General features: G+C 67.6%; 69 protein-coding genes and 3 tRNA genes (2 of these 72 only partly in view). 56 read left to right on the forward strand and 16 right to left on the reverse strand.

Annotated features, from left to right (window positions below):
* From ribD to G5C50_RS19505, 3 genes are all read left to right on the forward strand, one after another.
* Positions 1 to 4, forward strand: partial view of a bifunctional diaminohydroxyphosphoribosylaminopyrimidine deaminase/5-amino-6-(5-phosphoribosylamino)uracil reductase RibD gene (gene ribD / locus G5C50_RS19495; protein ID WP_240907269.1) — the final stretch only. 1,172 nt of this gene lie to the left of the window's left edge; only the last 4 of its 1,176 coding nucleotides appear in the window; its start codon lies off the left edge, out of view; it ends in the stop codon at positions 2 to 4.
* 91 nt (positions 5 to 95) lie between these two features.
* Positions 96 to 770, forward strand: coding sequence for a redox-sensing transcriptional repressor Rex (locus G5C50_RS19500; protein ID WP_240907276.1), 675 nt, complete (start codon positions 96 to 98; stop codon positions 768 to 770).
* Positions 771 to 834: 64 nt separating this feature from the next.
* Positions 835 to 905 (forward strand) — tRNA-Gln (locus G5C50_RS19505).
* Between the two features lie 5 nt (positions 906 to 910).
* Here the strand turns inward: G5C50_RS19505 and G5C50_RS19510 are convergent.
* From G5C50_RS19510 to G5C50_RS19535, 6 genes are all read right to left on the reverse strand, one after another.
* Positions 911 to 2,494, reverse strand: coding sequence for a response regulator (locus G5C50_RS19510; protein WP_165072048.1), 1,584 nt, complete (start codon positions 2,492 to 2,494; stop codon positions 911 to 913).
* Complete coding sequence (locus G5C50_RS19515) at positions 2,491 to 3,069, reverse strand: chemotaxis protein CheB (RefSeq protein WP_165072050.1); 579 nt, start codon at positions 3,067 to 3,069, stop codon at positions 2,491 to 2,493. The genes G5C50_RS19510 and G5C50_RS19515 overlap by 4 nt, the downstream gene beginning before the upstream one ends.
* Positions 3,066 to 3,893: a CheR family methyltransferase gene (locus tag G5C50_RS19520; RefSeq protein WP_165072052.1), complete on the reverse strand. Its 828-nt coding sequence runs from the start codon at positions 3,891 to 3,893 to the stop codon at positions 3,066 to 3,068. Before G5C50_RS19520 ends, G5C50_RS19515 begins: the two co-directional genes overlap by 4 nt.
* A gap of 71 nt (positions 3,894 to 3,964) precedes the next feature.
* Entirely contained in the window at positions 3,965 to 4,873 is a 909-nt protein-coding gene (locus tag G5C50_RS19525; RefSeq protein ID WP_240907277.1) for a M24 family metallopeptidase, read from the reverse strand.
* A 764-nt stretch (positions 4,874 to 5,637) separates the two neighbouring features.
* Positions 5,638 to 6,207, reverse strand: coding sequence for a PEP-CTERM sorting domain-containing protein (locus G5C50_RS19530; RefSeq protein ID WP_165072055.1), 570 nt, complete (start codon positions 6,205 to 6,207; stop codon positions 5,638 to 5,640).
* 856 nt (positions 6,208 to 7,063) lie between these two features.
* Positions 7,064 to 7,132 (reverse strand) — tRNA-Met (locus G5C50_RS19535).
* 77 nt (positions 7,133 to 7,209) lie between these two features.
* Between G5C50_RS19535 and G5C50_RS19540 the strand changes: the two genes are divergently transcribed.
* From G5C50_RS19540 to G5C50_RS19630, 19 genes are all read left to right on the forward strand, one after another.
* Positions 7,210 to 8,154: a tyrosine-type recombinase/integrase gene (locus G5C50_RS19540; protein WP_165072057.1), complete on the forward strand. Its 945-nt coding sequence runs from the start codon at positions 7,210 to 7,212 to the stop codon at positions 8,152 to 8,154.
* A 71-nt stretch (positions 8,155 to 8,225) separates the two neighbouring features.
* Positions 8,226 to 8,561 (forward strand): pentapeptide repeat-containing protein, encoded by a 336-nt coding sequence (locus G5C50_RS32980; RefSeq protein ID WP_165072059.1) that lies wholly within the window; start codon positions 8,226 to 8,228, stop codon positions 8,559 to 8,561.
* Complete coding sequence (locus G5C50_RS19550) at positions 8,558 to 8,782, forward strand: hypothetical protein (protein WP_165072061.1); 225 nt, start codon at positions 8,558 to 8,560, stop codon at positions 8,780 to 8,782. The genes G5C50_RS32980 and G5C50_RS19550 overlap by 4 nt, the downstream gene beginning before the upstream one ends.
* Entirely contained in the window at positions 8,779 to 9,075 is a 297-nt protein-coding gene (locus G5C50_RS19555) for a hypothetical protein (RefSeq protein WP_165072063.1), read from the forward strand. The genes G5C50_RS19550 and G5C50_RS19555 overlap by 4 nt, the downstream gene beginning before the upstream one ends.
* Positions 9,056 to 10,321, forward strand: coding sequence for a coiled-coil domain-containing protein (locus tag G5C50_RS19560; protein WP_165072064.1), 1,266 nt, complete (start codon positions 9,056 to 9,058; stop codon positions 10,319 to 10,321). Before G5C50_RS19555 ends, G5C50_RS19560 begins: the two co-directional genes overlap by 20 nt.
* Positions 10,318 to 10,647: a hypothetical protein gene (locus G5C50_RS19565; protein WP_165072066.1), complete on the forward strand. Its 330-nt coding sequence runs from the start codon at positions 10,318 to 10,320 to the stop codon at positions 10,645 to 10,647. The genes G5C50_RS19560 and G5C50_RS19565 overlap by 4 nt, the downstream gene beginning before the upstream one ends.
* Positions 10,648 to 10,684: 37 nt before the next feature.
* Positions 10,685 to 12,064, forward strand: a complete 1,380-nt coding sequence (locus G5C50_RS33105) for a prepilin-type N-terminal cleavage/methylation domain-containing protein (protein WP_315852330.1) — start codon at positions 10,685 to 10,687, stop codon at positions 12,062 to 12,064.
* Positions 12,061 to 12,273: a hypothetical protein gene (locus G5C50_RS19575; protein ID WP_165072068.1), complete on the forward strand. Its 213-nt coding sequence runs from the start codon at positions 12,061 to 12,063 to the stop codon at positions 12,271 to 12,273. Before G5C50_RS33105 ends, G5C50_RS19575 begins: the two co-directional genes overlap by 4 nt.
* Positions 12,270 to 12,485, forward strand: a complete 216-nt coding sequence (locus tag G5C50_RS19580; protein WP_165072069.1) for a hypothetical protein — start codon at positions 12,270 to 12,272, stop codon at positions 12,483 to 12,485. Before G5C50_RS19575 ends, G5C50_RS19580 begins: the two co-directional genes overlap by 4 nt.
* Entirely contained in the window at positions 12,482 to 12,748 is a 267-nt protein-coding gene (locus G5C50_RS19585) for a hypothetical protein (protein ID WP_165072071.1), read from the forward strand. Before G5C50_RS19580 ends, G5C50_RS19585 begins: the two co-directional genes overlap by 4 nt.
* Positions 12,735 to 12,962: a hypothetical protein gene (locus G5C50_RS19590; RefSeq protein WP_165072073.1), complete on the forward strand. Its 228-nt coding sequence runs from the start codon at positions 12,735 to 12,737 to the stop codon at positions 12,960 to 12,962. The genes G5C50_RS19585 and G5C50_RS19590 overlap by 14 nt, the downstream gene beginning before the upstream one ends.
* Entirely contained in the window at positions 12,959 to 13,198 is a 240-nt protein-coding gene (locus G5C50_RS19595) for a hypothetical protein (RefSeq protein ID WP_165072075.1), read from the forward strand. Before G5C50_RS19590 ends, G5C50_RS19595 begins: the two co-directional genes overlap by 4 nt.
* 12 nt (positions 13,199 to 13,210) lie before the next feature.
* Positions 13,211 to 14,008: a hypothetical protein gene (locus tag G5C50_RS19600; RefSeq protein ID WP_165072077.1), complete on the forward strand. Its 798-nt coding sequence runs from the start codon at positions 13,211 to 13,213 to the stop codon at positions 14,006 to 14,008.
* Positions 14,008 to 14,376, forward strand: coding sequence for a hypothetical protein (locus G5C50_RS19605; protein ID WP_165072079.1), 369 nt, complete (start codon positions 14,008 to 14,010; stop codon positions 14,374 to 14,376). The genes G5C50_RS19600 and G5C50_RS19605 overlap by 1 nt, the downstream gene beginning before the upstream one ends.
* Complete coding sequence (locus G5C50_RS19610) at positions 14,373 to 14,648, forward strand: hypothetical protein (RefSeq protein ID WP_165072081.1); 276 nt, start codon at positions 14,373 to 14,375, stop codon at positions 14,646 to 14,648. The genes G5C50_RS19605 and G5C50_RS19610 overlap by 4 nt, the downstream gene beginning before the upstream one ends.
* Positions 14,645 to 15,196, forward strand: coding sequence for a hypothetical protein (locus G5C50_RS19615; protein WP_165072082.1), 552 nt, complete (start codon positions 14,645 to 14,647; stop codon positions 15,194 to 15,196). Before G5C50_RS19610 ends, G5C50_RS19615 begins: the two co-directional genes overlap by 4 nt.
* 12 nt (positions 15,197 to 15,208) lie before the next feature.
* Positions 15,209 to 15,766 (forward strand): hypothetical protein, encoded by a 558-nt coding sequence (locus tag G5C50_RS19620; protein WP_165072084.1) that lies wholly within the window; start codon positions 15,209 to 15,211, stop codon positions 15,764 to 15,766.
* Positions 15,767 to 15,954: 188 nt separating this feature from the next.
* Entirely contained in the window at positions 15,955 to 16,203 is a 249-nt protein-coding gene (locus tag G5C50_RS19625; protein WP_165072086.1) for a hypothetical protein, read from the forward strand.
* Positions 16,204 to 16,315: 112 nt separating this feature from the next.
* On the forward strand, positions 16,316 to 16,594 hold the full coding sequence (locus tag G5C50_RS19630) for a hypothetical protein (protein ID WP_165072087.1): 279 nt from the start codon (positions 16,316 to 16,318) through the stop codon (positions 16,592 to 16,594).
* A 98-nt stretch (positions 16,595 to 16,692) separates the two neighbouring features.
* Here the strand turns inward: G5C50_RS19630 and G5C50_RS19635 are convergent, their stop codons facing one another.
* Both G5C50_RS19635 and G5C50_RS19640 read right to left on the reverse strand, forming a co-directional pair.
* Positions 16,693 to 16,905, reverse strand: a complete 213-nt coding sequence (locus G5C50_RS19635; RefSeq protein WP_165072089.1) for a helix-turn-helix domain-containing protein — start codon at positions 16,903 to 16,905, stop codon at positions 16,693 to 16,695.
* Entirely contained in the window at positions 16,890 to 17,594 is a 705-nt protein-coding gene (locus tag G5C50_RS19640; protein ID WP_165072091.1) for a recombinase family protein, read from the reverse strand. The genes G5C50_RS19635 and G5C50_RS19640 overlap by 16 nt, the downstream gene beginning before the upstream one ends.
* Positions 17,595 to 17,867: 273 nt before the next feature.
* On the opposite strand from G5C50_RS19640, the gene G5C50_RS19645 reads away from it, so the two are divergent.
* The 26 genes from G5C50_RS19645 (at position 17,868) to G5C50_RS19770 (ending at position 38,493) form a co-directional block, all read left to right on the forward strand.
* Positions 17,868 to 18,206, forward strand: coding sequence for a hypothetical protein (locus tag G5C50_RS19645; RefSeq protein ID WP_165072093.1), 339 nt, complete (start codon positions 17,868 to 17,870; stop codon positions 18,204 to 18,206).
* Between the two features lie 170 nt (positions 18,207 to 18,376).
* The gene (locus G5C50_RS19650; protein ID WP_165072095.1) at positions 18,377 to 18,805 is read left to right on the forward strand and encodes a hypothetical protein; all 429 of its coding nucleotides are present in this window, start codon (positions 18,377 to 18,379) and stop codon (positions 18,803 to 18,805) included.
* A gap of 234 nt (positions 18,806 to 19,039) precedes the next feature.
* A complete protein-coding gene (locus G5C50_RS19655; protein ID WP_165072097.1) occupies positions 19,040 to 19,408 on the forward strand; it encodes a hypothetical protein in 369 nt (122 codons plus the stop codon).
* Between the two features lie 114 nt (positions 19,409 to 19,522).
* Positions 19,523 to 19,852 (forward strand): hypothetical protein, encoded by a 330-nt coding sequence (locus G5C50_RS19660; RefSeq protein ID WP_165072099.1) that lies wholly within the window; start codon positions 19,523 to 19,525, stop codon positions 19,850 to 19,852.
* 10 nt (positions 19,853 to 19,862) lie between these two features.
* Positions 19,863 to 21,323, forward strand: coding sequence for a hypothetical protein (locus G5C50_RS19665; protein ID WP_165072101.1), 1,461 nt, complete (start codon positions 19,863 to 19,865; stop codon positions 21,321 to 21,323).
* Positions 21,320 to 23,083 carry a hypothetical protein gene (locus tag G5C50_RS19670; RefSeq protein WP_165072103.1) on the forward strand — a complete coding sequence of 588 codons (1,764 nt, stop codon included), beginning with the start codon at positions 21,320 to 21,322 and terminating at the stop codon, positions 23,081 to 23,083. The genes G5C50_RS19665 and G5C50_RS19670 overlap by 4 nt, the downstream gene beginning before the upstream one ends.
* Entirely contained in the window at positions 23,083 to 23,823 is a 741-nt protein-coding gene (locus G5C50_RS19675) for a hypothetical protein (protein WP_165072105.1), read from the forward strand. The genes G5C50_RS19670 and G5C50_RS19675 overlap by 1 nt, the downstream gene beginning before the upstream one ends.
* Positions 23,824 to 23,884: 61 nt before the next feature.
* Complete coding sequence (locus tag G5C50_RS19680) at positions 23,885 to 25,021, forward strand: SU10 major capsid protein (RefSeq protein WP_165072107.1); 1,137 nt, start codon at positions 23,885 to 23,887, stop codon at positions 25,019 to 25,021.
* A gap of 92 nt (positions 25,022 to 25,113) precedes the next feature.
* On the forward strand, positions 25,114 to 25,485 hold the full coding sequence (locus G5C50_RS19685; RefSeq protein ID WP_165072109.1) for a hypothetical protein: 372 nt from the start codon (positions 25,114 to 25,116) through the stop codon (positions 25,483 to 25,485).
* Positions 25,472 to 26,164 carry a hypothetical protein gene (locus G5C50_RS19690; RefSeq protein ID WP_165072111.1) on the forward strand — a complete coding sequence of 231 codons (693 nt, stop codon included), beginning with the start codon at positions 25,472 to 25,474 and terminating at the stop codon, positions 26,162 to 26,164. The genes G5C50_RS19685 and G5C50_RS19690 overlap by 14 nt, the downstream gene beginning before the upstream one ends.
* Positions 26,161 to 26,736 (forward strand): hypothetical protein, encoded by a 576-nt coding sequence (locus G5C50_RS19695; RefSeq protein ID WP_165072113.1) that lies wholly within the window; start codon positions 26,161 to 26,163, stop codon positions 26,734 to 26,736. The genes G5C50_RS19690 and G5C50_RS19695 overlap by 4 nt, the downstream gene beginning before the upstream one ends.
* A gap of 1 nt (position 26,737) precedes the next feature.
* Positions 26,738 to 27,505 carry a hypothetical protein gene (locus G5C50_RS19700; RefSeq protein ID WP_165072115.1) on the forward strand — a complete coding sequence of 256 codons (768 nt, stop codon included), beginning with the start codon at positions 26,738 to 26,740 and terminating at the stop codon, positions 27,503 to 27,505.
* Positions 27,506 to 27,537: 32 nt separating this feature from the next.
* On the forward strand, positions 27,538 to 27,975 hold the full coding sequence (locus tag G5C50_RS19705) for a hypothetical protein (protein ID WP_165072117.1): 438 nt from the start codon (positions 27,538 to 27,540) through the stop codon (positions 27,973 to 27,975).
* 40 nt (positions 27,976 to 28,015) lie between these two features.
* Positions 28,016 to 29,437 (forward strand): hypothetical protein, encoded by a 1,422-nt coding sequence (locus G5C50_RS32390; RefSeq protein WP_206107773.1) that lies wholly within the window; start codon positions 28,016 to 28,018, stop codon positions 29,435 to 29,437.
* A gap of 30 nt (positions 29,438 to 29,467) precedes the next feature.
* A complete protein-coding gene (locus G5C50_RS19715; RefSeq protein WP_165072119.1) occupies positions 29,468 to 29,884 on the forward strand; it encodes a hypothetical protein in 417 nt (138 codons plus the stop codon).
* Positions 29,884 to 30,177 (forward strand): hypothetical protein, encoded by a 294-nt coding sequence (locus G5C50_RS19720; RefSeq protein ID WP_165072121.1) that lies wholly within the window; start codon positions 29,884 to 29,886, stop codon positions 30,175 to 30,177. The genes G5C50_RS19715 and G5C50_RS19720 overlap by 1 nt, the downstream gene beginning before the upstream one ends.
* Positions 30,170 to 30,649: a hypothetical protein gene (locus G5C50_RS19725; RefSeq protein ID WP_165072123.1), complete on the forward strand. Its 480-nt coding sequence runs from the start codon at positions 30,170 to 30,172 to the stop codon at positions 30,647 to 30,649. Before G5C50_RS19720 ends, G5C50_RS19725 begins: the two co-directional genes overlap by 8 nt.
* A 135-nt stretch (positions 30,650 to 30,784) precedes the next feature.
* Positions 30,785 to 32,323 carry a hypothetical protein gene (locus G5C50_RS19730; protein WP_165072125.1) on the forward strand — a complete coding sequence of 513 codons (1,539 nt, stop codon included), beginning with the start codon at positions 30,785 to 30,787 and terminating at the stop codon, positions 32,321 to 32,323.
* Positions 32,324 to 32,327: 4 nt separating this feature from the next.
* On the forward strand, positions 32,328 to 32,876 hold the full coding sequence (locus G5C50_RS19735) for a hypothetical protein (protein ID WP_165072127.1): 549 nt from the start codon (positions 32,328 to 32,330) through the stop codon (positions 32,874 to 32,876).
* Positions 32,877 to 32,879: 3 nt separating this feature from the next.
* Positions 32,880 to 33,260, forward strand: a complete 381-nt coding sequence (locus tag G5C50_RS19740; protein ID WP_165072129.1) for a hypothetical protein — start codon at positions 32,880 to 32,882, stop codon at positions 33,258 to 33,260.
* A complete protein-coding gene (locus G5C50_RS19745) occupies positions 33,260 to 33,868 on the forward strand; it encodes a hypothetical protein (RefSeq protein WP_165072131.1) in 609 nt (202 codons plus the stop codon). The genes G5C50_RS19740 and G5C50_RS19745 overlap by 1 nt, the downstream gene beginning before the upstream one ends.
* Position 33,869: 1 nt before the next feature.
* On the forward strand, positions 33,870 to 36,017 hold the full coding sequence (locus tag G5C50_RS19750) for a hypothetical protein (RefSeq protein WP_165072133.1): 2,148 nt from the start codon (positions 33,870 to 33,872) through the stop codon (positions 36,015 to 36,017).
* 5 nt (positions 36,018 to 36,022) lie between these two features.
* Positions 36,023 to 36,586, forward strand: coding sequence for a fibronectin type III domain-containing protein (locus tag G5C50_RS19755; RefSeq protein ID WP_165072135.1), 564 nt, complete (start codon positions 36,023 to 36,025; stop codon positions 36,584 to 36,586).
* Positions 36,587 to 36,603: 17 nt separating this feature from the next.
* A complete protein-coding gene (locus G5C50_RS19760; RefSeq protein ID WP_165072137.1) occupies positions 36,604 to 37,161 on the forward strand; it encodes a hypothetical protein in 558 nt (185 codons plus the stop codon).
* A 1-nt stretch (position 37,162) separates the two neighbouring features.
* Positions 37,163 to 38,074 carry a hypothetical protein gene (locus G5C50_RS19765; RefSeq protein ID WP_165072139.1) on the forward strand — a complete coding sequence of 304 codons (912 nt, stop codon included), beginning with the start codon at positions 37,163 to 37,165 and terminating at the stop codon, positions 38,072 to 38,074.
* Positions 38,071 to 38,493 (forward strand): hypothetical protein, encoded by a 423-nt coding sequence (locus G5C50_RS19770; protein ID WP_165072141.1) that lies wholly within the window; start codon positions 38,071 to 38,073, stop codon positions 38,491 to 38,493. Before G5C50_RS19765 ends, G5C50_RS19770 begins: the two co-directional genes overlap by 4 nt.
* A gap of 518 nt (positions 38,494 to 39,011) precedes the next feature.
* Here the strand turns inward: G5C50_RS19770 and G5C50_RS19775 are convergent.
* From G5C50_RS19775 to G5C50_RS19805, 7 genes are all read right to left on the reverse strand, one after another.
* On the reverse strand, positions 39,012 to 39,248 hold the full coding sequence (locus G5C50_RS19775; protein ID WP_165072142.1) for a hypothetical protein: 237 nt from the start codon (positions 39,246 to 39,248) through the stop codon (positions 39,012 to 39,014).
* An 18-nt stretch (positions 39,249 to 39,266) separates the two neighbouring features.
* Positions 39,267 to 39,560 (reverse strand): hypothetical protein, encoded by a 294-nt coding sequence (locus tag G5C50_RS19780; RefSeq protein ID WP_165072144.1) that lies wholly within the window; start codon positions 39,558 to 39,560, stop codon positions 39,267 to 39,269.
* Positions 39,561 to 39,618: 58 nt separating this feature from the next.
* A complete protein-coding gene (locus tag G5C50_RS19785; RefSeq protein ID WP_165072146.1) occupies positions 39,619 to 40,413 on the reverse strand; it encodes a hypothetical protein in 795 nt (264 codons plus the stop codon).
* Between the two features lie 122 nt (positions 40,414 to 40,535).
* Entirely contained in the window at positions 40,536 to 40,742 is a 207-nt protein-coding gene (locus tag G5C50_RS19790; RefSeq protein WP_165072148.1) for a YegP family protein, read from the reverse strand.
* Between the two features lie 51 nt (positions 40,743 to 40,793).
* Positions 40,794 to 41,114, reverse strand: a complete 321-nt coding sequence (locus G5C50_RS19795; protein ID WP_165072149.1) for a hypothetical protein — start codon at positions 41,112 to 41,114, stop codon at positions 40,794 to 40,796.
* Positions 41,115 to 41,177: 63 nt separating this feature from the next.
* On the reverse strand, positions 41,178 to 41,750 hold the full coding sequence (locus G5C50_RS19800; protein ID WP_165072151.1) for a hypothetical protein: 573 nt from the start codon (positions 41,748 to 41,750) through the stop codon (positions 41,178 to 41,180).
* A 215-nt stretch (positions 41,751 to 41,965) separates the two neighbouring features.
* Entirely contained in the window at positions 41,966 to 42,199 is a 234-nt protein-coding gene (locus G5C50_RS19805) for a hypothetical protein (RefSeq protein WP_165072153.1), read from the reverse strand.
* Positions 42,200 to 42,470: 271 nt separating this feature from the next.
* Here G5C50_RS19805 and G5C50_RS19810 point away from each other — a divergent pair, with 271 nt between their 5' ends.
* From G5C50_RS19810 to G5C50_RS19820, 3 genes are all read left to right on the forward strand, one after another.
* Positions 42,471 to 42,848, forward strand: a complete 378-nt coding sequence (locus tag G5C50_RS19810; RefSeq protein WP_165072154.1) for a hypothetical protein — start codon at positions 42,471 to 42,473, stop codon at positions 42,846 to 42,848.
* A gap of 23 nt (positions 42,849 to 42,871) precedes the next feature.
* The gene (locus G5C50_RS32395; protein WP_206107774.1) at positions 42,872 to 43,666 is read left to right on the forward strand and encodes a hypothetical protein; all 795 of its coding nucleotides are present in this window, start codon (positions 42,872 to 42,874) and stop codon (positions 43,664 to 43,666) included.
* Between the two features lie 369 nt (positions 43,667 to 44,035).
* The gene (locus G5C50_RS19820) at positions 44,036 to 45,283 is read left to right on the forward strand and encodes a hypothetical protein (protein WP_165072156.1); all 1,248 of its coding nucleotides are present in this window, start codon (positions 44,036 to 44,038) and stop codon (positions 45,281 to 45,283) included.
* A 191-nt stretch (positions 45,284 to 45,474) separates the two neighbouring features.
* On the opposite strand, the gene G5C50_RS19825 is transcribed toward G5C50_RS19820, so the two are convergent.
* A tRNA-Met gene (locus tag G5C50_RS19825) sits at positions 45,475 to 45,548 on the reverse strand.
* A 138-nt stretch (positions 45,549 to 45,686) separates the two neighbouring features.
* Between G5C50_RS19825 and ettA the strand changes: the two genes are divergently transcribed.
* The 5 genes from ettA to G5C50_RS19850 form a co-directional block, all read left to right on the forward strand.
* Positions 45,687 to 47,360, forward strand: a complete 1,674-nt coding sequence (ettA, locus tag G5C50_RS19830) for an energy-dependent translational throttle protein EttA (protein WP_165072158.1) — start codon at positions 45,687 to 45,689, stop codon at positions 47,358 to 47,360.
* Positions 47,361 to 48,034: 674 nt separating this feature from the next.
* The gene (locus tag G5C50_RS19835; protein WP_165072160.1) at positions 48,035 to 49,078 is read left to right on the forward strand and encodes a YsnF/AvaK domain-containing protein; all 1,044 of its coding nucleotides are present in this window, start codon (positions 48,035 to 48,037) and stop codon (positions 49,076 to 49,078) included.
* A 471-nt stretch (positions 49,079 to 49,549) separates the two neighbouring features.
* Positions 49,550 to 50,428, forward strand: a complete 879-nt coding sequence (locus tag G5C50_RS19840) for a hypothetical protein (protein WP_165072162.1) — start codon at positions 49,550 to 49,552, stop codon at positions 50,426 to 50,428.
* 286 nt (positions 50,429 to 50,714) lie between these two features.
* Positions 50,715 to 52,373: an FAD-dependent oxidoreductase gene (locus G5C50_RS19845; RefSeq protein WP_165072164.1), complete on the forward strand. Its 1,659-nt coding sequence runs from the start codon at positions 50,715 to 50,717 to the stop codon at positions 52,371 to 52,373.
* Positions 52,366 to 53,168, forward strand: partial view of an alpha/beta hydrolase gene (locus G5C50_RS19850; RefSeq protein WP_165072165.1) — the 5' portion only. The gene runs 190 nt beyond the window's last position; 803 of the gene's 993 nt are visible here — the first part of the coding sequence; it begins with the start codon at positions 52,366 to 52,368; the stop codon falls past the right edge of the window. The genes G5C50_RS19845 and G5C50_RS19850 overlap by 8 nt, the downstream gene beginning before the upstream one ends.

Genomic DNA, 53,168 nt, shown 5'->3' on the forward strand with positions numbered 1-53,168 from the left:
TTGACCCCGATAGGGGATAAGCCCTAGAATCTCCAAAGGCGATGGCATGGATTTTGCCAAAGTGTCGGGTCAGTCTTCTCTCGGAGATGCACCTCGTGGATTCCTCACGAAACGGGCATCCCAATGCGAAGCCGGCCCCGAAGGCCGTGGTCGGTCGCGTAAGCCTTTACCTTCGTCAGCTTGAGACGCTCCAGCGTCAGGGGCAGACGAAGACATCCAGCGACCAGCTCGGCGAGCCGTTCGGAATCAAGAACGCCCAGGTTCGGAAGGATCTCGCATTCTTCGGCCAGTTTGGGCGGCCCGGCATCGGCTACCACATCGACGACCTCATCCTCGTTCTGCGTAGGATTCTGGGGGTCGACAAGGACTGGCCTCTGCTGCTGGTGGGGCTCGGCAATCTCGGCCGGGCGCTGCTGCGTTACCGGGGCTTTCAGTCCCGGCGCTTCCACATCGTCGCGATCTTCGACTCCGACCCGAAGAAGATCGGTCAGACTCACCAGGGGATCGTCGTCGAGCCGCTGGACGCCATCCGCAAAAGCGTTGCCACGCATAAGGCCGCGCTCGCGCTTCTCTGCGTTCCGGCCGATTCCGCGCAGCGCGTGGCGGAGTTGATGATCGCCGCCGGGGTGCGCGGCATCCTCAATTTCGCACCGGTACCTCTGGCCGTTCCGCCTCACGTGAGCGTGGTCGCCGTGGATCTGAGCATCCAGCTCGAGAACCTGGCCTACAAGGTTCAGGGCTCGCTCGACGGCGTCTCGTGGGCGGGATGAGGTCGCCGCGGCGACCGACTCGTCTTCCCGAACGCCTCGGCCGTCGCTAGAATGCCTGGACGATTACCCGGTGGTGAAACGGTATCACAACAGGTTTTGGTCCTGTTTTTCCAGGTTCGAATCCTGGCCGGGTAGCTTCTTCACGGCGATCGCACCTCCGCCAGGAGGGCCGTGAGTTGGTCGAAGTCGACCGGTTTGGTGAAGTGATGATCGAAGCCCGCCTGCCGGGCGCGTGTGCGATCGGTCTCTTGCCCATAGCCGGTGACGGCGATGAGCGTGACGGCCTTGCACCCTTGGTCCTCACGGAGCTTGCCGGCGACTTCGTAGCCGTTCATGCCCGGGAGGCCGATGTCGAGCAGCACGACGTCGGGCTGACGCTCGCGCGCCGTCGCCACCGCCGCCGGGCCGTCGCCGGCGACGACCACTTCATATCCGTGAAGTTGGAGTAGACGCGACATTCCCCAGGCTGTGTCGGCGTTGTCGTCGACGACCAGAACGACCAACCCGCCCCGATTGACGCCGGACGGAGCCTCGCCGTTCGACGTGATCGACTCGGGAGTATTCTGGGAGAGGGGGAGTCGAATCGTGAACGTACTGCCGTGACCCAGTCCTGGACTCTCCGCCTCAATCGTCCCGCCGTGTAATTCGACGAGCGATTTGACGAGCGTCAGGCCGATTCCCAGGCCTCCCTCGGATCGCGCGATCGAGCGGTCTCCCTGCGCGAACAACTCGAACATCCGCGGAAGCTGTTCGGGAGCGATGCCAAGGCCGGTGTCCTTCACTCGGATGACGAGTTCCGGCGTCTCGACTTGCGTCGAGAGGCGGATCTGCGAACCATCCTCGGAATACTTGGCGGCGTTGGTCAGGAGATTGACGACGATCTGTTCAAGTCGGGTCGCATCAACGTCGACCTGGGCGTCGCCGTGCGCCATCTCGACTTTCAGGACGTGTCCTCGTTCCTCGACCAGCGGCGCAACCGCCGCCAGTGCCTGATTCAGAATCGGCTCCGGATTCAGGGTCTGCTTTTGCACGCGGATCTTGCCGTGGTTGATCCGCGAGACGTCCAACAAATCGTCGATCAGGCGTGAGAACGTTTTCATTTGGTTCTCAATCACCTGCCGGGCCCACTCGTGGTGTTCCAGACGGTCGCTGCGCTTCCAGACCTGAACGGCGTTCGAGGTCGCGGAGAGGGGGTTCCTCAACTCGTGGGCGAGCATCGCCAGGAACTCGTCCTTGAGTCGGTCGGCGTTCTTGAGAGCCGCGGCGTGCAGGCGCGTTTCCGCGAGCAAGCGGGCGTTCTCCGTGAGTGCGGCCTTCAATTCGTCCCGTTGGCGGGCCAACTCGAAGAAGACGTCGACCTTGCTTCGTAAGACGTCGGGCTCCAGAGGCTTTCCCAGGAAGTCGACGGCTCCCGCCCCATAGCCGCGGAATCGTCGCTTCTGGTCCGCGACCCCGGCCGTGAGGAAGATGATCGGTACGCGCCGCGTTCGCTCGGCCCCACGCATCAGTTCGGCCAGTTCGAAGCCGTCCATCCCTGGCATCTGAACGTCCACCAGGGCCAGCGCCACCTCGTGTTTCAGGAGAAGTTCCAGGGCTTCGGCGCCGGATCGGGCCGACAGGAGGACGAGACCGTCACGGCGCAGCAAGGCTTCAAGGGCCGTGAGATTCTCCTCACGGTCGTCGACCATCAGGAAGTAGACCGGGGCGTGGGACGCGTCGTTCATCTCGATTCCACCATATCACGAAGGGCCGCGGCGATCTCCGCGAGGTCGAGCGCGAGAGCCTTGGGGCATGCGGCCAGTGCGGACGTCGGCATGGTCTGGGCGAGGGCGGTGTCCGGGCGCTGCACCATGCCGACGCCTCCGGCGTTCATGATCGCTCGCAAACCGCGTGCGCCGTCGCTGTTCGCGCCGGAGAGAATCACCCCCGCCAACCCGGGGCCGTAGGTTTCCGCCGCGGTCTCGAACAGCACGTCGATCGAGGGGCGTGAGAAGAGGACGGGCTCCTCGCCGGAGAGCGACAGCCGGCGGTCGGGCTCGACCATAAGATGATAGTCAGGAGGCGCGAGGTAAACGGTTCCAGGCTCGGCGGGTTCCTTGTCCTCGGCCTCTCGGACGCTCAATCGACAGCGGTCTCCCAGGAGACCGGCCATGAGGCTCTTGCGGTCGGGAGGAAGGTGGACGACCACGAGAATGGGGAGAGGGAAATCGGGCGGCAGAGCCGGCAGCACGACCGACAAGGCCTCCAACGCGCCGGCCGACGCTCCGACCGCCACGGCCTCAAGCTGCGGTCGAGTCATCGGTCGCCTCGCTTCCGGTAGATCCGCTCTTCTCGGTCGAATTCCTCGAAGGACTCGGCGTGCTCGGTGAACCTCAGACTCTCTCTGGCGCCGAGGCCCAGAAATCCCTTGTGAGACAGCGAGTCGTGGAACAGGCCGATCGCTCGGTTTTGAAGCTCGCGGTCGAAGTAGATGAGGACGTTTCGACAGGAGACGAACTGAACCTCGGCGAACACCTCGTCCGCCGCGAGGCTGTGGTCCGAGAAGACGGCTCGCCGGCGCAGGCTCTTGTCGAACACGGCTCCGCCGTAAGCCGCCGTATAGTAGTCGGACAGCGACGACTTGCCGCCCGACTTGCGATGGTTCTCCGTGAACAGCGGGATGCGATCGAGATCGTAGACCCCGGCCTCGGCCTTGCGGAGCGCCTCGGGATTGATGTCCGTGCCGTAGATCATCGTCCGATCCTCGACTCCCTCCTCACGGAACAGGATCGCCAGCGAATAAACCTCCTCGCCGGTCGAGCACCCCGCAACCCAGACCTTCAGCGAGGGGTAGGTCCTGAGGTAAGGAACGACCTGCTCCCGGACGGCCCGAAAGTACGCGGGGTCCCGGAATAACTCGCTGACCTGGACCGTCAGGTACGAGAGCAAGGTGGGAAAGACCGACGAGTCGTGCAGAACGCAGTCCTGCAATTGAGAGAACGTTCGACACCCGAGTCGCTCGCGCGCCTGCCGGAGGCGACGCCTGAGCGAAGCGATCGAATAGCCCCGGAAGTCGTAATGATACTTCCGTAGGACGGCTTCTAACAGGAGCCGAAACTCAATGTCCTCAACAGTTTCAGGCACGATCAGCGGCCTTCCTCGCCGAATAGCAGTCCCTTGATTCAACCTCGATCCGATCCAAAGGACCCTGGTGGTCAGCTACGGATCGGGACGACCGCTTGCTGAAGTCCCCCTGTTACGTGGACCACCTTCCGGGCGTCGATGAAAACGTTGATCTCGCTTCGGATTCCGAACTCCTCGAAGTAGATTCCGGGCTCGATCGAGAAACACGTCCGAGGAAGGACCAGTCGCTCCTCGTGGGTTTCTAGGTTATCCATATGCGCCCCATTGCCGTGGACCTCCTGCCCGATGCTGTGCCCTGTCCGGTGCGTAAAGTGCGATTCGTAGCCGGCTTGCTGAATGACCGAACGGGCGGCGTCGTCGACCTCGAAGCTCTGGAGCGGTCGACCTGCGGCGTAAGCCTCTCGTACGCAGGCCACGGCCGCGTCACGGGAGTCGGCGACGATCCGGAAGATCGCTTCGTATTTCTCAGGGACAGTTGATCCAACGAACCCCACGCGGGTCAAGTCGCTGTAGATCGATCGAGGCTTCTTAAGCTTGCCCCAGAGATCGATCAGAACGAAATCACCCTCTCGGATGACTCCATCGCCGCCAGCGCCAGGCTCGTAGTGAGGGTCGCCGCTGTGGGGACCGACCGAGACATTGGGGGGGCTGTATGTGGTCAGGTCATTCTTTTCGAAGTGGTCGAGGATCGCCGCCTGCACCTCGGTTTCACGAACCGTCCCGCCATTTCGCGTCCTGTCGGCGATAAATCTCCAGGCGAGGTCGAACGAGGTGGTGGTCACCCTCTCCGCGTCGAGGTGCATCTGCAACTGTTCGTCATCCAGGGCCGCCTCATAGAGCTGAATCAGATCGCCCGAGGAAACGACATCGACACCTAGCTTGCGCACAGCTTCGATCGTACCGCCGTCAACCCTCGATATGTAAGGATTCGAAAGATCCGGCGCGTATTCCATGGCGATGCGACGATTGCGGCCGATCATGCTGGCCAGCCCCTCCTCCAGGCCGGCCCAGGATCGGTAGATGATCCGTTCGCCCGGAAGATGGTCCAGAGCCTTGGGCTCGATGGCATGCACCAGCTTTTGGGGTTCGCCGGAAGCTGGGATTAGATAGAAGAAGCGACGGGAGCCGGCGGGCTTGTCATCCAGTCCCAGAACGCGACGGGCCGGGCCGTTGAGTCCTCGAAAGTCATACATGAGCCAGGCATTGAAGCCGAATTCCTTGAGGCTCTCCTGGATCGACGGGAGATCGAACATGACAGGCTCCTGAGACGATGAAGTCGGCGAGACGAAACGGCTTGCAACTCACCCGGTCGTTCTTGGCCGTCACTCTAATGGATCAAAACCAGGCTCGCCAAGAGCCCTGAAGTTGATCGCATAGGACGAGCCAGGACGTGAAGTCGCCAGGCGTTGGTCCACCACTCGGTCGGAGCCCCATCACTCTGAAGAGGCGACCTGATATCGGGGAATCCCATACTGGCGCTGGGAGTCGCTGGTTTTTAGGTCTAATTAATGGGCGTTCGTTCAGGCCGGGAGAGCCGAGAAAATTGGGCAGGAAGTTCGCGATCGGAAGACTAACCGCGGTTATCCGCCTGACTCTTTTACAGTTCTGCTCACGAAGCGCGCACAGGAGAGTTCGCCAGAGTCGGTTCTCTTAATGAATTCGGTCGTCTTCAAACGAACAGAGCGTCCGATCCATGGGGATCGGACGCTCTTGGATTTTCAGGTCGATCAGGCTCTCAGGCCAGTCACTTGGCGAAGCGCTTCCGAAGGCCGAAGAGGCCGGCGGCGGCGACGCCGATCCCGGCCAGGGCGATCGAGCTCGGTTCGGGCACGGGAACAGCCAGCAGCGAGCCCGAGCCGGAGACCAGGCTGCCCGGATCGGTGGAGGTCGCCTGGAACTGCATCGTGAGGATCACGTCGGTGGGATCAAACCCAGCGATGGACGGAGCGATCTTACCCTTCAAGGTCAGGTAAAGGGTGGTCGAGGTGGCGCTGGTGATCGAGATGCTGGTGGACGTGAAGACGCCCTTGCCGTCGATCGTCAGGGTGTAGGGGCCGGCGCCAGGAGCGGTGAACGGGGAGGTTCCGGCGCTGACCGTCGTCGCCCCGGAGAAGAAGGTGCCGCTGGTGGCGGTCACCACGCCGCCGGTGGCACCGGTGACGGTGATCGGGCTCGTGGTGAAGTTGGACGAACTCATCGTGATGTTGGTGGTGAAGCTGAAGGCCAACTGACCGCTGATCAGCGCGGCCTGGCTGGACGAGCTGGCAGCAACCAGCAGGGCCGCGGCCATCAGCGTGCGGTGAAGCTTGAACACGCAAGGTCTCCTTTTGCTCTTCTCGAGGGTGACGGTCGGAAACGAGAACGAATCGACCTGCTATTCCGAACAAGTGACGTAAGCTAACGAATCGGGACATCGGAAGTCAAGTGTCTCGGCCCCATTCCTGGAGGGGGGCTGAGAGAGTCTCGTCGGGTGTTGATTCATGGAAACATTTCAGGCTCGACGAGTGGTTTCTGGGGTCTTCTCCGTCATACCGCCGCTTCGACTTCCGGCGGGAGACGCTGTCTCAAAATCGCATACGAACTGATTTGAGGACTGAGAGGGCCCCTGGGCGGCACAGCAAAAAGCGCGCCGTTCTCCTTTTGCTCAAGCTCTCCATGGCGGCCAACCAGTTTTACAATGCGTCACCTATATCGACGAAAGCGATTCGATCACCGTCGTTCTGAGACGCATTGCGTGGAGGAGCGAGCGGCTGGTTCCACTGATGAAGGCGCGTGGGGTCACCGTCCGAGTTAAGGGCCGCGCCGTGACTTGGTTTGCGGTCGGCATTCCTGCTCAGGGTGCCGTGGATGGCTTCCAACTCATTGAGCCAGGGGGAGACACACTCATCGGTGATGTGGCCGAATCCCTTTGAGCGGGCCGGCAGGCACGTGTCGACCGGAAAGAGTCGACCGGGGGGCAAGGGCGGACTGACAACCAGGGTTCGGCCGGGACATCCACGGCCATCGCATCCCTGGGCTGCAAGCTCAGGCTGACGTCTGGCTATCGCCGCTCCGCAGTACTCGGCCCGACCGACTGCCGAGTCTTGAGTTTCTGGCCGGAACCGCAGGCGGATGGAGAGGCCGCAGCAGGGATTCCAGAACAGGGAGGGGAAGAGTGGGGAAGGGGAAACTACCGGGGTGGGGACTCGAACCCCAGACCTGCGGATTATGAGTCCGCTGCTCGACTGAAGAGCGGCGGCTGTCAGATCCGCCGCTCTGACCGTCGTAGGGTACCGTGAGTTGATCACAACTCATTGCCTTACAACGGGTAACAGTCATGCGGCCTGTATCGATCACACGGTTTCGCGCCGAAATCGACACGCTCTACTCGCCCCCTCGGCGGGCCAAGGCGACGCGTAAGCAGATCGCCCAGGTTCTTCGGGAGTTCGCCGAGCTGCCGGGCGTCAAACGCACGTCCGACCTGAATCCGGCGACGATAGCCCGGTGGATGGACGCGCATCCCGGGCGGACCGTCGTGCGGACGAAGTCGCTGCTGGCCACTTTCCGAGCCGCGTGCAAGTACGCGGTCTCGCAGAACTACATCTCCACCAACCCGTTCGACTTCTGGAAGCCGAACGAGTGGATCCGCGACGACGCCGAAGACCGGCCCCGGTCGACTCGGCCCGTCCGGCACAAGTCGGCCGCCGACCTCGGTCGCGTCCTCGACCAGGCCGACCGCGAGGCTGTGCGGGGTTGGGAGCAACGTCGGCTGCAGGCGCTGGTGTACACCTATGCATTCACCGGCATGCGGGCCGGCGAGGCGATGCACCTGTACGTCTCGGAGATCGACCTCGACGCCCGGGTTTTGCAGATCGCGGCCAAGCCCGGTTGGCGGCCCAAGACGCTCAAGAGCGCCAAGCCGATCCCAATCGCCCCGCCGCTGGCCGAGGTCCTGGCGAACTGGCTCCCCCACACCGGATCGGCCTGGGCGTTCCCGACGCGCAAGCTCGACCGGCCCTGGACGACCGGCGGTCCCGGCTACCGTCCGCTCGACGCGGTCAAGGAACTGGGTCGGCGAGCCGGGGTCGAGGGGCTGACGATCCTGGGCTTCCGCAAGTCGATCGGCACCCTCGCGAAAGCGATGGGCATCAGCCAGCTCGAGCGGAAAGACCTGCTAAGGCATACCTCGGTCGAGACCGGGGATTACTACGACGAGGACGATCTCGACCTCCTCAAGGCGACGATCGCCAAGATCCATTACCCCCGCCATCAGGCGGGATGAACCGACGCGCGCCCCGGCCGGCCGCGCGTCGGCCGGGGCTCCCCTGACCACTCCAATCAGGAGACCCGGATATGAACAAAGCTATCCAGAGCGGGCCCGATTACAGCAGCGCCGACCTGACCCGGGCCGACTTCCGGGGCCGGGACCTGCGGGGGGCCACCTTCCGGGGCGCGTACCTCCGAGACGCCGACTTCCGGGGAGCGGACTGCCGGGGGGTCGACTTCCGCGGGGCGGACGTCTCCCGCGTCAGCTTCCAGGGGGCCGACCTCCGGGGGGCCAACTTCAACCAGGCCAGCCTCGTCGGGTCGAACTTCCGGGGGGCCGAGACCGCCGGGGCGGAGTTCCTGGGGGCCGACCTGGATCGGACCGCGTTCGATGCGGACGGGGCGAAAGGAGGTGCGGCTTGAACGCCCCGCCCCCGCCGCTCCCCCGCCTGCGTCCCGGCGACCGCGTGCGGTTCCGGAACGCCCGGTGGGGCGAGGACGCGAGTCTCGAATACGAGGTCCGCGACGTCCTCCCACCGGAGGGGGAGACCCGGCTGGCGAGGATAGCGCTTCCCTCGGCCCCGGAGGCCCCGGGCCGGTGGCAGTTGACCCAGCATCTCGTCCCCGTGGAGCCGGAGCCATGAGCCGGCCGTGGAAGCCGGCTCGGGAGCGGTCCGCCGCCTGGTGGGCCGTGATGAGCCCGGACGGTCGGACGCTGGGGATTTATTTCCACATGACTTACGTCGACGCCTGGGTTGATCGGCATCCGGACGTCTGGTGGCGGGTGGTGTTCTGGTTCCGGGGGGCTGTTCGCTCGCGTTGCGACGTGCGGTCGAAACCAGCCTGGGCCCGGGCCCCGAACGAGCAACCGAGGTGGCGGACGCTGAAGACGAGCGGGCGGAAGAAAGGGGGAGAAGATGGCGGCGGGATCGTATGAGCACGAACTGATGGACGAAGTCCGCGACGCGCGGCGGGCCGTGGCCAAGGCCCGGATCGCCGAGGCCGACGCGCGGACGGCGTTCCGCGAAGCCCAGGCCGAGCGGATGACGAAGGAGCGGGCCCTCGAGGAGATCCTCGACGCGATCGCAACCGGCGACACGGGCCGCGCTCTGTTCGACAGGGCCGCCCGCGACCGCGAGGTTCGCGAGGCCGAAGCGGACGCCCGCGAGGCCGCCCGCGACGTCATGGCGGCCAAGCCGCCGACGATCGAGGTGGGCGAGGACGCTTGGACGAGGACGCCGCTCAAGGCCGTGGTCAAGGGTGCCGACCTGGTCGCTCTGCTGAAGGGGAACGAGCTGCTGACGCTGGGCGATCTGTATGACGCCTGCAGTCTGTGCGGCGATCTGGCCGAGGCCCTCGAGGACCTGGCCCCGACGAACATCGCGGCGATCGACCACGACGTCCGGGCCTGGGTCGCCAAGCATCCGGGTTTCCCGCTCGACTGCCTGGCCCGGCCCGAACCGCCGCGGTCCGAACAGATCGACGACGAACTGCATGCGGCCCTCTATCCTGCCGGATTCGACCCCGGTTGGCTCAAGTGCCGATCGCGTGGAGGCCTCAGCAACGTCGAGGCCGCTCGCAAACTGGCCGACCTCTGGCCGGAGCGGGCCGACTTCCGGAGCGATACCGAGGACGGGCCCGGCCACACGGTCCGAGGCGGGGCCAAGCCGGCCTTCTGGCTGGGCGAGCTGGCCCCGGGGACGAACCCGCCGGCCGACCTCGAGGGGCCCGACCTGTACGACGCGATCCGCCGGATCCTCGAGCTGCCCAAGCTGTCGGCCGACGACGTCGACCCGATGGAGGCCGCCCAGGTCCGCGAGGAGCTGGGGGAAGCGGCTCCAGGCCCGGACCGCGTCGAGGGGGCCGTGGCGCTGGCGGTCTGCAACATCCGCAGCGATGTCTTCGACCGCCTGAAGCGCGGGGCGACCGACGCCCAGATCGCCGAGGTCCTGGTCAACCTTCCGGTCGCCCGCCGCGACCCCGAGAGCGGCCACGCCTGGGCGACCGCCGGCGGGCTCGACTTCGCCGTCTGGTTCGCCGAGGACGCGGCGGTCTGGCCCGACCGCCGCCACGCGACAGTCAAGGGCGACCAGCTCGTCGCGATGGTTCGCAAGGTCGCCAAGATCCCCCAACCCAAGGCCAAAAAAGCCGCCAAACCCAAGCCGTCGGAGGCCCGTCGATGATCGAGATCGGAGTCGGTTTCGCGTTGGCCGTGTTGGTCCTGGCCTGGCCGCGGCGGTCGTTCGACGGGCCGGCGGCGGCCGAGCGGTTCGTGATCGACGACGGGTCGCCGGGCGCGTACCACGCCCCGGGCCTGGCCCGCCGCGAGGTCCTCGCCGAAGCCCTCGCGTGGCTGGGCGAGAGGTTGTCCCTGGACGTCGTTCTCGTCGCCGGGGCGACGTCCTTCGTCCTGGTCGAGCTGGTGATCCTCCGGGGGATCAAAGAGGGCTGGTGGCGCGTGCTCTGGGACTTCGCCCAGACGGCCGGGATGGGCGACTACCAGGGCTGACAGGCCGCCCCGGGCGGGGCGATGGGGGAGGTGCAGGATGGCGGTGTCTCAGATGATCCGGTGCGACCGCTGCGGTCGCGCCCAGGTTTTCGAGGTCGATCCGTCCCCGCTGCTGGGGCCGGCAATCGCGGGTTACGCCGAGGCCAAGCGGGCCGGCTGGACCTGGTTCAACGGGGTGAGCGAGTTCTTGTGCCCGCCGTGCTCGACGGCCCCGGAGCCGCGGCGGACGCGAATGCGTCAGGCTCAGGGCTTCACGCTGATCGAGCTGCTGGTCGTCCTGGTGATCGTGGCGATCGTCGCGGCCGTCGCGCTGCCGGTCGTCCAAACGGCCTGGTCGGGGCGCAAGGTCGACTCGGCCGCCCAGGTCCTGCAGGGGGAGCTGGCGGCGGCTCGGGCCCGGGCGCAGGCCTCGCCGGGCGGGGTCGCCGGGATCCGGCTCTTGCCCGACCCGTCGTTCCCAATCGCCCGCCTCGCCGACGGCTCGGTCGATCCATCAGGAGTACTCGCATACGACCGGGTCGTCCCGCTGGTCGCGCCGCCCGGATACCAGGACGGCCGGGTTTCGATCCGCTCGAACTACCCGGCCGCGTTCGCCGCGATCCTGCCCGCGAATCGGCTGGTCCTCGAGCAACAGGTCGGGACCGATTACCGGAACCCCGACGGCTCGACGACGCGGATCCCGGTCCAGCCCACGAGCTGGGCCTGGAACGTCCGCGTGGGGGACCAGCTCGAGCTGCTGGGCCGGCGGTTCAACGTCGTGGGGCCCGTCGCGGTCGGACCTGCCCAGGGCAACGTCGAGTTGTTCGTGAACTACGACCCGGCCTGGTTGGCCGCGGCGAATCGCGGCGACGGCCCGGCCGAGTTCCTGCTCTTGTCGAACAACCTGGACGACGACGCCGACGGCTATCCGGACAACGGGGCGGACGGCCTCGACAACGACGTGGACGGCCTGGTCGACGAGGCCGACGAGTGGACGGAGACGGAGGTCTGGGGGCCGCTGCCGACCTCCTCGTTCGAGCTGCCGTACCTGATCCGCCGCCGGCCGGCGCCCGGACCGGGGACGTCGGGGGTCGCCCTGGCCGGGGCCGTGATCGACGCGACCGGCTACGCGGCGACGATCCCCGCGCGGTCGGTCCTGCCCGTCGATCCCTGGACGGGAGCGGTCGACCTGGTCGTCGACTGGACGGGGAGCTGGTCGCGGGCCCGGACCGTGGGCGTGCCGACGGCCGACGGCCTCAAATCGTCGTTTTGGCATCTGTGGATCGCCGACCGGGGCGACGTCTCGGCCCCGGCCTCGGCCGAGGGAACGGGCCGGCTCGTGACGATCGCGGCCCGGTCCGGGCGGGTCGTCGCCGGCGAGGCCGACGCCGCGAATCCCGTCGCCGCCCGCGCGACCAACGAAGGGAGGGGCCGTTGAAGCCTCGCAATCAGAAGGCGATCCGGGCGAAGGAGGCGGACGTCGACCTGGTCCGCGACCGATCCGGCCAGCCCCGCGTGCGGTTGTCGCTGAAGGTCGACGGCGTGGCCGAACCGGTCGCGAAATCCATGACCCGGCTCGAGGCCGTCCGGCTCATGACCAGGATCGGCGAGAAGGTCATGGAAATCGACGAAGGGGGGGGCCGTTGAGCGCGATGCATCGCTGGTTCTACGCGGCGGTCGGGGCCGTCGCCCTGGCCGTCGTCGCCGCGGCGATCGCCGTCGTCTGGCTGGCCGTCTTCCCCGCGATCCTGGCCGGCCGCGTGCTGCAGGCGCTGGAAGACGACGAACCCGGCTCGGACCGCCGGGCCCGTCCACCCGGACGGGTCGACCAGGCCCATTCGTGGAGGGCCTCCCGATGAGCGCCTTTCGCTACGGGAGGTTCAGGCTCGCGGGCCGGGACTTCGCCGGCGTCGGCGACGTCGTCAAGGCCTGCGAGGAGTACGCGGCCAAGGCCCGGCGGCCGTGGTCGGCCGGGCTGGTCGGGATCGTTGCCGACGACCAGGTCGGCGCGGGGGCGTCGGTCGTCCTGGCGAGGGCGACCGGGGCGGCGGATGGATCGGTGACGTTCGAGGACCTCGAGCCGGCGGAAGGGGAGGAGTTACCCAATGATGTTCATCACTGATGACATAGCCCGCGACTACGCCCGGAAGGTCGAGGCGATGCGTGCGAAGCAACGGGACGCCTGGGATTCGACGTTCCGAGGGCCTGAGAGGATTATTCGAACCCTGCGCCTCTTGAGCGAGGCGAAAACGCTGGAGCGGGAGGTCGACCGGCTGACCGAGGCCATGCTCGACGACCGGCCGGGCCTGTTCGAGGCGGAAGGGGGTGGGGATTGAGCCGGTCCCTCTTCGACGACAGTTTCCCACCCCCCGAACCCGAGGGCCTCGGCAAGGTCGAGATCGGCGTCGAGACGATGGCCGACGGCCGACGGGTGATGACGGTGAAGACCTCGGCGGGGGAGGGCGAGGTCCTGGCGGCTGTCGTCGCTCGGCTGACCGAAAAGGGGTCCGTCGACCTCGCGAACGCGATCGCCCGGGCACAGTTCCTGGCCTGGCCGATGGTCAAGGGCTGATCGATGGGCGTGATGAAGCGGCTTCATCGGCGCTGGGTGGAGGGCTATCGCTTCGGCGTGCGCCAGGCCGAGCTGCTCGGCATCGGGGGAGCCGCTTACGAAGCCGTCCTCAGATTCGAGAAGGCCATGCAAGAGGCCGAGTACGTCGCCGCCGGGCTGGGGCCCTCGCCGCGCAGATTGTCGCCCGAGGAGGTCGAGGCCGAGAAGGAGGCCAAGCGGGAGATGTCCGAGGCCCGGCGCGAGGCGCTGGCCGAACGCGAGGCGATCCAGGCAGTCGAGCGCGAAGAGGACGAGAGGATCCGCCGCGAGGAGGAAGCCTTGAAGCCGAAGACGTTCGCCCCGCCGCCGCCCGATTTCGAGCGTTCGATTCCGGAGGTCGTCGAGGCCTCGATCGAACACCAGGGCCTCGCCTCGCCCTGGCCGACGATGGCGAACCTCTACCGCCGCGACAAGCAATCCCAGGCCTACCAGCGCGAGGGGAAGATCGGCCCGGGCCTGGCCGAGCTGCGGGAACGGAGCGGACCGCCCGAGCCGCCCGCCGTCCCGACCGGCTGGTACCAGATCAACGGCGATTCGTTCTGCCGGGTCGGGTCGGGCCCGTTTCCGGAATACCGGCCGCCGGGCCTGGTCTGGCGGCTGTACTGGACGCACCCCAAGCCCGACGACGTGCCCTGGGAGGACGAGATTATTCCTTCGGCCCCGCCGGTTATTCCGGATCGGGCCGAGATTATTCCGCCGCGCGTCGACGCGGCCGAGCCGACGCCGCCCCGGCCGACGGGCGGGAAACTCAAACAAGGGAGTCTGTTTTGATGTCAGAGGACGAGATGGGAATCAATGTCTTCAAGCCGTTCCGGTTTAAGAGGGCCGTCCGCGACTTCTCCGGCGGCATCCGCGTCGTCCTCCAGTGGAACGATGACGGGACGACGGTGTTCATCTTCGACGAGGATGGCCCCGCATCGGTCCACCACTTCCACGCGGCCGAGTTTGCGGAACTGGCCCGGATCGTCGCCACGGCCGCGGTCGACGGCGACGGCGAGCCGGACGCCCACGAGAAGACTCCCTACCTTCCCGGGGCGTGCCGAGTCTGCGGCTGCACCTGGGACAACCCGTGTCCCGACGGGTGCTGCTGGATCACGGATGATCTCTGCTCTGAGTGCGCGGAAGGGGGTGGGGATTGAGCCGACGTCCGACCATCCGCCCCAAGTCCGCCGTCGAGGTCGCCGCCGCCGTCAAACGCGAGGTCGCCGCCGCAGGGGAGAGCTTCGCCGATCTGGCCGAAGTCGTCGAGTACGCGGTGAACCGAGCCTACGCGGAGGGCGTGCTAAACGCCTATGAGGATCTTATCCCGGAGCTGCGGAACTACGTCCATCATGCGAATCACGGGCTCTCCTGCGTTCGGGCCGTCGTCGGTCGCGATAGGACTGGAGCCTTGTCGGAGAATCCCTCATGAGTCGCCGCGCGTGCCGTTGGCCTGGTTGCTCGAAGATGGTCCCGGTCTACAAATGGGGTTGCCGTCGACACTGGTACCGGCTCCCCAAGGCGATCCGCGACCGCATCTGGGCAAACTATCGCCAGGGACAGGAGACGGACCTCCGGATTACGCGGGAATACGCCTTGGCCGACCGCGAGGCGCGGGAATGGGCGGTCCGTTACGAGGCAGAGAAGGCGACCGCCCGGAGCCTGTTCGACGCGAGAAGGAGGTGGGGAATGACGCCGGAGCATGACGACGAACAGCAGACCTACACCGAGTATTACATCGTCCTCTCCTGGGTGGAGGACATCCAGGCGGTCCGGTACGAGGCGGCCGACGAAAACCCGATTGTCGCGCTGGCCAGGTCGCCGGAAGATCGGCCCCGGAGGGTCTTCAACGTCTGCGGCGAGGACCCGGGCACGGCGATCGTGCAATGGCTCGTGTCCCTGGGCTGCGGGGTCCAGAAGGCGAACGACCTCGCCAATGCAATCGGCGTGCAGATCCACGGCACCGACTGCGACTGGTGAAAGGAGGATCGGTTGAACACGCAAGCGAATGACGACGACGGCCTGCGAATGATCCCGACGCGCGAGGTCCTCGACGTCGACGGGGTCGAGTGTCGACGGTGGATCGGGACGACGCCGGACGGCGGGTCCGTGGAGCTGTTCGTGCATCGGGTGGGGACCGGCGATCCCCGGGCCGAGGCCTGGCTCGACGCGCGATTGAGTCCGTCGCCGACGCGGCCGCCCGAATCGCTTTCGAGCTGGATACTCCTCGATGTCGACGACCTCGCCAAAAGCGTTGTGGAGACGGCCGAGCGGAATTTCCGGAACCCGAACCGCTCGCCCCTTCAACGTCAGTGCGACGAGCTGGTCCTCCACGCCGCCCGCGGGGGAGAGGTGGGGCTGGCGACATGCCTCCAGTTCCTGCAGTCCCTGCGGGTCCTCGGGGCCATGAGCCAGACGGCCCAAGTCCTTTTCACTCTCTCGCACGAAGTCGCGGCAATGCGGGCCGAGCGGTCGCGGGCGATTCGTGAGGACCTCGACTTTCGAAACGACGTCGGCCCCGGTGGGGATGACACCGGGGCCGACGTCTGACGTTTCTGGCAAGCAACCAAACCGCGTCCGGGAAGCAGCGGTTTGATCGGCTGGATCCGGCCGTCGCCTTGAGGGAACCCGCCTTCCATGGCGGTCGACGGCCTTTGTGAGAAGGAATCCCCCCTGCTCTATCTTGCCGGACCGGCCTGCCCGCCGGACCGGCCTATCTTGCCCAGGAGTGAAACACCTTGAATAAGCGAGACTACCGCAACGCCGCCCGCCTTGCCAACCTCTCCCCCGCCGAGCTGGCCGACTTCAAGAGTGGGATGACCGCCGAGGCCGAGCGGATCGCGGCGCGTCGGGCCGCGAAGGGGTTGCCGCCGGTGATCGACAACGGGCCGCCGCTCGAGGACCTGCTGGCCGACCTGGTCGGGGGATTCGGCCGGCGGTCGTCAGCCTCTCCGCGATCCGCGCGAGCGGGCGCCGCCAGGCGATAGGGGGCCGGAACCTCCGAACATCGTCGCGACATGCGTCGATGATGAACGTACGACCCGGGGCGACGACCGCCCCGGGGATCCTCGGAATCCTGGAATCCGGAGGCGGCGGAACATGGCGCGGGAATCGGCCCGGAGGCCTCGGTCGAAAGCGGTGTCGGCGCCGATCGCCGCCAAGGTCAAGATGTCGGCGAGCGTCCGCACCGAGACCTACATGCGGCTGGCGACCCACGCCCTCTGGATGGGGAAGACCCAGGGCGAGTTGATCGACGACCTGGTCGAGAGCGGTTGCCGCCGGTACCGGGTCCAGGACCTCGAATCCGCCAAGGATAAGGCCCCCACCGATCCCCCCCCCGAATCGTCCGATTCCGACGACGAGACCGCCGCCGCCTGACGATCGCGGGCGGCGAATCCACGGGGCGAGCCGGTTTTCCGGCCGCCCCGTTTCCGTTTCGAAGCCGGGCCCGGTTGATAGGGGAGAGGAGCCGTCGGCTACTTCGCCGGCCGGCGGCGGGTCTGGATCAGCTTGACGCCCAGGGCCTCGGCCAGGCGGTCGATCGACGGGCCCGACAACGCCTGATCGCCGGCGAGGAACCGCGTGAGGTTGCCACGGTTGATCCCGGCCTCCTCGGCCAGGGCGTACAGGCTGCGTTTCTCCGCGCGGAGGATTTCGCGGAGCTGGTCGGATATCAGGTTTCGGGACACGGTTCGCTCCTCGACAGCAATCGTCGGATGGTGGTGACGCCCCAGGCCTCGCCGCCGTTCTTGGGCTTGAGCCCCATGGCGAGCAGCTCGGCGGCGATCGCCCGAAGGGATAGGCCGTCGTCGCGGAGCGACCTGGTCAGTTCGACCACAGCCGCCTCGTCGGGGTCGACGACCAGGCCGACGCCGTCGTCGGTCGTCCGGAATCCGTAGGGGACCTGGCCGCACCGTTCGCCGTTCGACCGCTTCGACGCGAGCACGCCGTCCGTGCGCTCCCGGATCTTCGACAGCTCGAACTCCGCGAAGGCGTCTAGAATCCGCCTCATGAGCACGTTGATGGGGGAGTCGTCTTCCGTCCCCTCACCGGCTGCGGAGACGATCCTGGCCCCCCTGGACGTCACCTCGCGTTCGATCGACGCGCCGGTCCAGGCGTCCGTCCGGAAGATCCGGTCCCGCTTGGAAACGACCAGGCTGTCCCCCGGGCCGAGTGCGGCGATGGCCTGACGGAGGCCGGGGCGCTTCTTGAGCGGCTTCCCGCCCGACACCCCTTCATCCCGGATAACCGCCGCGACCGGCCAACCCTTGCGGCCGGCGAACTCCGTCGCGGCCTCTTCCTGGGCGCGCAGGGAGAGCCCCTTTTCGGCCTGCTCGTCCGTGCTGACCCGGAGGTAGACGACTGCGTTTCCTGGCATGGCGGCAAACTCAGGCGGGGAAGCGGCGGGACGGGGATTCCGCTGCGCCGGCGCAACGGGGTTGCACGTTGCGCCGGCGCAACAGGAACGAACGTCGAGACGTTGCGCCGGCGCGCCGGGCCGGGCGGGGTTTGGCGCGACGGCGGGGGGCCGCGCCTCACCGGTCGGTGCGGCGCGCCCCTCGCCTAGTAATTTGGACCGCCTGGGCTATCTCTGGCGAAGCGTGGGGTAAAATGGCGAGATGGCAAATCGCGGCCACCTGGATCGATCCTCATGAGCCCTTCAACAGCCCCGCCGCTCCCCTCCCAACCCGTCTCCATCTTCAACCCCGACGAACTCGCTCGGTTCGTCGACGGCTCGTCGCCCCCTCGCCGGCGAGCCGACCGCCGTCGGGTCCACCCGCCGCACCCGGCCCGCGTCGACCCCCGGCAGCCCGCCGCCGAAGGACCGCACTGGCGCCCGTACGGCCGAGTGAGGGCCGGGGCCGAGGTCAGTCGCCTGGAATTCGCGGTCTTCGACTCAACCCCGCCTGCAGGCGTCGACGCGGAGTGGGATCCGACCTCCCGCCGATGGGTGGCGATCCGCTTGATTGAAACGCAGCCGGCCGCGTAAGTTTCCCTGGCCGCAAAAAACCCGTAACCGCAACCAATTCCAAGGGTTGCGGTTGCATCGGCAGCTTTGCATATAACGGATACGGGGAAGAACAGGCGGCGGATTCGGGACCATAGTCTAGGTGTACGCCTCGTCTGATGCGAACGCCTCAGCCTCGGAGCCCGTCCGCGATGCAATCCCGGATCAACCACCTGTTTGCGGCGGCGGCCCTGTCCTGGGGCCTGATGTTCGACACGATCGTCCGCGTTGTCCAGTCGCCGCACTTCGACTCGATCGCCAAAGCGTGCTTTGGGGCGATCGTCGCCCTCTACACGACGGTCGTCGCTCGCAACGCGGGCAAGACTAAGCCGGCCCCGGCTCCAATCCCCCCGGCTCCGGATCCGATTCCCGAGACGCCGATCCCGCCGCCGACGATCGACTATGACGCTCTGGCCGAGGCGATCGCCCGCGTCCAGGCCCGCGACCGCCAGGCCCGATTCGACCCGGCCGACCGTCGAGTCCGTGAACTGGCCGCCGCCGAGCGCCACAGGATCGACGAGGCCGCTCGCGACCACGATCCGGGATCCCTCCGGGTCATCTATCACGACGACTCACGCTGAATCACCACCTGAAGGGGCCGGTGGGCTCGTCCTCCCCGACCCGCCGGCCCCGATCCGTCCCGACATACTCTTCGCGCGCCAGCGCAACGTAACGGGCCCCGGTCGTCGGACCAGGCCCCGCCAGCTCCCCGAGGGGACGGCGGCGCGACCGTGGACCGGCGGCCGGGGCTGAGATCGGCCTCGTTTAGGCTTTTAACCTAATGGCCTAAAGGGCCGAAAACCGGAGACCCCACCGTGGCCGATCCGCTCGTCGTCGACGTTCCGCCTGGGGAGTACGCACTCCCGGGGACCGATCGCATCCTCGTGATCGAGAAAGCCCACTGGAAGCCCCAGACGTCTCCCATCGCGCTCGTGACTCCCGCCGCCCCGACGCCGTCGACCGTATCGAGGGTCGGTTCCTGGCTGGTCAATGCGGCTCTCGCCGCGGCGGGGATCGCCGGCGGTTATTACCTGGGCCCGGCCGTGGCCGATAAGGTCCTCCCACCCGACCCGCCTCCGGTCGTCGTCCCGACCCAGTCGCACTCGCCGTCGGCTCCCGGCTACCGGCCGGCGATCTACGCCGAGCCGTCGCCCGCCGTCCCGTCGCCCCAGCTCCCGCGCTGAGGCGGCTTCCGCCCCGCCCGGAGACCCGCCGTGGCCGAATCCGACGATGCCCCGCCGGGGGTCCAGGGGGACGGTCCGTCCTGGGGTCGCCTCTCTCGCTCTGATTTGCTCGCGATGAATCGATCCCTCCGTCTCGGAGGATCGATCCCGCCCGACCTCTATCCCTGGCTGCTCAAACAGCTCAAGAACCTCGCCGACCCCGAGTACCTGCACCCGCCCAACAACAAGCCCGCGCCCGCCCGGACCCGGGTCGCCGCGATGAAGCTGCTCGGCGGCATGATCGGCCTGGGCGTCAAGCAACAGCAGGTCGACATCAACCTCTACAGAGCGGTCGGCCTCGACGACGATGCCGTCGGCTCGCCCGATCAGGAGGACGGAGACGCCCTCCGGGAAGCCCTTGAGTTCCTCCGAAACGTCGACAAAGGTACTGCAGGACCTGGGTAGCGCGTGGGGCGTGAAGCTTCCCAGCGTGGCCGTCTGCCGGGGCCATTCCGCCCCGCTGGACTTCCTCCGGGCCCAGTTCGTCGACCGGCCGCCGATCGTGGCCTGCCTGGGAGCCCGCGGCTCGGGCAAGTCGTTCGGCTCGGCGCTCTCATGCCATCTCGACTCGCTCGTCTATCCCGGGATCGGCAGCCGCATCCTCGGGGGATCGCTGGCCCAATCGGCCCAGATTCACGAGGCCCTCGGCAAGTTCGACGAGGCCCGGCCCGGACGCACACCATGGAAGCGGTACAACCGGGAATCGGTCGTGTACCGCAACGGCTCCAAGGTGGCGATCCTGGCTTGCTCGGCGAAGTCGGTCCGCGGCCCCCACGTCGCCGACCTCCGGCTCGATGAGGTCGACGAGATCGACAGCGCGCTCCGCGACGCCGCGATGGGCATGTCGATGGGCCTCAAGGGCGTGCCGGCGATGACGGTCCTCACGTCCACCTGGCACAAGCTGGGCGGACCCATGTCGGACATCGTCGAGCGGGGGCGGGCCGGCGAGTTCCCCCTGTTCACGATGTGCATCTGGGAGGTCCTCGAAACCTGCCCCGACGAACGGTCCGGGGCGAACCTCGAACGCTGCGACGAGTGCCCGCTCAAGCGCTGGTGCCACGAGGACCGCGACGAGCGGCCGGACGGCCTGCCCAAGGCCAAGCGGTCGGCCGGGCACTACCCGATCGACAGCCTGATCCAAAAGGTCCGGATGGTCTCGGCCCGCGTGTTCGGGGCCGACTACCTATGCACCGGGCCCAAGGCCGACGGCGTCTGGTTCAAGGGTTTCGAGGTCGGTCGCCACGTCCGGCCCGACGCCGAATACGATCCGGCCCTGCCGGTCTATGTGTCGATCGACTCGGGCGTCTTCACTGGGGCCGTGCTGTTCCAGCATCGTCCAGCCGTCGGCAGCTCGCCGCCCCGGATCAACGTGTTCGGCGAGTACCTGTCGGAGGGCGTCACCGCCTATGACGCGGCCCAACGCATCCTGGCCGAGGTCCTCGAGCGGTGCGGGCCCGACGCCCGGCGGTTCGTCTCGACCGACTCGGCCGGCGGGGCCCGGAATCCGGTCGGCCCGACCGTGATCGCCGAGTACAAGCGCGCCGGCCTGGTCGGCGTCCGCAACATCGAGGAGTGGCCGAAGTACGCCGGATGCGTGGCCGACGGCCTGGCGACGATCGAGGCCCTGATCGAGACGGCCGACGGGACTGTGCATCTAGCGGTCCATCCGCGATGCGTGCGGACGATCGCGGCCCTGCAGAGCTACGCCCGGGCCAAGCGCGCCGGGCAATGGCAGGACTATCCCGAGGATCCTCAACACCCCCACGAGGACCTCGTCGACGCCCTCCGGGGCGGCCTGAAAATCTGCCTGCCCAACGGACTCCGATCCGCTACGGCCGGCTTCAAGACCGTCTCCCCACGAAGGGTGTTCAAATGACCTTACCGATCAGCGCGGGGACGGTCGGCGTGTTCGCCGGTCTCGGGATGAACGGCCTCCCCGGGATCCCCATCCTGCAGGTCCCGAACGGCCCGAAGATCGAGCGGCCGAACCTCGAGTGGGCCCTCCATCATCTCCGCTGGCGTTGGCTCCTCGACTCGTGGGAGGGAGGCGAGGCGTACCGCACGGCGATCTACGGGTTCGACCTGCAGGGGATGCCGGTCCGCAACCTGGTCCGCCACAAGCACGAGTATCCGGGCCCCGGCGAGAGCTACGGCGCCCAGGGCCGGCCCTTCGGGACCGACCAGGCGGCGCAGGCGACCGCGACGGACGACGACTACGAATTGCGACGGGCCCGGACGCCGATCCCCGGTTTCGTCTCCGAGGCGATCAAGACGCACCTCTCGCGGATCTATTGCCACGAGGTTCGACGCGAGGGGGCCGACCTCGAGGCGTTCTGGGCGGACCCGACCGGCCAGCGTCAGGGCGACATGAAGGCCTGGTTCCCCTCGGCCGTCGCCCCGCTGCTGATGGCGCTGGGCCAGCTCGATTTCCTGGTCGACCGGCCGGCCGCCCCGGCCGACGACCAGCCGAAGTCGCGGGCCGACGATTACCGCCTGAAGCTCGACCGGGCGATCGTCCAGCTCGTGCTCCCGACTGACGTCGTCTGGTGGCGGCTCGACGCCCTGGGCCGCTATACCGACGTCCTGATCCGCGAGACGGACGACGACGGGAATCCGGCCTGGCGGTACTGGGGGCCGACGCACTGGCACCTGTTCAACGCCGACGGCAAGCACGTCGGCGGCAAGGAACACACCTACGGGCGGCCGCCGATCGTACGCGTGTTCGACGGCCGCCGGCCGCGATGCAAACACGTCGGCATGCCGCGATACGAGACGATCGCCGAGCTGCAGCGCGAGTTCTACAACCGCGACTCGGAATTGATCCTGTCGGACACGATCCAGGCCCACCCGCTGATCCAGGGCCCGGAGGACTTCTTCGAGGTCGGCGAGGACGGCCAGGCGTCGATGCCGATGGGCCCGTCGTTCATGCTGCCCAAACGCAAGATCAACGGCGGCAGCGGCGGATACGAAGGCTTCGACGTCGTCGAGTTCCCCAAGGATGGGGCCGCGAGCCTCCGGGCGAACAAGCTCGACATGCGGGACGCGGTCGACCGGGCCGCGCTCCTGACCAAGCCGGCCGGGGCCGCCGGCACGAACGGCTCGACCGTCTCGCAGTCGGGCACGTCCAAACGGCTCGACCAGTCGGCCGGCAACGATCTGTTGACCCAGATCGCCGAGGTTCTGGCGGCGGCCGAGGGCCGCCTCGCCGAGCTGGCCGTCCTCGTGCAATCCGGCGGCTCGATCGACCCGTCGACGTCGGCCGAAAAGCCCTCGTGGAAGGTCGTCTATCCGCAGCGGTTCGACCTCGCGACCGCCGAGGAGCTGGCCAACCAGGTCGCCGACTTCCAGGCGATCCTCGCGGCCGCCGGCAAGGTCCCGGAGATCGAATTCGCCTGCCTTTCGGCCCTCGTGCGGCTCATGCGTCCCGGACTCGAGCCGGACGACTACAAGGCGTTCGACGTCGAACTCGAGGCCTACCTCGACGAGGCCGAGAAGCGTCAGGAAGCCCAACGCGAGGCCGAGGCTCGCTATCCCGCCCCGCTCGGGACCGACCCGAACAAGCCCGGGGAAGCCCCCGGCGCCCCCGCACCGAACCTTGAACCCGCCACCCGTTCCGACCTGCAAGAGGTGTATTGATGTCGTTCAACGCCACCCTCGCCGCGGCCGCCGCCGCGGCCAACGCCGGCGAGGCCGGCAACGACGCCGGAGCCGCAGCCGGCCAGACCTCGACGCCCCCGCCGCCGGCCGCACCCGCCGGCGACTTCCGATCGATCACGGCCGAGGAGCATCAGCAGCTCCTAGCCGCCCGCTCGGAACTCGCCGCCCTGCGGTCCCAGCAGTCCGCCGAGGCCGACCGCAAGGAACGGGCCCGGCTCGACTCCATGGCCGCCGAGGGACGGCACAAGGAAGCCCTCGACCAGATGCGGACGACCTGGGAGACCAAGCACGCCGACGCCGTCCGGCAGTTCGAGGAGCTGCAGGCCCAGGTCCTCGGCGACAAGCTGACGGCGACGATCAGCGGCGCTTTCGCCGGCCGCGACTTCATCGGCAGCACGGCCGAGGAGAAGGCCCTCGCCCAGGCCGACCTGACCCGGCTCCTCGAGGCCGATTTCGAGGCCGTCCGCGACGCCCAGGGCCGCGTACGCGTCCAGGACAAGCGGACCGGCGTCGAGGCCTCGGTCGCGCTCAAGGAACGGCTCGACGGCCGCCGCTACGCCCTCTACTTCGCCTCCAAGGGCGCCGGGGCGAACTCCAAGCCGGCCGGCGGCCAGCTCCCGGCCCCGACGATCCAGGAGGGCGGCTCGTTCCTCGAGCAGAACGCCCGCGAGTTCCAGTCCCGCCAGGTCCAGGGGTTCGGCTTCCACAAGATCGGCTGAACCGGCCACGTCCCGCCGCCCGTCCGTCTCCACCTCCCCACCAACCGCATGAGGTCGCCCAATGCCAGCCTACGATAATGGCATCGTAACCCAGTACCCGGCCTTCAACGCCGGCGTGATTCCGAACGACGTGTTCGGCGTCGCGATCAACTGGTTCGTGAACCGAACCCCGCTCACGTCGCGCCTGCCGAAACTGCCGGTCGCCTCGCCGCAGTTCCTGATCGTGAACGACAACTACCGGCCGCGTCAGGTCGCGATCAACGTCGGCGGCACGCTGTCGAACAGCGCCACCACGATCGTCATGGCCGACTCCTCGAGCCTCGAGCCCGGCGACGTGATCCGGCTCGAGTCCGAGGACCTGCTGATCACGGCGAACGACCCCACGACCAACACCATCACCGTCACCCGCGGCTACGCCAGCACGACGGCCGCGACCCACGCGGACGGCACCAAGGCCCTGCTGGTCGGCAACAGCCGGACGGGCGGCGAGAACGAGGTCAAGGGGATCAGCCGGATCCCGACCCCGACCACGCAGTATTGCCAGACCGTGCAGCACGCCTACCAGGTCAGCGGCGCGCTGCAGGCGAACGGCAACTACGCCAGCTCGTTCGCGACCCCGCTCGACCGCGACCGCATGCTCTCGATCCAGCACGTCATGGACGACTTCGAGTCGTCCGCATACTACGGCTCGGGCGTCGGCATCACCGCGGGCGGCCGCCCCATGCAGAAGGGGATCCAGAAGCTCCTGACCACGAACAAGGTCACGACCCCGACCAACGCGGCCGCATACAAGTCGACGGACCTAATCCGCGACACGATGCAGGCCTGCTTCAACGGCGGCGGCAACCCGTCGATCCTGCTGGTCTCGACCGACTTCCTGCAGGCCTTCGCGACCTGGGGCCAGGCCGCGATGCGGATCAACGCCGGCCAGAACGTCTATGGCACGCCGATCGACCTGTTCGAGGCCCCGTTCTTGGGCGGGATCACGATCGTCCCCGCCCCGCTGCTGCTGCCCGGCACGGCGATCTGCCTGTCGGGCCCCGAGGCCCGGATCCGGCTGAAGCGCTCGATGATCGACAAGCCCCGTGGCAGCCGCGGGGACTCGTTTGAGGGCGACATCATCATGGAAGGGGCGATCGAGATCGACAACGAAGCCCATCACGCCTGGGTCTCCGGCGTTACGGCCTTCTCGGCCTGATCCGCGGCCTTCTCCCCACCACGTCCCCGCGCCGCCGCCCCGCCGCTCTCCCGGGGCGGCGGCGGTCCCCCATCCGAGCCGAGGCCCCGACCATGTCCGCCGATTATTCGTTCCCGGGCGTCCAGCCGTTCATCGAGCGGAGCGCGGCCGAGGCCGGCGTCCCCGCTCTCGCGATCACCCCGCTCCGGGGGCTCTGGCACGTCGCCCGCGTGCAAGACGCCCTGGCCCAGGTCGCCAAGGCCGACCCCGCGACCCGGGAATCCCTGCTGGACCAGGCCATCGCCCACCGCGACGCCCTGGTCGCCGCCCTCGACGGCGTCGACGCGGCGATCGACCACGTCCGCAAGGGCATCGCCCCCAAGCCCGACCCCGAGCCCGCCGAACCCGAGCCGTCGGACGAGTCGCCGGCGGACGAGGAGGCCGACCTCGAGCCCGAGGCTCACGACGCCGATGGCAACGACTGACCCCACCCCCAACACGGATCCGCTCTCGGTCCTGTACGCGACGGACGAACACCTCGCGATCCGGGCCGGCGGCGACTTCGTCGCCCTGACGCCGGCCTGGCAGGTCGCCGCCGCCGGGTCCGACGGGGCTTTCGCGAGCGGCTCGCCCTGGGACCTCACCTCAGCCTCGATCGACTTCGAAGCCGCCGGGATCGGGCCCGGGTCAGTCTGCCTGCTGACCAGGCCCCAGACGACGTTCCGGGGATCGGGCGTGCTGCTGGCCGTCGACCAGGTCGACGGCCCCACGGCCACGCTCCGGCCGATCGGGCCCGGCTCCGGATCAAGCCCGGTACCGGCGGCCGGCCTGTCGGGCGTCGTGTTCGCGTTCCCGACGTTGCGACCGCAGATCGAGGATGCGTCCTTCGACCTGAACCGACGGTACGGCATCGACCCCGCGAGCCTGTACCGCAATCCGTCCAACCTGGTCGACCTCCGGGAGCTCCGGGCGGCCTGCGTCGTCACGGTCCTCCTGAACCGCTACACGTTCGAGGCCCGCGGCAAGGACGGCGACTATCGGGCCAAGGCGAGGCTCCTCCGGGACGACCTCGACCAGATGCTCGCCCGGCTGGGCCTGCGCTGGACTCCCGCCGTCGCCGCGCCACGCCGGACCACGCCATTCAACACGCGGATCTCGCGATGACCGATCCCCTCGAGCCCCAGCTCCTCCGACGCCTCGAGCCGTGGAACCGGGCCGCCCGGCGACTCGTCGCGCGGGGGACCTCGGATGCGGCGGCCCACGCCTCGAGGGCGGTCGCCAAGACGTCGGCGACGGCCGCCCCCCGCGCGGCGGTCCGGACGCCGGCCTACCGCCGCGGCTCCGACCGGCTCGACGACCTGCAGGCCGACGTCCTCAAGCTGATCCGGAGCGCCCGAGAGGCGTTCTACGTCGATGCCTTCGACCTCTTGCGGCCGGGCCTCGACCCAGACCATCACCGCGTCGACGCCGGCCCGACCAAGGCCGGTGCGGCGATCGCACGCGGGGCCGTCCTCCAGGGCTACACGCTCGAGGCCGAGCTGGCGGGCCCGTTCGGCGAGGCCTCGAGGACGCTCGCCTCGGCGACGGCCCTGGCGGCCCGCAAGGACGGCGACGACCGCTGGATCGAGTCGTGGGAGGACCGGACGGCCCGGGCCCTGACGCGGGCGATCCTGACGGCCCTCAGCGACTCGCAAATCGCCCTGCTCACGGCGGTCCTGGCCGCGCTGGAGAAATGAGGTGGCCGGCTATCAGCGCGTCATCTTCAACGGCGATCCCGGCGACCGCTGGAGGAACACGACAGGCAAGGTCCAGTACCAGCTCCTCGTCAACTGGGCCAACACCTGCGGCGTCTGCGCCCAGTACGACCACGCGATCGGGCCGATCTGGCCGCTGCCGTATCACCGCAACTGCCGCTGCCGACAGATCGCGATCCCGCCCGAGGCCCTGGCCGAACCCTGGGTCGACTTCCGGGCGATCGCCGACGGCCTCGACCTCGAGGGCAAGCGGGCGCTCGTCGGGGCGTCGAACTACCGGCTGATTCAGGCCGGGACGGTCGCCTGGTCGGACGTCGTCACCCCCCACCGGGTCCGCGACCTGCACGAGGTCGTCGCGATCAAGAAGCTGTCGGTCGACCGGCTGACCGCCGCCGGGATCCGGCCGGCGATCGCCGAGGCGGCCCACGCGACGGTCCACACCCCCGAGCATCAGTTGATCGAAGCCCAGCGCCGACGGCTGGTTGCGAACCTCGCCGGCGCAGGCCTCGACCGCGCCACGCTGGCTTCGCTGGCGGCCGAGGGCCTGGCGGCCCGGGTCGTCGTCTCGGGACCGTCCGGGCGACAGAAGTTCGACGGCCTCGGCATCGACGACCGGCTGCGGCGGTTTCTGGCGGCCTGGCGACCCAAGCCGCCCAAGCCCGAGCCGAAGCTCAAGCCCGAGGAAACGCCCGGCCCCGACGACCAGGCCGGCGACGGGACGGCGATCCCGCCGACGCCCGACGACGAGTGATCCCCGACCCATCCCATACCCGGAGCCTCTCCATGGCCGACACGATCATCACGCCCAATGAGGGCGAGCTGCAGCTCCTCTCCGACCTGCTCACCGGCGGCACACTCGAGAATTGGTCTCTGCGGCTGTTCACCAACGCCGTCACCGTCACCGAGGCGAGCACGCTCACGGACTTCACCATCGCGACGTTCACCGGTTACACCTCGGCCACCCTGACGCGGGGGAGTTGGGGTACGCCGGCGAGCGGAACGCCCTCCGGGAGCTGGTCGGCCGAGGCTTCGGTGGCGGAAGCCAGCTATGCCGAGCAGACGTTCACGAACAGCTCGGCCAGCCCCGTCGCGATCAAGGGCTACATCATCGTCGGCGCGACGAGCGGCAAGGTCATTCGGGCCTGCCGATTCGAGACGGATCAGACGATCAACGCCTCGGGCGGGACGCTGAAGATTACGCCCAAGTGCGGCCTCGCCTGATCCGCGGCCAACGCTTCCCCCGGCTCGCGGAGGGCTACCCGTGGCAAATTCCTACCTCGGCCTCGACACGACCACGCAAGGGGCCTGGTCGACCAAATACGACGGCGGATTCGTCCCGCCGTCGGTCGATCCGGCGGCCGGGACGTCGCCCCCCGCCTACGTCACCAGCTACGCCAACACGGACAGCGCAGCCGAGTACGCGTTCTACCCGGAGGACGATCGAGCGGCCGCCCTGACGCGGCCCGGAGGCGGTCACGGCTACCTGGTCGGCTGGTATTCCGCCTCCTCGTTCCGGTTCGAGTTCACAGTCACGTCGGCGTGTCGGTTCGGCTTCTACATCTGGGACTCGGACAGCAACCGGCAGGCGAGCGCGTCGCTCCTCGCGAGCGATGGCGAGACGATCCTCGGATCCGGACCGACGCCCGTAGGCGGACCCTACGAAATCACCAACTACGCCGACGGTCTGTGGTTGGAATGGGAGCTGGACCCCGGGACCTATTACGCCCAAATCGTCCGGACCGCCGGAGCCAACGCGGTCGTCAACGGCCTGTTCTGGGGAGCGATCCCCGGATCGGCCGTCGAGGTCGACGGTCCCGGCGGCGTCTCGGTCGGCGGGCCGTCGGACTACTCGTCGTCGTCGTCGCAGGTCGCAGTCGGAGGCGTCGAGCTGGGGGGCGTCTCGGCGATCGCGTCGTCGACGTCGGTCGTCGCGGTCGGAGGCGTCGAGCTGGGGGGCGTCTCGAGCTATGCGACGGCCTCGCCCTCGACGGCCGTCGCCCTGGGCGGCGTCACGGTCGGCGGCGTCTCGACCTACTCGACCTCGACGTCGGTCGTTGCGGTCGGCGGTGTCACGGTCGGCGGGCCGTCGGACTACTCACAGCCTCCGGCCCCCGGTTCCGTCGTGGCGGCCGGCGGCGTGGCGATCGGCGGCGTCTCGACCTACACCAGCTCGACGTCCATCGTCGCGGCCGGCGGCGTCACGGTCGGCGAGGCCGAGCCGGAGCCGATCCTCCCGCCGTGTTCGCCGATGGCCCTGGCCGCGGCGATCCGCGACGCCCTGGACGCAACCGGGGCGTTCGACGCGGTCTGGCAGGCCGGCGACTCCGACGACCGGGGCGAGCCCGGCCGACTGGCGGCGATCGCCGTCGAGCGCGGGCCGGTCGTCTCCGAGGCTCTGTGCGACACAGGCCCGGACTCGCTCGTGATCCACACCGCGCGGCACTCGCTGCGGATCGTCGTCCGCCGCGACGATCCGCTCGAGCGGGACGACGAGGCCGACCGCCTGCAGGCCGTCGCCGCCAACGCGCTGAACGGCCGCAAGTGGTTCGCCAACGACTGGCCCGATTGGGCCCGCGTCCTCGAGTGGAAGCGGCTCCCCGCCGTCGACGCCGAACGCCAGGTCCTCGCGACGTTCCAATCCCGCTGGCATGAGGAGGGCTGGCGCGTCGCCCCCGACTCTTGACCCTCTCCACCTCCGACCGGAGCCCATCTCATGGCCGCATCGAAAGCCCAGGCCAATTGGACCGCCGTCCAGTTCAATTCGGTGGCACTCACCCGCATCACCAACGTCTCGTTCGACAAGGGGGGATCGCTCACCCCGGTCCAGGGCGATACGGACGTCTTCCCGACGCTGCTGGTCTCGCTCGGCCAGAACCCGTCGGCCAGCGTGACGAGCCTCGATCCGGCGTCGCTCATGGCGATCGCGCCGGGGACCACGGGAACGTTCACCGCGACCCACAAGGACGCCGCCAAGCAGACCGCCGGGGACATCGTCTACGTGATGGCCAACGCCGTCGCCGAGACGGGCGGCACCACCGGCCAGAACGCCGCGATCGGCACCGCAACCCAGTCGTTCAAGGCGTATTCGTCCGACGGCACGACCAACCCATTGAGTTTCACGAGGTCCTGATGCCCGGCCGTCCCGACGCCGTGAGGATCCCCGCGTCGCTCGTGGCCCGGCACGGCGCAGGGGAGGACCGATACGAATCCGTCGTGCTGCTGGCCGAGGACCTGCTCGAGGTCGACCTCGACTCGCTCGAGGAGGCCTATTGCCGCGACCAGCAGACGTTTTTCTTCTGCACCCGCGATCCGCAGGACGCGATGAACCGCCCCGCGAACGCCGACTCCCGGCCCGGCGAGCCCCGGTACCGCTGGGAACCGGCCGAGGACGGGGTCGAGCTGGGATACCTTATCGATGTCTGAACAGACCAAGCCCCGCCGCCGGCTGATCGAGGCCCGTCGCCGGCGGGACGGGTTCGACCCGGCCGACGGCTCGTCGGTTCCGGTCCGCCTGGCCGACGGCTGGGAGTGGTACATCCCCCGACCGATGATGGAGATCGTGCCGATCTTCGAGGGCGGCAAGGCCGTCGATTCGGCCCGGGGGATCACCTGCGGGCCGGAGATCGACGTCCTGCTCGAGGCGATCGCCGCCGAGACCAACCACGTCCGCCAGGTCCTCGCCGTGCTCACGCTGGGGGCGTTTTTGCTCCAGCGGAACTACGACCTGAGCGACGACGAGCTGCGTCGGCTCCTCGTCTTCCGACCCGGCGACGAGGCGTCCGAGTCGATGCTCCGGGGAATCGTCGAGGTCGCGACGGGCAAACTCAACGCCCTGTTCGGGCGGGGGGCGCTCTCCGACCCAAAAGGACGCGCCGCTGGGTCGGGGTCTCCCTGATCGCCGGCGGCTGTCCGCACGTCCGCTTGCCGCTCGACCTGGCCGTCGAATCCGCCCGCGCCCTGCTGGCGGTGAAGCGAACCGTCGAGCCGTCCCAGTTCGCCCCCGAGCTGTTCGGCTGATCGGAGACCGACCGTGTCTACTGGACAGACCCCGCCCGAGTTGACGATCCCGATCGGCATGAACCTGGACGAGGTCAAGAAGGACCTCGCCAAACTCAAGGAGCTGCTCGCCCAGGCCGGCCAGGCGGGGGTGGCCGGGTTCGACGACGCCAAGAAGTCGGCGAGCGGCTTCCTGGACGTCCTCGGCGAGTTCGCGACCCATCAGGGGTATCAGGTCGTTAAAGACGCGGCCTGGGCGATGGCGGGAGCCTTCGACGAGGCGTATCAGCACATCCGCGGCGTGGCCCGGGAATTCACGCAGCTCCAGCAGGCGATGACGCAGGTCGCCGCCCTTCAGGGCCGAAGCAACTCCGACAAGTTCACGCGCGAGCAGGCCGACCTGGCCGTCCAGGCGAGCCTCAAGGCCGACGAGTGGACCAAGTTCCAAGAGCAGTTCCAGAGCTACGGCGGGGCGTTCATCGAAGGCCCTAACGCCAAGCTCAACGGCGACGACGCGACGAAGTATCAGCAGTACGTGGCCGAGTTCGCCAAGGCCCGCGGCCTGAACCCGTCCGAGGCGGCCCAGCTCGCCGGCGGATTGCTCCAGTTCCAGGAGGGGCCGACCGACGCATCGACGATGATCGACCGCTTCGGCAAGGTCTTCAAAACCCTCGAGCGGGCGCCCACGCCGGTCCCCCAGCTCCTCCCCCAGATGACCCGAGTCATGGCCCAGGGAGCCAGCCCGGAGGAGGCCTCTCGGATGCTGGCGATCATGTCCGAGGCGATGCCCGGCGAGGAGGAGACGGGCGTCACCAACGTCCTCAAGGCGATCCGCAACGCCCGCCTCGGCGGCAGGGGCGCCGAGCTGGGCGTGACGAAGGGGATGACGCCGATGCAACAGGTCCAGGCCGCCGCCGCAGCGATCCAGGAGCGCGTCGCCGCCGGCGAAGACCAGGACGCGTTGATGGCCGAGTACTTCCCGGACATCCGGGAGTACCGGGGCATGTCGGGCTTCCTCAACCGCGGCCTCCGCGGCGGCGGATTCGAGCGGACCGGCGCCTATCAGGCAGAGACCCCGAGCGACTGGGTGTCGACCGAGCTGGACGCCTGGGAGGCGTCCGACGGCGGCCGACGGGCGCGTCTCCAGGCCGAGGAGCAATGGCGGCGGATCATCAACGGTCAGGGACAGGCCGCCGGCGAGGAGGCCATGCAGCGAGCCCGCAACGCGCTGCTCGCCGAGGACCGTTTCGGGACGGCCGGTCCGTCCGACGCGATCCGCGGGCTGCTCTCGCCGATCGCCGGATCCCGGGACGACCAGCTCGTCCGCGAACGGGCCATCCAGGACGCCCTGGCCCAAGCCCAGGCCGCCGGCGTCGACGTGTCCGGATTCTCCGCAGCGGAGCGCAACGGCCTGCTGCCGGGCATGGGGGCCGGCTTCGGCCAGTCGGCCTACGCGGGCAATGAGATGCTCGTAAAGCTCCTCGAGGAGATCCGCGACAACACGGCCCGGACCGGCCCCGGCGCCGGCCGTCCCCTCAACGTCCAGCCCCCCAACCCCCGCACGAGGCCCTGACGCCATGGCCACCGCGCAAGAGGTTCACGACTGGATCGAGAAGTTCGTCCACGGCTTCGACTTCACAAGGCCCGGCCTGGACCGCTCGCTCGGCCGGGACATCGCCCACGAGGTCGCCGGCCAGATCGCGGCCAGGTCCTCGATCCTTCAGGACCCCGACGGCCAGGACTGGGACGAGAACGAGCCGATGTACCGAAAACGGAAACAGCGGTCCTACGGTTGGGACCACGCTCCGAACTACCGAACGGGTCAGATGCTCTCGCACGCCTCCCTGTTCGGCGATCCGATCGTCGAGGCCCGGACGATCGTGATGGTTTACGGCACGGGCGACCCTCCGGGCGGGATCTGGTCGCCGCATGACAACCGATCGGCCTCGGAGAAGCGTCAGGACGAGGCCGTCACCGACCGCGAGAAAGCCGCCTGGGCGACCGAGGGCGACGCGCAGAACAACCGCCCGGCCCGGCCGTTCTACGCGGTCGACGACTCGATCCGGGCGGCCGTGATTGAAATCTGCGCCGACGCCCTCCGGGAATACCTCATCACGGGGTCCTGATTCATGCCCTCGATCGCCTATTACGACGGATTCCCGCTGTTCGGCTCGGCCGTCTGCTGCCGGATGGTCCCCGACGCCAACGCCGGCCAGGCCGCCGCCTACTTCGGCATCCCGGGCGTCCAGTCGATCGACGGCGGCGGCCGGGGCCGGGCGTTCTTCATCTCGGGGGTCTTCACCGGGGCGACGACGCTCGACATCCGGGCGGCCGAGGCGGCCCTCGATTCCTACGGCGACGGCCGGCCCCGGGTCCTCATCGATACGTTCGGCACTTCCTGGGCGAACGTGATCTACAAGCGCGAATATCAGCCCGGGAACCGGCTGTTGTTCCTCCCCGACGGCGGCTACGCGCTCGACTTCAAGTGCATCTTCCGGGGCCTTTACTGATGGCCTTTTCGCAGTCGACGGTCTCCAACGTGCGCTGGTCGATCGACGGCGGCGGCCTCTGGGTCGCCTGGGACTCCTCGAGCCCGGCCGGGACGATCTATCAGGTTTACCTCGACGGGGCGCTCGCTTGGTCCGGGACGCGGACGCACTGCGCGCTCGCGCCGCCCCGGGGTCGGGTCCGCGTCGACGTCGGCACGGTCGCCGCCGGCGAGGGCTCGACGTCGTTCGCCGGCGATCTCCCGGCCCGTCCCGCCCGCCGGGTCCGGCTGACCTGGCCGGGCGCCGACGGCGTCGCGGGATACCGCGTCTACCAGTCGCCGACGGCCGGGGCCGCCGTCGGGACGACGCCCGTCGCCCGGCTCGCCGCCGACGGCGGGGCCGGGTCGTCCTACTCGTGGACCTCGGCCGACCTCGGCCGGGGGGACTGGTCGTTCGCCGTCACGGCCGTCGACCAGGTCGGCGACGAGAGCATCGCGGCGACCGCCTCAGCGACGATCGCCGGCCCTCCGAAACCGCCGGCTCGGAACGCCGCCGGCGACCGCCTGACGTACACGTACGACCCCGCGACGGGCGTGGCGGCCCTCTCGTGGCTGCCGCCGGAGTCCTGACATGAGCGCCAGTTTCGACGTCGACCCGTCCAGCTCGCCGCTGGGCGGCCCGGCCGCCCCCGTCCTCTGCTGCCTGTACGACGGCTCGATCTACACGCCGCTGGGCAACGTCGTCTGCGAGCGGATCGACGTCGTCGAGGGGGCGACGCCGCCAGTGGCTCGGTTTCGGTACCTGCTCGACGTCATCGCCGAGGCCGAGGGTTATCCGACCCAGTTCGAAGACCTCTGGGGGCCCGACGCTCACGGCAAGGGGGTCGTCAAACCCGACGACCGGATCGTCGTGTTGACGTACAACCCGTTCGACGAGCGGATCGTCCTGTTCGACGGCTTCGCCCAGACGCCCCAGGTGGACGTGCAGGAATCCGTCCAGCAGGTCACGTTCCAGGCCGTCGGCGTGGCCGCCCGTTGCTTCGACCAGCCGATCGCCGACCGCGTCCAGCGCGACAGCGACGACCCGACGTCGACCGAGTCGGGCGTCTCCGTCTGGGTCGACCTCCCGGTCCGGTTCAATCCCGGCGGGATCCCGAACCGCACCCCGGACGGCGCCGACGAGGGGGCCGACGAGCCGGCGACCGCCGCCCCGGTCTTCCTGGACGAACGGATGGTGAAATCGCCGGATCCGCGCAAATACTGGACGCTGGGGGACGCCGTCCGCTACATCCTCCGCGCGTACAACGACGAGGATTGGATCGCCAACCCCGACTTCGCCGGCCTGGTCGAGCTGCTCGAGTCCCGCAAGCCGCACAGCGACGGCGCGTACGACCCCGACGATTCGTCGACCTACGACGCCGAGCCGATCGTCGTCCGGGACTTCGACGCCTCCAACATGCCGTGGCCCGAGGCCCTGGCCGGGCTGCTCTCGCTCCACGGCTTCGGCTTCCGCTGGACGCTCGAGACCGAGGATGGAGCGCCGAAAAACGGCCTGGCCGTCTACCGCCTGGATGCGGCCGACCCCAACGCCGCCAAGCCCGTCGACCTCGACAAGGCCGGGAACCCGCTCGACCCGGCCCGCAACAACGCCTGGCGGTTCACGCTCTCGCGCGACTCCAACGCGATCGTCAACGCGTTCGAGCTCGACGTGCCGCCCCGCCGCGTCGAGGCCTCGTTCGTGCTGGCCCTGGGCTTCATTCCGCTCGACGGCGACGAGGCGTCGGGGACGCGGCAATCCTACCTGCTGTCGAACCTGGCCCTCCCCGGGACCAACGCCGAGGCCCGCGAGGCCTACCGGCTGTACGTCGCCGACGAGGATGGATCCGGGCACTGGAACCTGACGACGGAGGCCTGGGTCGAGGGCGAGCCGCTCGACCTGTCCGAGCTGTTCCCGTTCGACGAGGGCTCGGAGGACGTCACGTACGTCGTCCGCCGCCGGCCTGGGACGTCGACGCTGTTCTCGGTCGACGACGCGGGCAACCCGCGCAAGGTCCAGCTCGCTCTCTCGCGCGACTACGCCGGGGCCTGTCCGGCCGTCTGGGACGGGACGGGGAAATGGCAGCCGATCCGAAGCGGCTGGAAACTGCTGGACGACCGTCTGGGGATCATCGTGAGTTGCGAGGACCCCGAGGCCTGGGGGATCGGCGAATATTCCGGCGACGACCCCCAGGAGCCCTCCAAAACGCTCCGGGGCATCACCTCGCAATGCAACCCGGCCGCTCCCAACACGCGGTTCTACCTGCGGCTGACGACCGTGATCGAGAGCGACCGGTCCCCCGTCTGGTCGGCCGCCAAGCGGGCCGCGTCCCCCACCACGTTCGAGCGCCGCCGCCGGGTCGACGCCCAGGACCATTTCCGGCAGGACACGGTGTCGAAGTGGTCGGCGTTCGCGGCCGAGGGCGACGCCGGCTCGACCGACGTGGACGCCCGCGACGACACGGGGGAGGCCCTGGCGCTCGCCAGCCAGCTCCGCGCCGCCCACGAGACCGCGCCGCTGATCGGGACGATCATGATCCCCGGCCTGTCGACGGCCTTCGACGTCGGCGACCGGATCTCCCAGATCCGAGGCCGGGACGTCGACCTCCGGCGCAACGCCGCCGCCGGCGAGGGGGAGGCCCCGACCTATCCCCGCGTCGTCGCCCTGTCCTGGACGTTCGCCGACGGCCAGGCCACCGCCGTCAGCTTCACCGACCGCCCCGGCCGCGACCCCGAGGTTTGATACGAATGGCTGTCACCTACAACGTCTACGGCAACGACGGCGCCGGCGGCCCGGTCGACTATTCCACGCCGGTCGCGACCGTCTCGGCGACGACCTGGTCGACGTCGGCGCTCGCCGCTCCGGGCTTGCACCGGTTCGCGGTCCGGGCCGTCGACGGCGAGGAGGAGTCCAACGTCGACGCGGTCGCCGCGATCCCGCTCTCGGCCGCCGGGGTAGACCTCTCCGGGCTGCCGTCGGCTCCGATCCAGCTCGCCGCCGCACCCGCCGGCGGCGGGACGATCCGGGTCGCCTGGCGGCCCGCGTCCACCGGCCCGTTCGCGACCTCCTACCGGGTCTACGTCGGGACCGGCGGAACGCCCTCCTACACGACGCCCGTCGCGACCGTATCCCCCCGCGGTTCCGGCCTCCAGGCCGCGACCCTCACCGGCCTCACGGCCGGAACCGCCTACGCCGTGGCCGTTCGGGCCGCCAACGCCGCCGGCGAGGAGTCGAACACGACGATCGTCGAGGCGACCCTCGCCGCCGCCCCGCCGTCCGCCCCCGCGTCCCTCACCGCGACGGCCGTCTAAGCCCCTGGGATCTCGCCATGCCTCAAGACGACCTCCGAATCCTCCGGGCCCGCGCCGCCGCCCTGGACGGCCGCCTGGACGTCGAGGACGACCGACCCAGCCGCGACGCCGGCTCGCCCAGCTTCCTCTGCAAGGTCTACGACGGCGGATCGATGCCGTCGGGGGGATCCCAGGTCTACCTCGTCCACCCCGTCAATCTCGACGGCGACGAGACCGAGGGGGCGTCCGCGACTCCGGACGTCGACGCGGACCGGTCCATCCCCGTCGTCTTCCTAACCCAGCCGATCGCGGGCCAGGTCTATTCGGCGGTCTCGATCGGAGGCCGCTGGGTCGCCTCGCCCGGCGGCGGCGCCGGCCGCAAGGCCTGCAAGTCGACCACGGCCATCACGGCCCGGTCCGGGGCCACGCCCGGCGGCGGCTCCGTCCAGCCGCTCAAGAACGTCTCGGGGACGCTCACGAACGTCGGGGGGACGATCTCCGTGGGCAACCTCGGAGCGGCGATCGCGACCGGCAAATACTGCATGTACTGGACCGACGATTACGGCGCGGTCTGGGTCGAGCCGGAGGAGTGCTGACATGGGGCGCCGCACCTGCTGCTGCACGGTTTGCACGCGGACCTGGACCGTACTGGGGTGCTCCAACTACCCGCTCCCCGACGCCGTGGTCACGATGACGTCCTCGGGCGGGATCGTCTCGACCGGGACGACCGGGGCCGACGGCACCGTCGTCATCCCGCACGGCGCGTCGTCGGGCTCATGGTCGGTGAGCCACCCCTCGGGCCGATTCTTCACCAACTCGGGAACGTTCACGGCCTGCACCGGAGCGACCACCCAGACGGTGAACCTCTTCGCCGCGACCGGCTATCGCTGCTGCAACCTGTTCGGGTCGGGCGTCGCCAACCCGTACCCGGTCGCGACGACCTTGACCCTGACCGATGGCGGCGGGTCCATGTCCGTCGCCCTGGCGGCGACGTGCGATTTTTCCGTCTGCTCGCTGCGACCCAACGCCGACAACTACGCGGCGAGCTGCGACGTCGTCGCGGATCGGCTGTGCTACGACTCCGTATCAGGGACCAACGTCCAGCTCTACAAGCCGCCGACGATCGGGACGGGGTCGATCCAGGTCACGTACACGATGGCCAACACCGCGTCGGGCTGGCAGCTCACGCAGGCCTATTACTGGTGCGTCGGCACGTGCTACTGGGAAGGCGACTCCTGCCCAACCCCCACCGTCTCGACCAAGAACAAGGCCCGCTACTGGCGGGTGCCGATCGCCTGCGGATCGGGCAGCAGTGCCGGCGGGGCCTTGCTCAAATCGCACGTTTCGACCGGCTACACGATCAACTCGCTCAACCCGCCCAACGTGACGTTTCATTTTGCGAGCGGGAACGGCTTCGGCCCGTTCGACGTCATCCCCGGTCCGGTCTGTACGCCGACCCCGACGCCGACTGGGAATCCCTATTCCTCCGACGTGACGATCGCCGCATGAAATGCTCAAGCTGTCCGGTCGCCGGCGCGTGCGTCGGCCAGACCGCCGAAACGTCGTTCGCATGCGGGATGGCGGAACGTGGGCTCGAGTCCGACCGCAACTGGATCCGCCATGCCTCCGGCGAGGCCGAGACCCAGCCGGCCGAGGTCCTCGAGGCCCCGTCGTCGGCACCGGAGTTTCCAACGCTCATCGACCAGGTCGTCGGCCTGGTGGGGACGCTCGTGAGCTGGGCGCGGTCGGGCTTCTCGCTCGCGCCGGGGATCGAGCGGCGGCGGCGGCTGACGATCTGCCTGGCCTGTCCGCTCCTCGATCGCCCCAGCGGACGTTGCACGGCCTGCGGCTGCCTCACGGCGGTCAAGCCGTGGCTCGCGTCGGCCGACTGCCCGCAAGGCCGCTGGGGGCCTCCCGGGCCTTCGTAGGCCGGATCGGCATAAGTGGGCTTGCACGACGGCGCCCGCATGGTAGGATTGCCCCGTGCTCGGGAGCTGCTAGCGCTGTCCTCCTGTTCCTGACGGGTCCGGGCCCTGGAACGGGAGGAAACCTCGATCACAAAAAAGCCGCCGTCGGTCCGCGAGGACCGCCGGCGGTTTTTTCATGCGCCGGAAACCAAACCGCCCCACATGACGCGCAAGTCGTCGTGCGGGGCGGCTGGTCAGATCCATCAAGATTCCCACGCAAGCATAGCACACCGGCCCGACCGGCCGATGATTTCCCCGTCCGGGCCCCACTCCCGGCTTTGACCGACCGACTGACGACGACGATCGAGGCCCTGGGCGAGAGCCTGGGGCCTTCGTCGTTCAAAGCGAACCGCCTCGCGGGTCGACTTTGCACGGCTGACCCGCGAGGCGATTGGACCAGCCGCCGAAAACGCCGGGGCCGGCCGTTGTGAGATCGCCCCCGCGCCGTGCGCTGTACCTCAAGTATAGTTCCCCGCCGCTCAATGCGCCTCGACCGTGTAAACCCCGCGCTCGCCGGTCTCGGCCTGGTGGGCCCAGACGGCCGCCACGCACTCCCGCCAGCTTCGCCACCGTCCCGCCGACTCGGTCCCCGGGACCGGCCCGTCCCGGCTCCACAGGACCCACCGCCACCAACCGTCGCGGCCGCGATGGACGTGGTACTCGATCGGCCTCGGGGCGGCCGGCTTCGGTGCGATGGTCTGAGCCGTTGCGGTCATGGCGTGCGCTCCCGTCGGTTAGAGCGGGCGAGGGTCAAGCGCCGTCAGGTGCCTCCAAGCTTCGTCGCGGATCATGAAGGGGAGGCCGTCGTTGTTTGCGATCCTCCACGGCGAGGACGGCTGAACGAGGATCCCGGCCTCTATCAGACTGAGAACCGACGGGTCTTCCCAGGGCTTCAGAAAGAGGCAACGCGATCCCTGGTCGAGGAAGAGGTTCAGGACCCGACGCTCGTCGGGCGAGGCGCCGTCGACCCGCCGAGCCAGCCAGCTCGACCCCTCCGGCTTCTTCCGCCCGAATCGGAACCAGCCCATGACGTCCACTCCCCGGGGTGAATCGAGTCGTCCCGGGGAAGTGTACACCATCGGCCGTTCAGGCCTCGGGGTCGACGATCGACGTCTCCCAGAGCTTCAGGGTCTGCATGAGGATGTCGTAGTCGGCCTTCGTGATCTTCTTCCGGGGGAGCTGAATGGCCACGATCTCGGCCAAGGAGCTGAGCGGTACGTTGAGGGTCAGGGGCCGCGAATCGCCGGCGATCGGCGCCGTCGTCCCTGGCGAGATGTACTGGCCGTTCATGGGGGTCCTCGCTGCCGACGTCGCATCGGCGGCGGCCGCATCCCTGTCGGCCTCGTCCGCCGAGACGTCGCCCAGGATACCCTGCTGGTCCAGGCGGGCAAAGAGGATTGTCGACAGGTAGACTCTCACCGCATTCCGGGCCGCCTCGTCCGTATAGTCCTCGTTCAACCTCAAATGGTTTTGGAGGATCGTCTGGTCGAGGACCTCGGCCCCGAACTCGCCCCATAGCATCGCGTGGGACTTCGGAAGAAGCGCCGCATGCCTGATCTTCTTGTCCCGCTCGGGCGAGCGTTCGAGCGTGTCGGCGACGATCTTGTGGCCGTCGTCGCTGATCCGGATGCGTCGGCCGTCGCCGCCGCCTTCGTCGTTGATCAAGCCGTACTTCTTCAGCGCCGCGACCGTCTGCGTGAAGCTGCTCCCCTTCTCGCTGTAGCCGAGGAAACTAGCCGCCGTGGGCATGTGGATCGGGCTGCGCCTCGCCTTCTCGTACAGGATCCGCGTCTTCGAGATCGCCGATTCCAGGTCGATGAAAGGGGCGTTGCGAGCCCCGCTGGAGTTGGGGGCGACCCGCAGCTTTTCCAGGACGGCCATGATCTTCGCTCCATCGAAAGAAGACGTGTTCTCCTAACGGGGCGAAGTAATAGCTCTTCCTCGGTGAGCCGTCAACTCCGTTTTCGGCTCGCCGAGCCGGCGAGCCGACGGCTCACCCACCGTCACTCCCCGCCGGTCCATCGCTGTGGAGTCGCGGTCTCGTCGATAATCCCCGCCGCCGCCGCGCGGCTCCGGATCCGCTCGATCGCCGATCGGCATTCGCCGTTGCTGTGATATCCCGGGCCTGAGACGGCGACGATTTCCGAGCTCGCCGCCTGCATGCGCCAGCGGTATTCGCCCACGTCGTCCCTGTAGATGTAGAAATTCATGCGGTGAATCCTCCTCGAGACATGAAACCGATCGTCCGCCGCCGCTTGTCGCTATCTCGGCCGTCGCGGCTCGCGTCCCTCGAGGACGTCGTCGACGGCCGCCGCGACGACGAACGGATTGATCGGCCGCCCCTCGTCGCGCTGACTCCGCAACACGGCCTCCATGAGCTCTCCGCGCCGCAACCGGCCGCCCGCAGACTCCAGGGTCGCTTGCGCCGCCCCATAGGCCCTCGGGTAGTCGTGAGACCTCGCGACCCGCTGGTAGAAGGCTTCACGCCGCCAGAGCCAGACCCGCTGGTCGTCCCTCCATACGCCGATTGCCACGACGGCCGCGCCGATCGCGGTCAAGGCAAGGACGATCGCTTCGGTCACTCTGGTTCTTCTCCCGTCTCCCCATCCCGCAGTCACTCCCCGCCGGTCTGGTCGGTCAGCCGATCAAGGACCGCTGGGAATCAACTTCAAGACCGGTGATGATCGCGATTCCCGGTATTCGAAGAACGATCGTTTGCCGTTCATCCCCGTCTGATAAAAGGCACCGGTTTCGGTCTGGTCGTGGATCGAGAGATATGCGCTTTCGGCGTCGACGTGAAACAACACCCTGGCAGCACCGCGACCGTCTCCCAGCAAGAACCCAGAGCCGACCGGGCCAGCGCCGTGAAGACCGGCTCGGGTATTATTGCGGTTGTCCAGGATATTGAGACTGGTCGATGACAGCTCAAGACGGGCTCGATCTTCCTGGGCGTTGTGAATTTCGATCCTTCCCTCCGACTCATCCTGACGCCCGGTAGTGCCTAGGACTACCGCATCCTTGCCGCCGTCTCCCACCACGCGAATCTTATCGGCAATGATCTCAGAAGCCCGAATCGACAGCGCGTCAATGTGGGATGACGCAAGGTCCGTCGTGGGATCGAGGAGGGTCGCCCTTATGTCTCGCGGAGATCGAGAATGCGCCGGAAATGAATTCCAGGCTTGCCAGGCACCCAGCCCAACCAGAAGGACGGCCAGCACCCGGTTCCGTCTCTCAAGCCTCCGCAGTCGGACCTCCAGGTCGGAGGTTTGAGACGCGACCTCGAACGTCGGAGGATCGCCATTAGGGGGCTGGGACGCTTGATAGGGGAACTCGCCCCGACATCTCGCGCATCGAACCTTCGCCCCCTCGGCCGGCGGCACCTTCGCCTTGCCGACCAGCCCGCAATGCGGACAGACGATCTCCATACGGTCCATCAGGCCTTGCCTTTCCTCGGTTTAGGCGGCGCGTCAGGAGATTCGGGGCCGGAGAGCTTCGCCGCTTCGGCTGCGACGTGCTGCGCGTAACGCTCCTGAAGCACAGGACGCAGGATTTCGGACATCACGTCGACAGCCATTCTCCTCTCGAACGCCGCCACGATCGCTGCGAGTTCGGCCACATCCTGGGCCACACGAACCTGCGCCGAAGTAGGGCCTTTCTTCTTCGCCACGGGCGGTCTTCTCTCAAGAACGGTCGCCATCGTCGTCCCTTTCCACATTTGTCACGTTATCACGCCGCCACGGAGCCTTCCACCCTAAGTCTAGCGAGGAAACGGCTAAGATCAATCGCACTGAAAAATTACATGGCTATTGACGACGCGTAACTTTGTCACTAATATTGGATCGTCGGTCGCAAAGTGCGGCCGGCTTCGAAATGCGAAGGGCCTCGACGACTGGAACTCGCCGAGGCCCGTAGGTTCGCGAAAGGCAGGTCACAAACCAATGGCTACTGTACTCCGGTCCGCCTCGAAAGCCAAGGCCGCCAAGCTCCCCGAGATCGTCCGCTGCTGCGACTGCCGATGCCCGATCGAGGACGAGACCCGGGCCGTTCTGGCACCGATGCCCGTCCGATGCGACACCTGCGACAACATCCGCGAAGCCCGCACGGCGCTTGAGGAGATCATCGACTCGGCCGACGAGCGGTTGATCGAGGAGGCCTTGAACTGGCTCCAGCTCGCCCTGACCGATGCGGCGATCTTCCGTTCGGCGAGGGCCCGGCGCATCCTGGACGATGCGGTTTACCGGGCGATCGAGGTCGCCAATGTCCGTGAGGTCCGCGACCCGGTCATCGTGGGCGGCGAGGACGATTACGACTTCTGACCCAGGGAGGGGGAGGCCTCGCCATGCCGGTCGGACCAGTGGGTTACGCGACGGACAGGCTCGCCCGACGGCACGACGAGGTTTTCCCCGGATCGACGTGCAACGGCGCGTTGATCCTCCGGCATCAGGTCCGCGTCCCCCGGGAGGCGGTCCAGGACGTTTTCGAGTGCTCCCGGTGCGGCCGGTGGAGCTTCTACGGTCGGAGAAGACGAGCGGCGATCAACGAACAGAAGCGGCGGCAGACGGAATCACAGGTGAAGCCGATGAAACTCAGGATTTCGGTCCATCGGAAGAACGGGGCCCCGAACTACGGGTCGGACGGGGTCGGCGCGGAACTGGAGCTGGAGCTGTCCGACGAGCTGGCCCGCGACGCCAACGCCGTCGTCCAGCACGGCAGCTACTGGTACGGCTCGCTCGAGCGGATGGTCGACGACCAGCTCCGGCGGATGTCCTCCCAACACAACACGCCAGCCGTCGGCGTCAACAGCAACGGCCATCACTCGCCGTCGGCTCCGGCTCCGGCCGCGATCCCCGCCCCGGCGCCCATCGCCGGCGGGGCCCCGGCCGGATACCAACAGCCGCCGGCTCCGGCCCCAGCTCCTCGGCCGTCGGCTCCGGTCGGGGGAGAGCGGAACGACGCCCCCAGGAACGGACGGCAGTTGCTCGGCTGGGCGAACAAGGTCGGCAAGTACGACGACCTGATGGCCCTGGCCAAGTCCTGGGGCCGTGGCCGGATCAACGATTGGTCGGCCGACGACGTGGCCCACGCCTACCAGCATCTGGCCCGGCCAACCCCGCAACCGTGGGGAGGAGGCTGAAAAGCAACGCCGGCCGGCTGATTCCGGCCACCCGGCCGCCCGACCTGGCCGAAATCGGCCGGGTCGGTCTGGCCAAAGTCTACGGTCTGGGGCCGCATCCGCGCATTTTCCGGCGGGATCGGTCCGGTAAAGGGTAGGGGAGGGGGGTTGACGCCTTGATTGGCCGCCCGACTCCAGGTATGAGTGATTTCGCAATCTTCGGCGGATGACGGTTCGCCAGGATTATCCGTACACCTCGGCGGCCCTAACAGGCTGCCTTGGCTCCCCCGGCCGGGCCGTCACTCGGCCGGGGGGACCCACAACCACACCGAGTTTCGGGGCTTGTCGCCAAACTTCCCCCGCGACTCGGTCAACGCCAGAGTCACTCCGATGTCTTTCACCGCAGTTCCACGGGGCGCTCCCCCGCCGGGCGTCCGTGCGCCCGTGCCCAGAAGAGGGTATTGCCGCTCTCCCAAGCAACTCGTCGCCCGCGCCGATCTGACCGACGCGGCCAAGATCCTCTTGGCGGCGCTGGCCGGTCTCTGCTGGGGCGACAATCGGGAGGGAACACCTTCCATCTACCATATCGCCGACGCTTGCGGCTGGGCCGGTAAGACGTGGAAGGTTAAGCGGGCGATGACCGAGGTCGTCAAAGCTGGACTGGTGGACCGATTTCCATGCTCTGACGCGCCGGGCTACGTCTGGACGACGCGTCTCCTCTACGATCCATCGGGATACGACGACGTCCACGACGACGCCGAAAACCCGTCCGTCCGCGTCTTTGACCCCAGCGCGCCAGCGCCCCAACCCCAGGGCGCAGGTGCGCCGACCCCAGAGCGCCAGTGCGCCAACCCCAGGGCGCAGGTGCGCCGACCCCAGAGCACTGGCGCTACCCCTTCTTCTAGAAGTATTCAGACTGTCTTAGACCTTGTAGACGACGTAGACGCCGGAACGTCGCCGTCGACGGTTTCGACGACCATCGAATCGGAGAACCCAGTCCCGATAGTCGAGAATGCAATCCAGGAGAAGACAAGCCCGGACCCAGATCCGGCTCCGGCAGCCGACGCCCAGGACGTTGCCTGTCTGGCGGTCGTTGCTGCTCTCGTCGAGCGTGCGTCGAAGCTGTGGCCGACCCAGGCTCCGGAGATGAGCCTGCGAGTCGGCGATCTGGTGGATAAGAGTCGCAGTCTCGGCTATGAGAGCGACGGTGCCCGGGCGGCGGTTGAATACGCCTACCGGGCAAAAAAAGGGCCTGGACTCGCGTTCTCAATGCTTACCGAGTGGAGTTCACACGGCAAGTCGCTCGCCGATCTTCGGTCGTATCTCGCGGCGCTGGCACCCAAGCCGACGTCCCGCGTCGAGCCGGTGTCGAAGCCAGTCGAACAGTCTGGGCCCATCGATGACGAGGACCTCGCTAAAGACCTCGCGACGGCGCGGGACAGAACCCAAAGCCTGCAACAGAGGCGATGGGCGGCAGCCAGGGTCCGGCTTGCCGCCGCGCAAGGCTACCTCAAGAACGAGAACCTGGACGGTCTTCCGCCGCCGGAGGCGCAAAAAAGAACCGGCTGCGGGGCCTGTCGCCAAACTTCCCCCGCAGCCGGTGCCAGAGCGTTGTATTCGAGCCGAATCCTAGCCTAAACGGGAGTTCAGGGCAAGGCTTGCGACCCGAATCACACCCGCGTTGTACGGCCTTTGAAGGCCGTGATTCCGAAACTTGTGCACATATTCAGGCGATATCGGTTTCCGACTTCGCTAGCGATGGCGTTCCGGTGCCTCCCGGATCGCCGTAGATTCACCGACGAGGGGCGAAAGTACGACGGTCGGAGAAGTACCGGGGTGGGGACTCGAACCCCAGACCTGCGGATTATGAGACCGCCGCTCTGACCAACTGAGCTACCCCGGCGTCGAGGGCTGCGATTGGGGAAGCTTGTCCCCAGGAGTCGCCTCGGCGATAATCAACCTACCAGACGACTCCTGCGGCTTCAAGGGGGTCGCCTCGCTTCGGCCGTACTCCGCGCCTCAAATTCGGAAAGCTCAGGACATGCCTCCGCAATACATTTTCCAGATCGAGAAACTGTCTAAAGCTCATGGGAAGAAAGAGGTTCTGAAGAACATCTGGCTTTCCTTCTACCCCGGCGCGAAGATCGGCGTGATCGGCGGCAACGGCTCGGGGAAGAGCACGCTCTTGAGGATCATGGCCGGGCTCGACAAGGATTTCATCGGCACGGCGCGACCCGCCCCAGGGATCTCGATTGGGTACCTGCCTCAGGAGCCAACGCTCGACCCGCAGTACGACGTCCGCGGCAACGTCGAATTGGCGGTCAAGCCGGTCCGCGATCTTCTGAATCGGTTCGACGCCATCAACGCCAGGCTGGGCGAGGGCCCCGACGCCGACGAGATGGATGCTCTTCTCGCCGAGCAAGCCGACGTTCAGGACGCCATCGAGGCGGCCGAAGGGTGGGATCTCGACCGCCGGCTTGAGATCGCGATGGACGCCATGCGGCTGCCGCCCGGAGACGCCGACGTCTCCACTCTCTCCGGAGGAGAGCGCCGTCGCGTGGCCCTGTGCAAGATCCTGTTGGAACGACACGACATTCTCCTTCTCGACGAACCGACCAACCACCTCGACGCCGAGAGCGTCGCCTGGCTTGAGCGTCACCTCTCGGAACATCCGGGGACGGTCATCCTCGTCACCCACGATCGCTACTTCCTCGACAACGTCGTGAAGTGGATTCTGGAACTCGACCGCGGTCAGGGGATCCCCTGGGAGGGGAACTACTCCTCGTGGCTGGAGCAGAAGCAGAACCGCCTGGCGCTTGAGGAGAAGCAAGAGAGCACCCGGCGGAAACAACTCGCCCGCGAACTGGAGTGGGTGCGGATGTCTCCTCGGGCTCGGGTCGCCAAGAATCGGGCCCGACTTCAGCGATACGAGCAACTCGCGGCCCAGGACTACGAGAAGCGAGAAGAGGCGGTGGTCCTTCAGATCCCACCGGGGCCGCATCTGGGCTCACTCGTCGTCGAGGCGGACGGCGTGTCGAAGGCCTTCGGCGACCGGCTGCTGTTCGAGAACCTGTCGTTCCGACTTCCTCCTGGTGGCATCGTGGGGGTCATCGGGCCGAACGGAGCGGGCAAGACCACGCTCTTCCGGATGATCGTCGGCCAGGAGAAGTCCGATGCGGGCGAGCTGAAGGTCGGCGATTCCGTCGTCCCGTCCTACGTCGATCAGAATCGCGACGCCCTGACCCCCGAAAACACCATCTTCCAGGAGATCACGGGGGGGGCCGACCAGGTGACGTTGGGGCGTCGGAAGATGCCCGCTCGGGCGTACGTCGCGTCGTTCAATTTCAAGGGGCCCGACCAGGAGAAACCTGTCGGCAAGCTCTCGGGCGGCGAACGCAACCGCGTCCACCTGGCCAAGCTGCTCAAGAGCGGCGGCAACCTTCTGCTCCTCGACGAACCGACCAACGACCTCGACGTCGAGATGCTTCGCGCCCTGGAAGAAGCGCTGCTCGACTTCGGCGGCTGCGCCGTGGTCATCAGCCACGACCGCTGGTTCCTCGACCGGATCGCCACCCACATCCTTGCCTTCGAGGGCGACAGTCAGGTCGTCTGGTGCGACGGCAATTTCGAGACGTACGAAGCCCAGCGCCGCGAGCGGTTGGGCGTCGACGCCGATCAGCCGCATCGCATCAAGTACAAGCCGCTGGCGCGTTGACCGCGGCGGTGCCGTAATAGCAAGAAGGGCCCATGCGATATCGTTGTCGCATGGGCCCTTCTGATTTCCGTTCATCGGCTTCCGACCTCCGCCAGCTAGGCCACGCAAACCACCAGCGCAGCGGGATCGTCAGGGAGGGCCCTCGGCGGCCGCAATCGGCCGATTCATCGAAGACGATTCGCGATTCCATCGACGACCGTTGTGGCTCGCGCCGCAAGCTGTCACGGGTGTAAGCTCACCGCCGGTCAGGTCAACCACTTCCGAGCCCGGGATGATTCCCAAGGCGGTGACCGCCTCGCGTATTTAGAGATCGAAGGCACTGCCATCGCCGGTCATCGGCTCTGCGTCGCGGAGAGAGAGCGCGTCGCCCCGCGCATCATCCCTCCCTCATGCCATCCCTCTGTGCCCAGGACGCGAGGGCCTCGCCCGCCAATCGCCGCGGGGTCTACGACTCCTCACGACGGCCTTGAATCAAGCAATCAGTGCGCCTGGCTAAAAAGCATTTCTTGGGTTTTTTATCGGTGCGTAAGTGAGTCTGAGCGGCACTTCGTTTGCCTCCCCGAAAGATGTTGCCTTGGGCGGGAGTAAGCCCTAAGCCCGCGAGGCGCAACGTCTCTTGCCCATCTCTCCGCTTCGACTCATCTCTACGAGCAACAGCTGAAGGAGACGAAAGCATGTCCACCCGCAAGAACCCTGAGAAGAGCGTGGATGTCCCTCCTTACGGGGATCGCAATCCTGATCCCATCACCGACGCTCCTGGGGCGCACCCCGTCGAGACTGGCATCGGAGCCGCGCTCGGGGGCATGGCGACCGGCGCTGCGATTGGAACCGTTGCTGGGCCTGTCGGTACGGCGATCGGCGCGGCTCTCGGTGCGTTGGCTGGAGGGCTTGCCGGCAAGGGGGTGGGCGAGTTGATCGATCCCACGAGCGAGGACGCGTGGCTGCGCGAATCCTTCCCCTCTCGCCACTACGCCAAGAAGGGTGAGACGTACGAATACTACGAGCCCGCCTACACCTATGCTCGCGACTCCGAGACCAGGTTCGCTGGCAGACCGTTCGCCGAGGTCGAGCAGGATCTCAAAGCGAATTGGGACAAGACAAAACACCCCGCCGATCTGTCGTGGGACAAGGCCAAGCCCGCAGTCAAGGACGTCTTCGACTACCGCTCGACTCATCGCTACGCCGGCGAAGCGACTGAGCGGCACCTGGGCAAGCCCTACGTCGAGGTCGAGAAGGACCTTCAGACGGACTGGGAGAAGACCAAGCATGCCGCGGACATGTCGTGGGACAAGGCGAAGGACGCCGTCAAGGACGCCTACAACCGAACGATCCAGCTTCGCGAGGAACGGCTGAAGGTCGAGAAGAAGCCCGTCGAGGCGGGGAACGTCACGATTCGGAAGGAGGTCGTCACGGAACACAAGACGATCACCGTTCCTGTCGAGCGAGAGGAGATCGTCATCGAGCGGCGGCCCGGTTCGGGGAAGGTCATCGAGGGGGGCATCGGTGCGTCGAAGACCGAGGAGATCCGCATCCCAGTCAAGCGTGAGGAAATCCAGGTCGGGAAGGAAGCCGTGGTGACCGGCGAGGTGACGGTCGGCAAGCGAAAGGTGGAGGAGACCGAGAAGGCCTCCGGCACCGTGCGCAAGGAACAGCTCAAGGTCGACAAGCACGGCGACGTCGAGATCGACGATCGCGGCCGCGAGCCCGGCCGTCGCTGAGACGACGGAACGACGGCTTTATCGAGGAGGCCCCGCCGACCCCTCTGCACCAGGTAGAGGACGCCCGGCGGGGCTTTCTTCGATTCCAGCGACGGTAGAAAGGATTCGCTGAGAAGGAACACGACCACGGAAGAGCGATCCGTTTCCCCTCGATCGAGAAACAAGCTTCGCGATGCTCTGGCGTACGGCCGACGGCCGTTCGCGACAGACTCCGTCGATTAAGCGATTCTATTGGACTCGGTCCTGCATTTTCGGGAGTGAAATCGAAGAGAATCCCTGGGTTTTTGGGGGTTCAGCCAGGATGTCGACGTCGAAACGGCGGCGTTGGTACTCCGATTGCAAAGTCCTAGTCCTCTCGTGGGTGGTCACGGAATTCGGTCTGCTGAACCGTGGCTCGATGCGACGACTGCCTGCTCCAGACGATCAGGATGCGACCCGAAACACATGGGTGAACGAGAACAGGAGATCAGCATGCGTCAGGGAATTCTCGCCGCTCTCACCGTGATCCTCGCGGCCTCCCTCGGAACGGTCCGCGCGGACGATAAGGATAAGGATTCAATCGGCCCAATCGACAATCTGGGCGATCTCCGCGACACGGCGAAGATGGCCTTCAAGATGGCCGACATGAACAATGACGGCCTGATTTCGCAGAAGGAAGCCATCGACGCCGGCAACGTCCTTGTCGGTGGTTTCTTCTTCCGGGCCGACGCCAACGGCGACGGCAAGGTCACCAAGGAGGAAGCCGACGCTGCTCGTGAGAATATGCTCAACCAGCGGCCCATTCTTCGGTTCGTCTTCCAGCGGGCCGAGCAGGAAACAGCCGCACAGGGGACGAAACCCCAGGTCGACCAGGCCCAGCAGAACATCATGAGCGCCGTCGACGCGAACCGCGACGGATCGATCGACGCCACCGAGTTGCGACAGGCCGTCCAGACCGGAGTCCAGAGCCTGTACTTGACCGCCGACCGCAACGGCGACGGCCAGCTCGACCCTTCGGAACTGAATTTCGCAGCCGTGGAGATGGGACGAGCCGGCCTTCAGGCCGCCTTCCAGTCGGCTGACCTCGATAAGAATGGTGCCGTGAGCCGCGACGAGTTCGACAAGGCGATCGTCAACCCAGCGAACGTCGTCTTCCGGGTGATGGACGCCAACAACGACGGCCAGCTCTCGCGTGAAGAGCTCCAGTCGGGGGCTCGCATCCTCATGAGCGAGCTGCGAAACCTGGAAGTTCCCGACCCGGCGAACACGCTCCCCAAGCAGGTCGAGCACGAGATTAACAACGTGCCCGCCTCGGCTCCCTCGGCCGTCCGCGTGGCCCCGACGCCGGCTGCCGCCGCGCAGCCCCGGTAAGCAAGGCCGCTGATTGCAGTCGAGAGACTCGCCCTAGGTGTTGAGCAGCGGGCCGGGATTCGTGAGACGTCGATGACGTATCGCGGGCCCGGCTCGCGGCGTTTCGAATACGAGCGTGATTACGTCGCGCGACTTCCCGAACCAGGCGATCGAGGACGACTCCGCGCCGGGCTGTGGAATTCGACTTCCACGAGGCGTAGCATTCCCCCAAGGTTTCCCTGGAATCGCGATGCCCGGAGTTGCTGGTTCAGGGAATGGTGGGCCCGGGACGCAAGGAGGAACAGCGATGAAGCTGGTTATCGTGGGTGGTGTCGCCGGTGGAGCGTCAGCGGCGACCAGGGCTCGACGCCTTTCCGAGTCGGCTCAGATCGTCATGTTCGAGCGCGGCCCGGATGTCTCGTTCGCAAATTGCGGCCTACCCTATTACGTCGGCGGTGAGATCCAGGATCGCGAGAAACTGCTCGTCACGAAGCCAGGCCTGCTCCGCCAGGGATACCGGATCGACGTGCGTACCCGCTCCGAGGTCGTTGCGATTGATCGCACGCAGAAGCTGGTTCGGGTGAGAAATCTTGCCGACGCCACCGAGTACAACGAGACTTACGACGCTCTGATCCTGGCTCCCGGGGCTGCACCCTGGAAGCCGCCGATCGAAGGCGTCGACGCACCGGGGGTCTTCACGCTGCGCAACCTGGAGGATGTGGATCGGATCAAAGCGGTCGTGGACGGAGGAGCCGGACATGCCGTGGTCGTGGGGGCTGGTTTCATCGGTGTTGAACTCGCCGAGAACTTCCTGCGCAAAGGGCTGCGCACGACGGTCGTTGAGCTTCAGGACCAGGTGGTCCCCGTGGTCGATCGCGAGATGACGACTCCCCTCGCCGAGGCCCTTCGCTCCCACGGCGCGACGCTCTTGCTTCAGGATTCTGTCGAGGCGATCCAGAAGACGCCCGATGGTCTGACGCTTCGATTGAAGTCGGGAGGTGCTCTGGAGGCGGACCTGGTTGTGCTGGGAGTTGGGGTGAGGCCTGAAAATGTGCTCGCCGTTCAGGCCGGTCTGGAGGTTGGCCCTCGCGGCGGGATCAAGGTGGACGCCTCGATGCGGACGAGCGATCCATCGATCTTCGCGGTCGGCGACGCCGTGGAAACCCGAGAGTTCCCCACTGGCAGGCCAACGCAGGTCCCGCTCGCCGGCCCCGCGAACCGTCAGGGGCGGATTGCGGCCGACAACGTCTTCGGCCGACGCAGCGAGTTCCGAGGAACGCAGGCGACTGCGATCGTCGGCTTCTTCGAGCATGTGCTCGCCGCAACCGGTCAGACCGAGAGATCGTTGAAACGCGACGGCGTACCGTACTACAAGGTGTACGTCCACGGGAACCACCACGCAGGCTATTACCCGAGGGCGAAACCGCTGTCGATCAAGCTCCTGGCCAGCCCGGAAACCGGCACGCTGCTGGGAGCGCAGGTTGTTGGGACTGAGGGCGTGGCCGATCGGGCGAATGTGCTGGCGACTGCTCTTCAGGCCAGGATGACGGTTCGGGATCTGGCGGAGGTCGAACTGGCCTACGCACCGCAGTTCGGCTCGGCGAAGGACCCGGTAAACATGGCCGGCTTCGTCGCGTCCAACGTGGCGGACGGCCTCGACAAGCAGGTCCACGTCGAGGATTGGGATACGGACCTATCCTCTCGCGCAGCCTTGATCGACGTACGGACGCCCAAGGAGTTCGCCGCGGGGGCGATCCCTGGCGCGGTGAATATTCCCATCGACGAGATCCGCGAGCGATTGAGCGAGATTCCTCGTAATCGGCCGATCGTGGTCCATTGTCAGGTCGGCATGCGCGGATACATGGCCGGATTGATCCTGCGGAACGCCGGGTTTGAGGCGTACAATCTCGGAGGCGGCTACAAGACCTACCGACTTCACCACCCCGCATCCACCGATCATGCTTGACCCTCTGCCGACCGGGCCGATTGACCCCCAGGCCCGGGCGTTTCTCGACCGCCTGGCCTCCGCCGGCCTGCCGACGACCGATCAGTTGACCGTTGCCCAGGCGCGAGCCCAGATGGAGGTCTCCACCCGGTTTCTGGGTCGTCCGCCGCGCGTCGCTTGCGTCGAGGATCGCCAGATTCCTGGGCCGGCGGGTGAGATCCCCGTCCGCATCGTGACGCCGATCGATGCGGGCTCGGAGCCGCTGCCGGTGGTCGTTTATTATCACGGCGGCGGTTGGGTTCTGGGTGACCTTGCTTCGCACGAGGGACTCTGCCGGGCCTTGTCGAACGCCTCGGGCGCGGTCGTCGTTTCGGTGGCCTATCGACTGGCTCCCGAGCATACGTTCCCCGCCGCGGCCGAGGACGCTCATGCCGCCTTCGCCTGGTTCGCCGAGCACGCGGGAGAGATCGGCGGCGATCCGTCGCGAGTCGCGGTCTGCGGCGACAGTGCCGGCGGCAATCTCGCTGCCGTCGTCGCGCTCATGGCACGTGACCAGGGCGGTCGTGCTCCCGCCCTCCAGGTCCTGGCCTACCCCGTCGTGGGTTTCGATCCGGAGAACGAGTCTTACCGGCTCTTCGCCGATGCACACCATCTCACACGTGGCGAGATGATCTGGTTCTGGGACCAGTACGCGCCGAATGTGAACGACCGCAACAACCCGTATCTCGCCCCGCTGGAAGCCGCCGACGTTTCCGGTCTGGCGCCGGCGTTGGTGATCTCGGCTGGGTATGACGTTCTTCGCGATGAGGCCGAAGC

This window comes from Paludisphaera rhizosphaerae (assembly GCF_011065895.1).
In the GTDB taxonomy this organism is placed as follows: domain Bacteria; phylum Planctomycetota; class Planctomycetia; order Isosphaerales; family Isosphaeraceae; genus Paludisphaera; species Paludisphaera rhizosphaerae.

Excerpts from the sequence above, each read along its gene's own strand:
- G5C50_RS19540 (WP_165072057.1), top strand. The coding sequence starts at position 7,210 with ATGCGGCCTGTATCGATCACACGGTTTCGCGCCGAAATCGACACGCTC.
- G5C50_RS19565 (WP_165072066.1), top strand. The coding sequence starts at position 10,318 with ATGATCGAGATCGGAGTCGGTTTCGCGTTGGCCGTGTTGGTCCTGGCC.
- G5C50_RS19750 (WP_165072133.1), top strand. The coding sequence starts at position 33,870 with ATGAGCGCCAGTTTCGACGTCGACCCGTCCAGCTCGCCGCTGGGCGGC.
- G5C50_RS19660 (WP_165072099.1), top strand. The coding sequence starts at position 19,523 with ATGAATCGATCCCTCCGTCTCGGAGGATCGATCCCGCCCGACCTCTAT.
- G5C50_RS19720 (WP_165072121.1), top strand. The coding sequence starts at position 29,884 with ATGCCCGGCCGTCCCGACGCCGTGAGGATCCCCGCGTCGCTCGTGGCC.
- G5C50_RS19780 (WP_165072144.1), bottom strand. The coding sequence starts at position 39,560 with ATGGGCTGGTTCCGATTCGGGCGGAAGAAGCCGGAGGGGTCGAGCTGG.
- G5C50_RS19690 (WP_165072111.1), top strand. The coding sequence starts at position 25,472 with ATGGCAACGACTGACCCCACCCCCAACACGGATCCGCTCTCGGTCCTG.
- G5C50_RS19790 (WP_165072148.1), bottom strand. The coding sequence starts at position 40,742 with ATGAATTTCTACATCTACAGGGACGACGTGGGCGAATACCGCTGGCGC.
- G5C50_RS19695 (WP_165072113.1), top strand. The coding sequence starts at position 26,161 with ATGACCGATCCCCTCGAGCCCCAGCTCCTCCGACGCCTCGAGCCGTGG.
- G5C50_RS19820 (WP_165072156.1), top strand. The coding sequence starts at position 44,036 with ATGTCTTTCACCGCAGTTCCACGGGGCGCTCCCCCGCCGGGCGTCCGT.
- G5C50_RS19615 (WP_165072082.1), top strand. The coding sequence starts at position 14,645 with ATGAGTCGCCGCGCGTGCCGTTGGCCTGGTTGCTCGAAGATGGTCCCG.
- G5C50_RS32395 (WP_206107774.1), top strand. The coding sequence starts at position 42,872 with ATGCCGGTCGGACCAGTGGGTTACGCGACGGACAGGCTCGCCCGACGG.
- G5C50_RS19605 (WP_165072079.1), top strand. The coding sequence starts at position 14,008 with ATGTCAGAGGACGAGATGGGAATCAATGTCTTCAAGCCGTTCCGGTTT.
- G5C50_RS19810 (WP_165072154.1), top strand. The coding sequence starts at position 42,471 with ATGGCTACTGTACTCCGGTCCGCCTCGAAAGCCAAGGCCGCCAAGCTC.
- G5C50_RS19770 (WP_165072141.1), top strand. The coding sequence starts at position 38,071 with ATGAAATGCTCAAGCTGTCCGGTCGCCGGCGCGTGCGTCGGCCAGACC.
- G5C50_RS19845 (WP_165072164.1), top strand. The coding sequence starts at position 50,715 with ATGAAGCTGGTTATCGTGGGTGGTGTCGCCGGTGGAGCGTCAGCGGCG.
- G5C50_RS19765 (WP_165072139.1), top strand. The coding sequence starts at position 37,163 with ATGGGGCGCCGCACCTGCTGCTGCACGGTTTGCACGCGGACCTGGACC.
- G5C50_RS19785 (WP_165072146.1), bottom strand. The coding sequence starts at position 40,413 with ATGGCCGTCCTGGAAAAGCTGCGGGTCGCCCCCAACTCCAGCGGGGCT.
- G5C50_RS19835 (WP_165072160.1), top strand. The coding sequence starts at position 48,035 with ATGTCCACCCGCAAGAACCCTGAGAAGAGCGTGGATGTCCCTCCTTAC.
- G5C50_RS19840 (WP_165072162.1), top strand. The coding sequence starts at position 49,550 with ATGCGTCAGGGAATTCTCGCCGCTCTCACCGTGATCCTCGCGGCCTCC.
- G5C50_RS19685 (WP_165072109.1), top strand. The coding sequence starts at position 25,114 with ATGTCCGCCGATTATTCGTTCCCGGGCGTCCAGCCGTTCATCGAGCGG.
- G5C50_RS33105 (WP_315852330.1), top strand. The coding sequence starts at position 10,685 with ATGGCGGTGTCTCAGATGATCCGGTGCGACCGCTGCGGTCGCGCCCAG.
- G5C50_RS19645 (WP_165072093.1), top strand. The coding sequence starts at position 17,868 with ATGAGCCCTTCAACAGCCCCGCCGCTCCCCTCCCAACCCGTCTCCATC.
- G5C50_RS19775 (WP_165072142.1), bottom strand. The coding sequence starts at position 39,248 with ATGACCGCAACGGCTCAGACCATCGCACCGAAGCCGGCCGCCCCGAGG.
- G5C50_RS19555 (WP_165072063.1), top strand. The coding sequence starts at position 8,779 with ATGAGCCGGCCGTGGAAGCCGGCTCGGGAGCGGTCCGCCGCCTGGTGG.
- G5C50_RS19510 (WP_165072048.1), bottom strand. The coding sequence starts at position 2,494 with ATGAACGACGCGTCCCACGCCCCGGTCTACTTCCTGATGGTCGACGAC.
- G5C50_RS19525 (WP_240907277.1), bottom strand. The coding sequence starts at position 4,873 with ATGATCGGCCGCAATCGTCGCATCGCCATGGAATACGCGCCGGATCTT.
- ettA (WP_165072158.1), top strand. The coding sequence starts at position 45,687 with ATGCCTCCGCAATACATTTTCCAGATCGAGAAACTGTCTAAAGCTCAT.
- G5C50_RS19735 (WP_165072127.1), top strand. The coding sequence starts at position 32,328 with ATGGCCACCGCGCAAGAGGTTCACGACTGGATCGAGAAGTTCGTCCAC.
- G5C50_RS19740 (WP_165072129.1), top strand. The coding sequence starts at position 32,880 with ATGCCCTCGATCGCCTATTACGACGGATTCCCGCTGTTCGGCTCGGCC.
- G5C50_RS19515 (WP_165072050.1), bottom strand. The coding sequence starts at position 3,069 with ATGACTCGACCGCAGCTTGAGGCCGTGGCGGTCGGAGCGTCGGCCGGC.
- G5C50_RS19560 (WP_165072064.1), top strand. The coding sequence starts at position 9,056 with ATGGCGGCGGGATCGTATGAGCACGAACTGATGGACGAAGTCCGCGAC.
- G5C50_RS19600 (WP_165072077.1), top strand. The coding sequence starts at position 13,211 with ATGAAGCGGCTTCATCGGCGCTGGGTGGAGGGCTATCGCTTCGGCGTG.
- G5C50_RS19760 (WP_165072137.1), top strand. The coding sequence starts at position 36,604 with ATGCCTCAAGACGACCTCCGAATCCTCCGGGCCCGCGCCGCCGCCCTG.
- G5C50_RS19650 (WP_165072095.1), top strand. The coding sequence starts at position 18,377 with ATGCAATCCCGGATCAACCACCTGTTTGCGGCGGCGGCCCTGTCCTGG.
- G5C50_RS19640 (WP_165072091.1), bottom strand. The coding sequence starts at position 17,594 with ATGCCAGGAAACGCAGTCGTCTACCTCCGGGTCAGCACGGACGAGCAG.
- G5C50_RS19680 (WP_165072107.1), top strand. The coding sequence starts at position 23,885 with ATGCCAGCCTACGATAATGGCATCGTAACCCAGTACCCGGCCTTCAAC.
- G5C50_RS19675 (WP_165072105.1), top strand. The coding sequence starts at position 23,083 with ATGTCGTTCAACGCCACCCTCGCCGCGGCCGCCGCCGCGGCCAACGCC.
- G5C50_RS19745 (WP_165072131.1), top strand. The coding sequence starts at position 33,260 with ATGGCCTTTTCGCAGTCGACGGTCTCCAACGTGCGCTGGTCGATCGAC.
- G5C50_RS19755 (WP_165072135.1), top strand. The coding sequence starts at position 36,023 with ATGGCTGTCACCTACAACGTCTACGGCAACGACGGCGCCGGCGGCCCG.
- G5C50_RS19590 (WP_165072073.1), top strand. The coding sequence starts at position 12,735 with ATGTTCATCACTGATGACATAGCCCGCGACTACGCCCGGAAGGTCGAG.
- G5C50_RS19705 (WP_165072117.1), top strand. The coding sequence starts at position 27,538 with ATGGCCGACACGATCATCACGCCCAATGAGGGCGAGCTGCAGCTCCTC.
- G5C50_RS19585 (WP_165072071.1), top strand. The coding sequence starts at position 12,482 with ATGAGCGCCTTTCGCTACGGGAGGTTCAGGCTCGCGGGCCGGGACTTC.
- G5C50_RS19715 (WP_165072119.1), top strand. The coding sequence starts at position 29,468 with ATGGCCGCATCGAAAGCCCAGGCCAATTGGACCGCCGTCCAGTTCAAT.
- G5C50_RS19725 (WP_165072123.1), top strand. The coding sequence starts at position 30,170 with ATGTCTGAACAGACCAAGCCCCGCCGCCGGCTGATCGAGGCCCGTCGC.
- G5C50_RS19670 (WP_165072103.1), top strand. The coding sequence starts at position 21,320 with ATGACCTTACCGATCAGCGCGGGGACGGTCGGCGTGTTCGCCGGTCTC.
- G5C50_RS19630 (WP_165072087.1), top strand. The coding sequence starts at position 16,316 with ATGGCGCGGGAATCGGCCCGGAGGCCTCGGTCGAAAGCGGTGTCGGCG.
- G5C50_RS32980 (WP_165072059.1), top strand. The coding sequence starts at position 8,226 with ATGAACAAAGCTATCCAGAGCGGGCCCGATTACAGCAGCGCCGACCTG.